General features: G+C 73.9%; 50 protein-coding genes and 2 tRNA genes (2 of these 52 only partly in view). 14 read left to right on the top strand and 38 right to left on the bottom strand.

Annotated features, from left to right (window positions below; all coding sequences use genetic code 11):
• Positions 1-381, bottom strand: partial view of a 3-isopropylmalate dehydratase large subunit gene (gene leuC, locus QE405_RS01835; protein WP_307198521.1) — the 5' end (the start) only. It extends 1053 nt beyond the left edge of the window; only the first 381 of its 1434 coding nucleotides appear in the window; the start codon lies at positions 379-381; the stop codon falls past the left edge of the window.
• Between the two features lie 86 nt (positions 382-467).
• Here leuC and QE405_RS01830 point away from each other — a divergent pair, with 86 nt between their 5' ends.
• A complete protein-coding gene (locus tag QE405_RS01830; RefSeq protein ID WP_307198520.1) occupies positions 468-1190 on the top strand; it encodes an IclR family transcriptional regulator in 723 nt (240 codons plus the stop codon).
• A gap of 255 nt (positions 1191-1445) precedes the next feature.
• Here the strand turns inward: QE405_RS01830 and QE405_RS01825 are convergent, their stop codons facing one another.
• The 10 genes from QE405_RS01825 to QE405_RS01780 all read right to left on the bottom strand — a co-directional run bounded on the left by QE405_RS01825 (position 1446) and on the right by QE405_RS01780 (position 8996).
• Positions 1446-2015 carry an NUDIX domain-containing protein gene (locus QE405_RS01825; RefSeq protein WP_307198519.1) on the bottom strand — a complete coding sequence of 190 codons (570 nt, stop codon included), beginning with the start codon at positions 2013-2015 and terminating at the stop codon, positions 1446-1448.
• A complete protein-coding gene (locus tag QE405_RS01820; protein WP_307198518.1) occupies positions 2015-2503 on the bottom strand; it encodes a methylated-DNA--[protein]-cysteine S-methyltransferase in 489 nt (162 codons plus the stop codon). The genes QE405_RS01825 and QE405_RS01820 overlap by 1 nt, the downstream gene beginning before the upstream one ends.
• Positions 2503-4062, bottom strand: coding sequence for a DNA-3-methyladenine glycosylase 2 family protein (locus tag QE405_RS01815; RefSeq protein ID WP_307198517.1), 1560 nt, complete (start codon positions 4060-4062; stop codon positions 2503-2505). The genes QE405_RS01820 and QE405_RS01815 overlap by 1 nt, the downstream gene beginning before the upstream one ends.
• Positions 4063-4171: 109 nt before the next feature.
• The gene (locus QE405_RS01810; RefSeq protein WP_307198516.1) at positions 4172-4609 is read right to left on the bottom strand and encodes an SRPBCC family protein; all 438 of its coding nucleotides are present in this window, start codon (positions 4607-4609) and stop codon (positions 4172-4174) included.
• A gap of 102 nt (positions 4610-4711) precedes the next feature.
• A tRNA-Glu gene (locus QE405_RS01805) sits at positions 4712-4787 on the bottom strand.
• 100 nt (positions 4788-4887) lie between these two features.
• Positions 4888-4959 (bottom strand) — tRNA-Gln (locus QE405_RS01800).
• Between the two features lie 4 nt (positions 4960-4963).
• Positions 4964-6028: a CPBP family intramembrane glutamic endopeptidase gene (locus QE405_RS01795; protein WP_307198515.1), complete on the bottom strand. Its 1065-nt coding sequence runs from the start codon at positions 6026-6028 to the stop codon at positions 4964-4966.
• Complete coding sequence (gltX, locus tag QE405_RS01790) at positions 6025-7500, bottom strand: glutamate--tRNA ligase (RefSeq protein WP_307198514.1); 1476 nt, start codon at positions 7498-7500, stop codon at positions 6025-6027. The genes QE405_RS01795 and gltX overlap by 4 nt, the downstream gene beginning before the upstream one ends.
• A complete protein-coding gene (locus QE405_RS01785) occupies positions 7497-8306 on the bottom strand; it encodes a fumarylacetoacetate hydrolase family protein (protein WP_307198513.1) in 810 nt (269 codons plus the stop codon). The genes gltX and QE405_RS01785 overlap by 4 nt, the downstream gene beginning before the upstream one ends.
• A 72-nt stretch (positions 8307-8378) precedes the next feature.
• A complete protein-coding gene (locus QE405_RS01780; protein WP_307198512.1) occupies positions 8379-8996 on the bottom strand; it encodes a TetR/AcrR family transcriptional regulator in 618 nt (205 codons plus the stop codon).
• 77 nt (positions 8997-9073) lie between these two features.
• Between QE405_RS01780 and QE405_RS01775 the strand changes: the two genes are divergently transcribed.
• Positions 9074-9970 carry a 3-methyladenine DNA glycosylase gene (locus tag QE405_RS01775; RefSeq protein ID WP_307198511.1) on the top strand — a complete coding sequence of 299 codons (897 nt, stop codon included), beginning with the start codon at positions 9074-9076 and terminating at the stop codon, positions 9968-9970.
• 23 nt (positions 9971-9993) lie between these two features.
• Here the strand turns inward: QE405_RS01775 and QE405_RS01770 are convergent, their stop codons facing one another.
• Entirely contained in the window at positions 9994-10452 is a 459-nt protein-coding gene (locus tag QE405_RS01770; protein ID WP_307198510.1) for a hypothetical protein, read from the bottom strand.
• Positions 10453-10528: 76 nt separating this feature from the next.
• Here QE405_RS01770 and QE405_RS01765 point away from each other — a divergent pair, with 76 nt between their 5' ends.
• Positions 10529-10810: a DUF2087 domain-containing protein gene (locus QE405_RS01765; RefSeq protein WP_307198509.1), complete on the top strand. Its 282-nt coding sequence runs from the start codon at positions 10529-10531 to the stop codon at positions 10808-10810.
• 168 nt (positions 10811-10978) lie between these two features.
• On the opposite strand, the gene QE405_RS01760 is transcribed toward QE405_RS01765, so the two are convergent.
• From QE405_RS01760 to QE405_RS01740, 5 genes are all read right to left on the bottom strand, one after another.
• Complete coding sequence (locus tag QE405_RS01760; RefSeq protein WP_307198508.1) at positions 10979-12460, bottom strand: HNH endonuclease signature motif containing protein; 1482 nt, start codon at positions 12458-12460, stop codon at positions 10979-10981.
• A 362-nt stretch (positions 12461-12822) separates the two neighbouring features.
• Positions 12823-14034 (bottom strand): hypothetical protein, encoded by a 1212-nt coding sequence (locus QE405_RS01755; RefSeq protein ID WP_307198507.1) that lies wholly within the window; start codon positions 14032-14034, stop codon positions 12823-12825.
• Positions 14035-14396: 362 nt separating this feature from the next.
• Entirely contained in the window at positions 14397-15749 is a 1353-nt protein-coding gene (locus QE405_RS01750) for a TerD family protein (RefSeq protein ID WP_307198506.1), read from the bottom strand.
• A 26-nt stretch (positions 15750-15775) separates the two neighbouring features.
• Positions 15776-16804, bottom strand: coding sequence for a GNAT family N-acetyltransferase (locus QE405_RS01745; protein WP_307198505.1), 1029 nt, complete (start codon positions 16802-16804; stop codon positions 15776-15778).
• Between the two features lie 98 nt (positions 16805-16902).
• On the bottom strand, positions 16903-18132 hold the full coding sequence (locus tag QE405_RS01740; RefSeq protein ID WP_307198504.1) for an RDD family protein: 1230 nt from the start codon (positions 18130-18132) through the stop codon (positions 16903-16905).
• A gap of 131 nt (positions 18133-18263) precedes the next feature.
• Here QE405_RS01740 and QE405_RS01735 point away from each other — a divergent pair, with 131 nt between their 5' ends.
• A complete protein-coding gene (locus QE405_RS01735) occupies positions 18264-19262 on the top strand; it encodes a YihY/virulence factor BrkB family protein (RefSeq protein ID WP_307198503.1) in 999 nt (332 codons plus the stop codon).
• 62 nt (positions 19263-19324) lie between these two features.
• Here the strand turns inward: QE405_RS01735 and QE405_RS01730 are convergent, their stop codons facing one another.
• The 4 genes from QE405_RS01730 to QE405_RS01715 form a co-directional block, all read right to left on the bottom strand.
• Positions 19325-19933 carry a DUF3618 domain-containing protein gene (locus QE405_RS01730; protein WP_307198502.1) on the bottom strand — a complete coding sequence of 203 codons (609 nt, stop codon included), beginning with the start codon at positions 19931-19933 and terminating at the stop codon, positions 19325-19327.
• Complete coding sequence (locus tag QE405_RS01725; protein WP_307198501.1) at positions 19909-20343, bottom strand: phage holin family protein; 435 nt, start codon at positions 20341-20343, stop codon at positions 19909-19911. Before QE405_RS01725 ends, QE405_RS01730 begins: the two co-directional genes overlap by 25 nt.
• Positions 20340-21110 (bottom strand): hypothetical protein, encoded by a 771-nt coding sequence (locus QE405_RS01720; protein WP_307198500.1) that lies wholly within the window; start codon positions 21108-21110, stop codon positions 20340-20342. The genes QE405_RS01725 and QE405_RS01720 overlap by 4 nt, the downstream gene beginning before the upstream one ends.
• A gap of 150 nt (positions 21111-21260) precedes the next feature.
• Positions 21261-21929, bottom strand: coding sequence for a hypothetical protein (locus tag QE405_RS01715; RefSeq protein WP_307198499.1), 669 nt, complete (start codon positions 21927-21929; stop codon positions 21261-21263).
• Between the two features lie 170 nt (positions 21930-22099).
• On the opposite strand from QE405_RS01715, the gene QE405_RS01710 reads away from it, so the two are divergent.
• Entirely contained in the window at positions 22100-22642 is a 543-nt protein-coding gene (locus QE405_RS01710) for a PRC-barrel domain-containing protein (RefSeq protein WP_307198498.1), read from the top strand.
• Positions 22643-22665: 23 nt separating this feature from the next.
• Here the strand turns inward: QE405_RS01710 and glmM are convergent, their stop codons facing one another.
• From glmM to rplM, 3 genes are all read right to left on the bottom strand, one after another.
• Complete coding sequence (gene glmM, locus QE405_RS01705; protein WP_307198497.1) at positions 22666-24021, bottom strand: phosphoglucosamine mutase; 1356 nt, start codon at positions 24019-24021, stop codon at positions 22666-22668.
• Between the two features lie 121 nt (positions 24022-24142).
• Entirely contained in the window at positions 24143-24697 is a 555-nt protein-coding gene (gene rpsI / locus QE405_RS01700) for a 30S ribosomal protein S9 (protein ID WP_174268201.1), read from the bottom strand.
• Positions 24694-25143: a 50S ribosomal protein L13 gene (gene rplM / locus QE405_RS01695; protein ID WP_307198496.1), complete on the bottom strand. Its 450-nt coding sequence runs from the start codon at positions 25141-25143 to the stop codon at positions 24694-24696. The genes rpsI and rplM overlap by 4 nt, the downstream gene beginning before the upstream one ends.
• 361 nt (positions 25144-25504) lie before the next feature.
• Between rplM and QE405_RS01690 the strand changes: the two genes are divergently transcribed.
• Positions 25505-26812 (top strand): citrate synthase, encoded by a 1308-nt coding sequence (locus QE405_RS01690; RefSeq protein ID WP_307198495.1) that lies wholly within the window; start codon positions 25505-25507, stop codon positions 26810-26812.
• A gap of 151 nt (positions 26813-26963) precedes the next feature.
• On the opposite strand, the gene QE405_RS01685 is transcribed toward QE405_RS01690, so the two are convergent.
• The 7 genes from QE405_RS01685 to QE405_RS01655 form a co-directional block, all read right to left on the bottom strand.
• Complete coding sequence (locus QE405_RS01685) at positions 26964-28781, bottom strand: DEAD/DEAH box helicase (RefSeq protein WP_307198494.1); 1818 nt, start codon at positions 28779-28781, stop codon at positions 26964-26966.
• 79 nt (positions 28782-28860) lie between these two features.
• Entirely contained in the window at positions 28861-29580 is a 720-nt protein-coding gene (locus QE405_RS01680) for a DUF2127 domain-containing protein (protein WP_307198493.1), read from the bottom strand.
• Between the two features lie 95 nt (positions 29581-29675).
• Positions 29676-30995, bottom strand: coding sequence for a M1 family metallopeptidase (locus QE405_RS01675; RefSeq protein WP_307198492.1), 1320 nt, complete (start codon positions 30993-30995; stop codon positions 29676-29678).
• Complete coding sequence (locus tag QE405_RS01670) at positions 30992-34921, bottom strand: Pls/PosA family non-ribosomal peptide synthetase (protein WP_307198491.1); 3930 nt, start codon at positions 34919-34921, stop codon at positions 30992-30994. Before QE405_RS01670 ends, QE405_RS01675 begins: the two co-directional genes overlap by 4 nt.
• A gap of 67 nt (positions 34922-34988) precedes the next feature.
• Complete coding sequence (locus QE405_RS01665) at positions 34989-36620, bottom strand: long-chain-fatty-acid--CoA ligase (RefSeq protein WP_307198490.1); 1632 nt, start codon at positions 36618-36620, stop codon at positions 34989-34991.
• Positions 36621-36836: 216 nt separating this feature from the next.
• Positions 36837-37250: a nucleoside-diphosphate kinase gene (gene ndk / locus QE405_RS01660; RefSeq protein ID WP_307198489.1), complete on the bottom strand. Its 414-nt coding sequence runs from the start codon at positions 37248-37250 to the stop codon at positions 36837-36839.
• Positions 37247-37933 carry a pyridoxamine 5'-phosphate oxidase family protein gene (locus QE405_RS01655; RefSeq protein WP_307198488.1) on the bottom strand — a complete coding sequence of 229 codons (687 nt, stop codon included), beginning with the start codon at positions 37931-37933 and terminating at the stop codon, positions 37247-37249. The genes ndk and QE405_RS01655 overlap by 4 nt, the downstream gene beginning before the upstream one ends.
• A 69-nt stretch (positions 37934-38002) precedes the next feature.
• Between QE405_RS01655 and QE405_RS01650 the strand changes: the two genes are divergently transcribed.
• Positions 38003-39313, top strand: coding sequence for an aminotransferase-like domain-containing protein (locus QE405_RS01650; RefSeq protein ID WP_307198487.1), 1311 nt, complete (start codon positions 38003-38005; stop codon positions 39311-39313).
• Here QE405_RS01650 and QE405_RS01645 read toward each other — a convergent pair.
• The 3 genes from QE405_RS01645 to wrbA all read right to left on the bottom strand — a co-directional run bounded on the left by QE405_RS01645 (position 39302) and on the right by wrbA (position 41897).
• Positions 39302-39781 (bottom strand): DUF4233 domain-containing protein, encoded by a 480-nt coding sequence (locus tag QE405_RS01645; RefSeq protein ID WP_307198486.1) that lies wholly within the window; start codon positions 39779-39781, stop codon positions 39302-39304. The genes QE405_RS01650 and QE405_RS01645 overlap by 12 nt on opposite strands.
• Complete coding sequence (locus QE405_RS01640) at positions 39778-41157, bottom strand: bifunctional folylpolyglutamate synthase/dihydrofolate synthase (protein ID WP_307198485.1); 1380 nt, start codon at positions 41155-41157, stop codon at positions 39778-39780. The genes QE405_RS01645 and QE405_RS01640 overlap by 4 nt, the downstream gene beginning before the upstream one ends.
• Before the next feature lie 113 nt (positions 41158-41270).
• On the bottom strand, positions 41271-41897 hold the full coding sequence (gene wrbA / locus QE405_RS01635) for an NAD(P)H:quinone oxidoreductase (protein ID WP_307198484.1): 627 nt from the start codon (positions 41895-41897) through the stop codon (positions 41271-41273).
• Between the two features lie 174 nt (positions 41898-42071).
• Between wrbA and valS the strand changes: the two genes are divergently transcribed.
• Entirely contained in the window at positions 42072-44705 is a 2634-nt protein-coding gene (valS, locus tag QE405_RS01630) for a valine--tRNA ligase (protein WP_307198483.1), read from the top strand.
• A 192-nt stretch (positions 44706-44897) separates the two neighbouring features.
• On the opposite strand, the gene clpX is transcribed toward valS, so the two are convergent.
• The 4 genes from clpX to QE405_RS01610 all read right to left on the bottom strand — a co-directional run bounded on the left by clpX (position 44898) and on the right by QE405_RS01610 (position 48972).
• The gene (gene clpX / locus QE405_RS01625; protein WP_307198482.1) at positions 44898-46178 is read right to left on the bottom strand and encodes an ATP-dependent Clp protease ATP-binding subunit ClpX; all 1281 of its coding nucleotides are present in this window, start codon (positions 46176-46178) and stop codon (positions 44898-44900) included.
• 180 nt (positions 46179-46358) lie between these two features.
• The gene (locus QE405_RS01620) at positions 46359-46964 is read right to left on the bottom strand and encodes an ATP-dependent Clp protease proteolytic subunit (RefSeq protein WP_163774135.1); all 606 of its coding nucleotides are present in this window, start codon (positions 46962-46964) and stop codon (positions 46359-46361) included.
• 14 nt (positions 46965-46978) lie between these two features.
• Positions 46979-47584, bottom strand: a complete 606-nt coding sequence (locus tag QE405_RS01615) for an ATP-dependent Clp protease proteolytic subunit (RefSeq protein ID WP_163774160.1) — start codon at positions 47582-47584, stop codon at positions 46979-46981.
• A 128-nt stretch (positions 47585-47712) separates the two neighbouring features.
• Positions 47713-48972, bottom strand: coding sequence for an esterase/lipase family protein (locus QE405_RS01610; RefSeq protein ID WP_307198481.1), 1260 nt, complete (start codon positions 48970-48972; stop codon positions 47713-47715).
• Between the two features lie 117 nt (positions 48973-49089).
• Between QE405_RS01610 and QE405_RS01605 the strand changes: the two genes are divergently transcribed.
• From QE405_RS01605 to QE405_RS01580, 6 genes are all read left to right on the top strand, one after another.
• On the top strand, positions 49090-49932 hold the full coding sequence (locus QE405_RS01605) for a hypothetical protein (RefSeq protein ID WP_307198480.1): 843 nt from the start codon (positions 49090-49092) through the stop codon (positions 49930-49932).
• Between the two features lie 81 nt (positions 49933-50013).
• Entirely contained in the window at positions 50014-50283 is a 270-nt protein-coding gene (locus QE405_RS01600; protein ID WP_163774132.1) for a hypothetical protein, read from the top strand.
• Between the two features lie 257 nt (positions 50284-50540).
• A complete protein-coding gene (locus QE405_RS01595) occupies positions 50541-52238 on the top strand; it encodes a peptidoglycan-binding domain-containing protein (RefSeq protein ID WP_307198479.1) in 1698 nt (565 codons plus the stop codon).
• 89 nt (positions 52239-52327) lie between these two features.
• Positions 52328-52591 carry a hypothetical protein gene (locus QE405_RS01590; RefSeq protein ID WP_163774130.1) on the top strand — a complete coding sequence of 88 codons (264 nt, stop codon included), beginning with the start codon at positions 52328-52330 and terminating at the stop codon, positions 52589-52591.
• Positions 52592-52718: 127 nt separating this feature from the next.
• A complete protein-coding gene (locus QE405_RS01585) occupies positions 52719-57011 on the top strand; it encodes an FtsK/SpoIIIE domain-containing protein (protein WP_307198478.1) in 4293 nt (1430 codons plus the stop codon).
• Positions 57008-57489 carry the start of a hypothetical protein gene (locus QE405_RS01580; protein ID WP_307198477.1) on the top strand. The gene runs 2038 nt beyond the window's last position, so only the first 482 of its 2520 coding nucleotides appear in the window; the start codon lies at positions 57008-57010; its stop codon lies off the right edge, out of view. Before QE405_RS01585 ends, QE405_RS01580 begins: the two co-directional genes overlap by 4 nt.

Here is a 57489-nt window from a genome sequence, read left to right as displayed (position 1 = left end):
CGTCATGCCGGGCTGCGTCAGGCCGAGCTGCGGGCCGACGACGTGGACGATGCCCTGCTCGACGTCGCCCAGCGGGTGCAGGCGCACCCCGAACTCCTCGGCGTTCCTGCGCAGCGTCTCGACCTGCGTGCGCGACACCGGGTCGGCGATCGGCTTGTCCCAGTCGACGGTGGGGACGTTGTGGTCCTCGGTCGCCAGCGTCAGGTCGGGGCGGCGGAGCCGACGACCGGCGAGACGGAGGCCGTCGAACGCCTGCGGCGAGGTGACCTCGTGCAACAGGTGCAGGTCGATGAACAGGAGGTCGGGTTCGCCCTCCGCGCTCCGGACGACGTGCTCGTCCCACACCTTCTCCACCAGCGTGCGTGCGCCCGCCTTGCCCATGATTCCTCCAACAACGCCACAGTTGTCATCTGACGCGGAGCACCCTACCTCTTGCGTCCCACGCAATGAGACGTCAGTATTGCCATATGGACAAGGGAAGTGGCGTCGGCGTTCTCGACAAGGCGGCGCTGGTGCTGACCGCACTGGAGGCCGGGCCGGCCACGTTGGCGGGTCTCGTCGCCTCCACCGGCCTCGCCCGACCCACGGCCCACCGTCTCGCGGTGGCCCTCGAGCACCACCGCCTCGTCGCCCGCGACATGCAGGGCCGCTTCGTCCTCGGCCCCCGTCTGGCCGAGCTGTCCGCCGCCGCCGGCGAGGACCGCCTGCTCGCCGCCGCCGGCCCCGTCCTCGCGCGCCTGCGCGACATCACCGGCGAGTCCGCCCAGCTCTGGCGCCGCCAGGGCGACCACCGCGTGTGCGTCGCCGCGGCCGAGCGTCCCAGCGGCCTGCGCGACACCATCCCCGTGGGCTCCCAGCTCACCATGCGTGCCGGGTCCGCCGCCCAGGTGCTCCTCGCGTGGGAGGACCCCGACCGCATGCAGCGCGGGCTGCAGACCGCCGCCTTCTCGGCGACGGCGCTGTCGGGCATCCGCCGGCGCGGCTGGGCGCAGTCCGTCGGCGAGCGCGAGCAGGGCGTCGCCTCCGTCTCGGCGCCGGTGCGCTCCCCCAGCGGCAAGGTGATCGCCGCGGTGTCGGTCTCGGGTCCCCTCGAGCGCCTCTCGCGCCAGCCGGGCCGCATGCACGCCCCCGCCGTCCTCGCCGCCGCCGAGCGTCTCTCCGAGTCCCTGCGCCGCGCCGCGGCCGAGTAGGTCCCGGCGCCGAGTTGTCACGGACGGCGCGGCAGGAACGCCGAGTTGGGTCGAACGGCGCGGCAGGAACGCCGAGTTGGGTCGAACGGCGCGGCAGGAACGCCGAGTTGGGTCGAGTGTGCGGGCCTGGGGCGCCCACCCTACCGGTGCTGACAGGACGCCACGCCGTACGACCCAACTCGACGCGTACGCCGCGCCGTCCGACCCAACTCGACGCGTCCGCCGCGCCGTACGACCCAACTCGACGCGGGGACCTCAGCAGACGCGGCCCAGGGCGACGGCGGCGAGGAGGAGGGCGGCGAGGGTCTCGCCGTCGGTGACCTCGCCCCGCGCCAGCATCCCCATCAGCTCGGGCCACGGCACGCGGCGTACCTCCGAGATCCCCTCCAGCGCCTGCTCGTCCGCGACCCCGGGGCCCTGCTCGGTCTCCACCGGCTCGAGGCCCTGCGCCAGGAACACGCGGCCGGGGGCCCGGCAGATGCCGTTGAGCGACGTCACCGGGCCGAGGTCGCGCCACCGCTCGGCACGCAGCCCGGCCTCCTCGGCGAGCTCGCGGCGCGCCCCGGCGAGCAGGTCGTCGCCGTCGGCGCCGCCGGCCGGGACCTCCCACCCCTCGCCGGTCGTGTAGCGGTCGCACCGCACGAGCACGACCTCCTCCGCGCCCGGTGCACCGTCGACGGCGACCACGAAGACGGCCTCGCTGCGCACGGTCACGACGCCGTACTCCCCCGGCGTCCCGTCGGGCCGCAGGACCTCGTCCTGCGTGACGACCATCCACGGGTTCTCGTGGACGACGTGGCCGCCGAGGCGTTGCCAGCGGCCCATCAGAAGAGCCCGCCGTCGTCGCCGCGCTCGAGGTCGAGCAGCACCTGCTTGCGCTCGACGCCGCCCGCGTAGCCGGTGAGCCGTCCGTCCGCCCCGATCACCCGGTGGCAGGGCACGACGACGGGGATCGGGTTGCGGCCGTTGGCCAGCCCGACGGCCCGTGCCCCGTGCCCGGTCAGGCCGAGCTCGCGGGCCAGCGCGCCGTACGACGTCGTCGCGCCGAACGGGATCTCCGCCAGCGCCGCCCAGACCCGGCGTTGGAAGTCGCTGCCGCCCGGGGCCAGCGGCAGGTCGAACCGCGTGAGCGTGCCGGCGAAGTACGCCGCGAGCTGCGCCGCCGCCTCCACCAGCACCGGGTGGTCGTCGGCCCGCTCCCCCACGGGACGCACCGGCGCCTGCGGGTGGGGCGCGAAGTCGATCGCCGTCACGGCCTCCCCGTCGGCGACGATCCGCAGGTCGTCGATCGGCGACGGGATCACGGTCCACATCAGCTGTCCTCCTCGAGGTGCGTGCCCGGGAGCGCGGGCATCAGGGTGTTCCACAGGTGCAGGAGGGCGTAGGACCGCCAGGGCCGCCACCGGGCCTCGAGCGCGGGCAGCTCGTCCACCGTCGCGCCGAGGGGGACGAGCGCGCGCCGTACCCCCACGTCCGTCGGAAGGAAGACGTCCGGGTGGCCGAGCGCGCGGAGCCCGACGTAGTCCGCCGTCCAGGGCCCGATCCCCGGCAGCGCGAGCAGCGCGGACCGCACGTCCTCGCGCGCCCACCCCCGGTCGAGCCGCACGGCGCCGGATGCGAGCGCCGCCGCCAGCCCCGTCAGCGCGCGCCCCCGGGCGCGGGGCATGGGCAGGGTCTCCGGGTCCACGTCGGCGAGGGCCGCGGCCGTGGGGAAGAGGTGCGTCAACCCCGGTACGACGCCCGCGAGCCCCGCCGGAAGCTCCAGACCGTGGCGCGCGACCAGGCGGCCGGTCACGGTCCGCGCCCCCGCGAGGCTGACCTGCTGGCCGATCACCGCCCGCAGGGCCACCTCGCCGCCGTCGACGGCGCCCGGGACCCGCAGGCCGGGGGTGGCGACGACGAGGGGCCCGAGCAGCGCGTCGGCGCCGAGCTGTGCGTCGAGCACGACGGGGTCCGCGTCGGCGTCGAGCAGCCGCCGCACGCGCTCCACCAGCGTGCCGGTGTCCCGCAGGTCGGTGAGCCACGCCGTGACGGGCACCTGCCGGACGCCCGCGTCCGCGGCTCCCTCGACGCGGCCGAGGTCCACGGCCAGCACCGCCGGACCGTGCGGCAGCGCGAGGCTCCGGGCGTAGACCGTGCCCACGACCGTCTCGATCCCCGCGACCACGTGCTCGGCGAGGAAGGCGAGCATCGCCCCGGCGGCGTACGGCGCGCGCACCGCCACCCGCAGGTCGAGGGCCCCGGCGGGAGCGGTCGAGCCGGCGCGGCCCCGCAGGTCGCGGGGGCTCGCGGCGTACACCTCCCGCATCGTCGCGTTGAACTGCCGCAGGCTCGCGAACCCGGCGGCGAAGGCGATGTCGGTGACGGGGAGGTCGGAGCCCTCGAGCAGGGCCCGTGCGGTCTGGGCCCGGCGGGCCCGCGCGAGCGCGAGGGGTCCGGCGCCGAGCTCGGTGGTGAGGACGCGCACGACGTGCCGGGGCGAGTAGCCGAGCGCCTCCGCGAGCCCGTCCACGCCCTCGCGGTCGACGAGTCCGTCGCCGATGAGGCGCATGGCGCGACCGGCGAGGTCGGCGTGGAGGTCCCACGCGGGGCTGCCCGGCACGGCGTCGGGGAGGCACCGCTTGCAGGCCCGGTAGCCGGCGCGCTGCGCGGCGGCCGCGCTCGCGTGGAAGGTGACGTTGCGGCGGGCCGGCGTGCGGGCCGGGCAGGAGGGTCGGCAGTAGATGCCGGTCGAGCTGACGGCCGTCCAGAAGACGCCGTCGAAGCGGCGGTCGCGGCTGGCGACGACGCGGTAGCAGTCGTCCGGCTCGAGCCCGACCGGGGTGCCGGAGGCGTCGGGGGCGTCAGCAGGAGGGGGCACGGCGGTGGGCACGTCCCCCATCCTGCCCCAGCGCCCGGCACCAGACCGGCGGGAATCGGACACAGCGGTGGGCCGTCCCCGACCCCGCTCGGCCGGCGGGTCCGACCGCGGGAGGGCCGGATCAGGCAGCGAGGCGCGCCGCGAGGTTGCCGAGCAGCTCCTCGTGGATGCGGCGCAGGCCCTTGGGGGCGAAGGTGCGCTCGAAGAAGCCCCCGATGCCGCCGGCGCCCTCCCACGTCGTCGTCGCGGTGACCGTGCTGCCGGCGCCCGAGGGGGCGACGTCGAAGCGGGTGACCAGCGTGGAGTTCCGGTCCTTCTCGACGACGGAGGTGGCGTCGACCGTCACGTCGGCGACGACGTGACGCACCCGCTTCTCCGTGGCGTGCAGCCGCCAGGTGGCGACGGTCCCGGATCCGGTGCCGCCCTCCAGCACCGCGTAGTCGGTGTAGCGGTCGGTGAGGATCGCCGGACGCGTCGTCGTGTAGTCGGCGAGAGCGGCGATGACGTCGGCGGGCGGAGCCGCGACGGCGGCTTCGGCGACGGCGGTGACCTGGGCCACGGGAGTGCACCATCCTTCGTGAGGGAGCGGACGACCGGCAGCCTAGCCAGGCCGGGGAACGACGAAGGGCCCGGTCTCGCGACCGGGCCCTTCGTGTCCTGCTGGTACCCCCGACCGGATTCGAACCGGCGCTACCGCCTTGAGAGGGCGACGTGCTAGGCCGCTACACAACGGGGGCATTGTCCTTCAGCTGGCCTCGCGGCCACCTTCCGGCAACTCGGGAGACTCTAGCGAAGCCTTCGTCTTCCCACAAAATCGGGGCTCTCGCCTCGATCTCGCTGGGATACAAGGACTCGAACCTTGACTAACTGAACCAGAATCAGTCGTGCTGCCAATTACACCATATCCCAATGGTTACGACCCCTGAGGAGCCGAGGCGAAACCATACACGCGGCCCCGGGACCGGATCAAAACGGACGGATCGGCATGCCGCGACAGGCGCATCCCGCGGTGCACGGCGAGGGCCAGGCCGAGGAAGACCAGCTCCTGCGTGAGGGTGACGGGGATGCTCAGCCAGGAGCCGCCCGTGGGGGTCAGCACCGTCGTCATGTCGCCGAAGGCGAGCGCCAGCCCGAAGGCGAACCAGTTGTTCACCACGTGCAGCGCGATGCCCGCCTCGAGCCCGCCGGTGAGGATGACGAGCACGCCCGCCGCCAGGCCGAAGGCGAAGCGGTCGAAGAACACCGGAGGGTCCTGCGCACCGTGGGCGAGCGCGAAGAGGAAGGCCGGCGCGACGACGGCGACGGTCCGCGCGACGGCCGGGCGGTCGAAGATGCCGCCCGCGACCTGGGTGAGGTAGCCCCGGAAGAGGTACTCCTCCCCCGCCGCCTGCAGCGGCGTCAGCAGCACGACGACGAGCAGGAAGTCGCGGGTCGTCGAGGTGAAGGCGTTGAGCCCGCCGACCTCGCTGTCCCCGATGACCGCGTCGGGGTCGATGCTCGCGACCAGCACCGACATCGCCATGCTCGCGATGAGGGCCAGCACCGAGACGCCCGTGCAGGCGAGGAAGTACCCCCACCGCATGCGCGGCAGGACCGACGTGGTCCACCGCGGCTTGAGACCGTGGAGCAGCCGGGTGACGCCCCAGACCAGCGGCGTCAGCAGGGCGAGGCTCGTCATCAGGTACGCCAGCGTCACGGGCTGCACGTCCTTGGTGTCGACGATCGTGTCCACGTCCACGACGCCGGTCGCGCCGAGGCCCACCGCGAGCACCCCCAACGGGAGCACCACCTGCATGCCGAGCACCACGGCGAGCACGCCGAGCACCGGCCGCCACCAGCCGCGGTCCCCCGCGCGGTGCAGCTGGTGGTACTCCAGGGGCGGGTACGCCGCCGCCCGTTCCTCCTCCGACATCGGCATGCCGCCCGGAGCGGCCGCCGGCGTGCCGGGCGGGGGCGGGTACGGCGACGTACCGCTCATCGGGCGAGCGCGCCCTGCAGGCGACCCAGACCGCGCTCGCGCCCCAGGAGCTCGAGCGACTCGAACAGCGGCGGCGAGATGCGACGCCCGGTCACCGCGACCCGCACGGGGCCGAAGGCGTTGCGCGGCTTGAGGCCGAGGCCGTCGACGAGCGCCACCCGCAGCGCCTCCTCGATGGCCGCCGTCGACCACACGGGGAGCGCGGCGAGCGCCGCGTGGGACGCCTCGACCACCCGGCGGCCGTTCTCGTCCAGCACCTTCTCGACGTCGACCGGGTCGCGGGTGAACGCGTCCTCGTCGACGAAGAGGAAGGCGAGCATGTCGACGGCCTCGGTCAGCTTGTTGATGCGCTCGCCGACGAGGGGCATGGCCTGCTCGAGGAGCTGGGCGTCGGCGTCCGACACGGGGTCGGACACCACGCCGGCGTCCTCGAGGAACGGCAGCACCCGGTGGGTGATCTCGTCGAGGTCGAGCCGCCGCATGTGTGCGGCGTTGATCGCCTCGGCCTTCTTCGTGTCGAAGCGCGCCGGCTGTGGGTTCACCCGGCCGATGTCGAACGCCTCGACCATCTCGTCCATCGTGAAGACGTCGCGGTCCTCCGCGATGGCCCAGCCGAGGAGCGCCAGGTAGTTCAGCAGACCCTCCGGCAGGAAGCCCTCGTCGCGGTAGGCGAACAGGTGGGCCTGCGGGTCGCGCTTGGACAGCTTCTTGTTGCCCTCGCCGGTGATGAGCGAGAGGTGCCCGTAGGCCGGCGTCTGCTCCGCGATGCCGAGCGACACGAGGGCGTCGAACAGCGCGAGCTGGCGCGGGGTGGAGGACAGCAGGTCCTCGCCACGGAGCACGTGCGTGATGCCCATGAGCGCGTCGTCGACGGGGTTGACCAGCGTGTAGAGCGGGTCGCCGTTGGCCCGGCACAGGGCGAAGTCCGGCACGAACTCGGTCTCGAACGTGATCTCGCCGCGCACCAGGTCGTCGAACGTGATCGACCCCTCCGGCATCCGGAACCGCACGACCGGGGAACGGCCCTCGGCCTCGAACGCGGCCCGCTGCTCGGGCGACAGCTCGCGGCAGAACCCGTCGTACCCCATCACCTTCGAGCCCGACGCCTTGCGCCGCGCGTCGACCTCCTCCGTGGTGCAGAAGCAGTCGTAGGTGAAGGACGAGTCCGCCAGCCGAGCGAGCACGTCGCGGTAGAGGTGCTCGCGCTCCGACTGCCGGTACGGCGCGTGGGGCCCCCCGACCTCCGGGCCCTCGTCCCAGTCGAGGCCGAGCCACCGCATCGCGCCGAGCATCGCGTCGTACGACTCCTGCGTGCTGCGCGCCTTGTCGGTGTCCTCGATGCGGAAGACCAGCGTGCCGCCGTGGTGGCGGGCGAAGGCCCAGTTGTAGAGCGCCGTGCGGGCGAAGCCGACGTGGGGCGACCCCGTGGGCGACGGGCAGAAGCGGACGCGGACCGGACGGTCGGCACTCATCGGGAGACCACCTTGTTCGTGAGCGAGCCGAGCCCCTCGATGGCGACCTCGACCTCGTCGCCGGGGAGCATCGGGCCGACACCCTCGGGGGTGCCGGTGAGGATCAGGTCGCCGGGCAGGAGCGTCATCACGCTGCTGACGTGGGCGATCAGGGTCGGGATGTCGAAGATCAGGTCGGCCGTGGAGCCGTCCTGCACGACGTCGCCGTTGAGGAACGTCTGCACGCGACGTCCCTGCGCGAAGTCGTGGGGGTCGAGGTCGGTCTCGACCCACGGGCCGAGCGGGCAGAACGTGTCGAAGCCCTTGCCGCGGGTGAACTGGACGTCGCTCTTCTGGAGGTCGCGCGCGGTCACGTCGTTGGCGATGGTGTAGCCGTGGATGACGTCGGTGGCCTTCTCGGCCGGGACGTCGCGGCAGATGCGCCCGATGACGACGGCGAGCTCGCCCTCGAAGTGCACGTTCGTCGACTGCGTCGGGTAGACGATCGCGTCGTTCGGGCCCACCACCGAGGTGTTCGGCTTGAGGAACATGAGCGGCTCCGACGGCACGTCGTTGCCCATCTCGGCGGCGTGCGCGGCGTAGTTGCGGCCGATGCCCACCACCTTGCTGCGGGGCAGCACCGGCGCCAGCAGACGCACGTCGGCGACCTTGTGCTCGGTCTCGAGCAGCTTGATCCCGACGTAGAGCGGGTCGCCGGCGAGGGCCACGATCGTGGCGTCCTCGCTCAGCTGGCCGTGCTCGTCGAGGTCGCCGGTCACGACGCCGTACTGGGGGTCTTCTCCTGTGGTGAATCGAGCGATGCGCACCCGTCGAGCCTATCGGGGCGCCGACCCCCGGTCCGTCCGGGATGTCGCTCGGCGCGGGCCAGCGGGCGCGGGCTAGCGGCGGACGAGGCTCGTGATCGAGCGCGCCATCGCCTCGGGCCCCTCCGCGAGGACGCCCGAGCGGAGCCCGTGCGCGCGCAGGCGCGTCATGCCGAGCAGCACGGCCCACGCGGTGAGGCCGAGGTCCTCCACGCCCACGTCGCCGCCCCACCCGTGGTCCCGGGCGTGGGCGACCACCGGGAAGAACTCCTGCCAGACCGCGGCCCGCGCCGCGTCGAACGCGGCGCCGCCGTCGGTGAGGGAGGCACCCCCGCCGTACAGCAGGTCGAAGAGGGCGGGCTGCTCCTCGGCGAACCGCAGGTACGCCGCGCCCACCGCCGCCACGCGGTCCACGGCCCGGTCCGCGGGATCGACGGTCGGGTCCGCCGGGTCGGCCTCCGGCAGCGCGGCGAGCGTCTCCCGGATCTCGGCCCGGAGGGCGCCGAAGCCCTCGACCGCCAGCTGGGTGAAGAGCGCGGAGCGCGAGGTGAAGTAGTGGCTGATCGCCTGGTGCGTCATCCCGACGCGCCGCGCGATCGCACGGAGGCTGATGCCGACCACGCCCGTCACGGACAGCTCGTCCAACGCCGCGCGGAGCACCCGCGCCCGCATGTCCTCGCCCCGAACCGTCACGGGCGACACCCTACGAGCCGTCGGGCCCGTCGCAGCGGATGCGGTGCGGCCGGCGCCTGCCGCCTACCCTCGTGCCCATGCAGGTGGAGGTGCTCGACGCGGCGGAGGCGACCCGGCGCCGCACCGCCCACGAGGCACGGGTGGACCGGCTCGTGGCGCCCCACCTCGCCCGGCGCGGCCAGGGCGTCAAGCACCCCGTCCACGACTTCCTCTTCACCTACTACACCCACCGACCCGCCCAGCTGCGCCGGTGGCACCCGGGCGCCGGGTACGGCCTCGACGACGGGGGCGGGGCGGCGGCGTACCGGTCGCTGAAGGGGTACGACGCGGTGGCGCCCGGGGTCGTCGGGGTCACCGGCGCGTACGTCGCGGGCCAGCGCCCGCTGCTCGAGGCGCTGCGTCGGCTGCTCCGTGCGACGGCCGGCCGCGCGCCGCACCTGGGCTGCTTCGGGATGCACGAGTGGGCGATGGTCTACGGACTGACGCCCGAGCAGGTGCGGCACGCCGACTGGCCGCTGCGCCTCGGCGCGGCCGGCACGGACGCCGTCGTGGAGGGCCACCGCGTCGCGTGCTCCCACTTCGACGCGTTCCGCTTCTTCACGCCGGCGGCCCGTCCGCTCAACCACCTCTCCCCCGCCGCCGACGACCGGGCCGAGTTCGAGCAGCCCGGGTGCCTCCACGCGGGGATGGACCTCTACAAGCACGCCTTCCGGCTCAGCCCGATGATCTGCTCCGAGCTCGTCGCCGACTGCTTCGAGCTGGCGCGCGACATCCGCGAGCTCGACATGCGCGCGGCGCCCTACGACCTGCGCGACCTCGGGTACGAGCCGGTGCGGGTGGAGACCGCCGAGGGGAAGGCGACGTACGCCGCGGCCCAGCGTGGGTTCGCCGAGCGGGGCGCGCCACTGCGGGCGCGGCTCGTCGCGGAGTGCGAGCGGCTGCTGGTGGTCGCGCGGGACCTGGCGTCCGTCTGAGCCGCGCCTCCTCGGGGGCCGGGTCACCAGGTGGCGCTGTCGAGCGCCAGCCACGCGCCGTAGAGCCACACGGCCGACGCCCCCAGGACCGCCAGCAGGCTCACCCACCACGACGTGCGCTGCCGCGCCATCAGCAGGATCGCGACGGCGCCGAGCGGCAGGAAGACCAGCCACGGTCCCGCGAGGGCGATCGCGACGCCGTCCTGGACGCCCTCCGCGCACGCACCCCCGGCCTCGCACCCGATCTGCACGACCTGCAGCAGGAACGCCACGGCTGACGCTACGAGGCCCAGCAGCAGGCCCAGCACGAGGAGCACGATCGACGCGACGAGGTCGGCGGTGCTCCTGGTGGGCGTCGTGGTGGGCGTTGGCGGGAAGGGCGGGTACGGCGCGTGCTCGACCACCGTCGGTGGCGGGGGCGGCCACGGGGCCGGGGTCGCGCCGTACGGGCGCGTCTCGTCCGCCGGGGGCCGCTCGGTCATGACGGTGCAGGGTCCCCGCGGCCGGGCCGTCGAAACGCGGTGGCCGGCCCGGCGGGTCCGGTCGTACGGTCGTCGCATGACGTCTGCGGATGCCGCTCGGGTGGTGGCCCAGTTCCTCGACGCCGACGGCGCCCTGCACACGATCCCGACCAAGCGGCGCAAGCAGCTGCTCGTGCTCGACCACGTGGTGCAGGCGTTCGAGCTCGGCGTCGTCTACCCGGAGGTGGAGGTGAACGCCGTGCTGCGCCGGTTCCACCCGGACGTGGCGGCGCTGCGGCGGTACCTCGTCGACGACGGGTTCCTGACGCGCGAGGCCAGCCGGTACTGGCGCTCCGGCGGGTCGGTCGCGCTCGACTAGGCACCGGGGTCTGCGCGGACGTCATGCGAGGCGGTGGCCCCGGCGACCGGAGCGCATGACGTCCCGAGCCCCGGTCGCCGGACGTCATGCGCGGTGGTGGCAGGTCTGGCGGCACGCTTCGCCGCCCGACCACGGGTGCGGCCGGGCGGCGGGTCGTGCTGGTCGGGATCAGGTCTTGTGCGTCTGGTCTCGTGCCTCATCGGGTGGCGGCCAGGGTCGGGTGCCGTCGCGGTCGACGAGGTAGCGCAGGCCCATCGGACTGGTCCAGATCAGGGCGTTCGGTGGCTCGTTCCGGGTGGGGTCGGTGGGGCGGTAGGTCCACCGGTTCCCAGCCTTGAGCTCGCGATGGGTCTTCATGCGGTGGTGGCGCCGGCAGAGCGGGAACAGGTTCTTGGTCGAGGTCTGGCCGGGTGGGCCGTTGTGGTCGTAGGCCTGGCAGTGGTCGAGGTCAGCGGTGCGTGAGCTGCGGGTGCAGAACGGGAACACGCATCTGGGCCAGCGGGCTCTGACGTGGTCGGCGATCCGGTCCGGTGCGGTGTAGCCGTTGACGGCGTCGTGTTGGTTGAGGTCGATGACCGGCTTGATCGTGACGGTGGTGTCGGGGCTGGCGCACCAGGCCTGGACCTGCTCGGCGGTGATTGCGCCGCGGGGTGCGCCGGGGGTGTCGAGCCGGGCCAGGTCGATCCCGGTGGTGCCGGTGCAGGCGTCGATCCCCGGACCCATGCCGTTGAGCGTGCCAGTGATGGCGGCCTGGTCGAGGTGCACGAAGAGCACCACCTCACGCCGAGTGCGTGTCGGCGTGGGCGGCTGCGTGGGCGGCTGGTCCGCGTCGTACTCGAGCGTGCTGATTCCGTCGCAGCGCCGGGCGATCTCTCCGAGGGCGATGGAGCGGCGTACGTCGAGGTCCTGATCGCAGCCCAGGTCGACCAGCTGCCGCGCCACGTGCGCGACCGTGCGTTCCAGATCAAGCGCGTCGGCCATATCGAGCGTCCCGTGGACGTCCACGGTCCCGCGCAGTGTCCCGGTCAACGGGTCGGCGTAGGCGACGTCGCCCAGCTCGATCGTCAGGTGCCGGCCCCCATCAGCCTCACCCCGTTCCGCCTCGGTGGTCTCGGGGTCGAACCGAGCCGCCGCCTCCGCCACCAACCGATCGACCTCAGGACCGGTGGCCTTGCCAGCGACGTACGCGACATGCCGGTCAACGAAGCTCGCCGCCTCGAACGTCAACGTCCGCGTCGCCTGCGCGATCCGCCGTCCCCGCCACACGTCGACCTCACCCGCAGCGATCCGCGCGTGGACACGCGGGAGGCGGTAGCGCAGCTCCACCGCATCACCCACCAACCGTCGCGCTGCGTCGAACGAACACCCACGAGCAGCGGCGACCTCCCCGATGCAGAACTCCGCCACCACAGGCGCTCCAGGGCCCCCCAGCTCGAGGAACTGGTCCCCGGCCAGGGTCTCGGCGTAAGACTCCTCGTGCCACTCGCCCAATGCCGTGATCGGGTCCCCGACGACCTCGTCCGAGGTGTGCGCTGCGGCCCAGTCGCCGACCGCGACGAACGCGGCCGCCTCTGCGGCGCGAGCAGCGTGTGTGAGCTCGCGGACCGCGCCGATCAACGCAGTCGCCGTGTGCTGGGTCCCCCGATCCATGACCCCACTCTAATCGAACACGTGTGCGATCACCACCTCTCGGTGGTGACCTGCGGATGACCGATCCGAGGCCGGCGGCGAGTTGTCACGTACGCAGCAACAAGTCCCCGCCCGCACCACGGCGTACATGACAACTCGACGCACCCGCCGCGCCGTTCAACCCACCTCGACGCACCGCACCGCGCCGTTCAACCCAACTCGACGCGCCTGCCGCGCCGTACAACCCACCTCGACGCACCCGCCGCGCCGTACAACCCACCTCGACGCACCCGCCGCGCCGTCCGACCCACCTCGACGCACCCGCCGCGCCGTACAACCCAATTCGACGCCCACGCCGCGCCGTCCAACCCAACTCGACGCCGTCATCCCCGCGGCACGATCCCGTCGCGCCACCCGTCGAGCGGGGCGTGGGCGCCGAGGAGGTGCGGTAGGGCGTGCGGGTCGCTCGGGCCGGTGTCGGGGAGGAACGTCCACGCCACCTCCGCGAACGTGTCGGCGAGGTGGCCCCCGACACCGCTCGGCAGGCGCAGGGAGGACCCCCAGGCGCGGGCGAGGAGACGACGCTCGGCGTCGCTGCCGACGCGGGGGACGTCGCCGGGTCCGGTGAGGACGAGCTGGACCCCGTACCCCGGCCCGGCCACCAACGTGTCGAGCAGCGGCACCGCCTCGCTCTCCCACAACGTCGGGACGTCGAGGAGCAGCAGCACGACGGGGCGGGCCAGCTCGGGGTCGAGCGCGTCGACCATGCGCTCCCGGTCGGCGACGGCGACGAGGTCGGCCCGGTGCACCAGGTCGGCCAGCACCCGCGTCAGCTGCGCCGCCCCGGTGACCGGCGGACCGGCGACCCCCGGAGGGAGCCCCGCGTCGCCCCGTGTGCCCCCCAGGTCGACGACGACGAGCCGGGGGCCGTGGGGCAGGAGGGACAGGACCGACCGCAGGGCCAGCGCGCGGGCCACGGCGGTGGCGGCACCGTCGCCGCCCTCGTCGGTGGTCACGAGGAGCGGGCGACCGGGGACCCCGCAGATCATCGGCAGGCGGAAGTCGGCGCCCGGCACCTCGAGCAGGTGCGGCAGCGTGATCTCCCCGGCGCGCACCGCCGGCGGCGGCACCGGCGGCACCGGCGCGGTGGGCGCGACGTCCCAGCGCGCGATCGCCGGGGGCAGCACCCGCTCGATGCCGGCCACCTCGGCCCGCAGCGCGGCGAGGTCCCGCAGGTGCGACTCCCGGGCCCGGCGGACGAGATCGTCCCGTCGCGCCTGCGCCTGCGCCCGCGCGGCGTCCCCGGCCGCCGACACCCGGAGGGCCGGGTCGGCGACCGACGCGTCGAGGTCCCGCTCCAGCTGGCCGTCGGCGAACGCGACGCTCGACTCGTACGACGCGGCACTCCGCGCGGCGTCCTGGAGCACCATCCCGACGAGCTGCACGGCCCGCGCCGGGTCGACCTCCGCGGGCGGCTGCGGCGGGGCGGAAGTGGCCGGCGCAGACGGCGCAGGCGCCAGCACCCCCGCCGGCACCCCGTGGTGGTGCTCGACGTCGGCGGCTCCCGCGGCGTACGTCCGGGCGACCGCGCGCACCTTCCACGTCTCCGCCCGCCGATAGACCTCGACGAGCGCGACGACCCGCGGTCGCGCGGGCGGCGGGGTCGGGCTGCACGTCGATCCGGAGCACGGTCGCCCCGGCGCCGTCGAGCAGGTCGAGGCGCGCCAGTCCCGGGTCGAGGCCGACGAGGAGGAGCCGGTCGCACTCGGCCGGCACGTCTGCGAGGCCGAGGTGCACCTCCCCCGCGGCGTGCACGACGTGGGCCGGGTCGACGACGCGTCCGTCGGCGCGCAGCGGCAGGACCGCGAGCGCCACCCCGTCCGCGACGACGCGGCAGGCGGGGTGGGGCCAGGGGGCGTTCTGCCCGGCGACCAGCGTCGTCATCGCCGGGACGGCCTCACAGGAACTTCGCCAGCTGCGGGACGGCCTCGCCCGGCACCTTGGCGTTGACGCCGTCGCCGATCGCCTGCAGCTTCCAGTCGCCGCCCTCGCGGTAGACCTTCGCCATCACCATGCCGGTCACGGGCAGCCCACCGGTCAGCGTGTAGCGAGCCAGCTCCCCGTCCGCGTGGTCGATGAGCCGGCAGAAGGCGTTCTGCACCTGCTGGAACGTCTGCCCGGCGTAGCTCGTCACGATGAACACCAGCGTGTCCACGTGCACCGGCACCCGCGTGAGGTCGACGACGATGGTCTCGTCGTCGCCGTCGCCCTCGCCCGTCCGGTTGTCCCCGAGGTGGCGCACCGAGCCGTCGCGGGTCGTCAGGTTGTTGTAGAACGCCAGGTCGACGGGCTGCCCGCTCGCGAAGAGCACCACCGAGGCGTCGAGGTCGATCTCGACCTCACGCGACCCGAACAGGCCCCCCTTGCGGATCGGGTCCCACCCCAGGCCCATGCGCACCTGCGTCAGCTTCTGGCCGCCGTCCTTCGTGAGCCGGACGCGCTGGCCCTTCTGCAGCGAGACCGAGGCGCCCTTGCGGAGGCTCACCTCGCCCCCACCCTGCGGGGGCTGCTGCTGCGGGGACTGCTGCGATGCAGCCGGCGGGTACGACGGCGCGCTCGGCGGGTAGCTCGGCGCCGCCGGCGGCTGCTGGGGCGCGGGCGGATAGCTCGGGGCGCTCGGCGGGGACGACGGCGCGGCCGGCGGGTACGACGGCGCGCTCGGCGGGTAGCTCGGCGCAGCGGGCGGCTGCTGGGGCGCGGGCGGGTAGCTCGGGGCTGCCGCCGGAGCAGGCGCGGCCGGGGCCGCGGGCTCGTCGTCGACGCTCACGCCGTGGTCGCGGATGAGGTCGGCGAGGCCGCCGTCGTACCCCCGGCCCACCGCCCGCACCTTCCACTCCCCGTTGCGCCGGTAGAGCTCGACCATGACGACGATCGTCTCGCGGTCGAGGCCCGTCATCGGGAACTCGGCGACCGGCTGGCCGCCGCTGGCGATGCGCGCGACGGGCTGGCCCACCTGCCCGAACACCTTGCCGCCGTCGTCGAGCGAGGTCACGAGGCGCACGGCGTGGACGTCCGCCGGCACCGCCGCGAGGTCGACGTCGACGCGCCAGCCCTGGCCACCGGACGCCGGCACGCAGGTCACTCCCGGCCCGCTGGGCTGGTTGTAGAAGATGAAGTCGGCGTCGCTGCGCACCTTGCCTGCCTCGGTGACGAGCAGCGCGGAGAGGTCCGCGGCCGCGGCCACGTCCACGGTGACGGAGAGGTTCGTCGCGGACAGCGGCGCGTTGGCGCCCTTCGCCAAGGTGATCACGAGACGTGAATCTAGCGGACCCGGCCTCACCCGAGGCGGAGCTGCACCGAGCACGTCCGCTCGACCACCCGGAAGCCGAGGTCGACGTTGACGGCGAGCATGTGCGCGTTGCTCTCCGCGTTCCAGGTCACGACCTGGCGGGCCTCGGGGAACCGCTCCTGGGCCAGCCGCTGGTTGGCCACCTTGGTCGCCAGCCCCAGCCGGTGGCCCCGGTGGTCGCGACGCACGATGGTGCTCCACTGGTGGAGCCGCGCGGGCTCGTGGTCGTTCGCCCAGAGCTCCGTCAGCGCGACCACGTCCCCGTCGGGCGCCACCGCGGCGGTGGAGACGTTCCGCCGCCCCTGCGCGGCGGCCTCCCGCTCCTTGTGGCGCCACACGTCGACGTCCGCGTGCAGCGGCTCGATCTCGAGGTCGCCCGACGGGGCCTCGACGTCGACGACGGCGTCGAGCTCGACGTACGAGGCCACGAGGTCCTCGGGGACCGGGCCCTCCCAGGAGCGCAGGGTGTACGCCGCGTGGTGCGGCGCCGCCGCGGCGGCCAGCGCGTCCAGCCGCACGAGGTCGAGCGGGAGGTCGACACGGCTCTGCAGCTCGACGAGCGCGACCTCGTAGCCCAGCGCCGCCGCGAAGCCCGGTCCGCCGAGGTCCTCGCCCTGCTCCCCCGGACCCTGGTGGACCCCCGCCTGGAGGACCGTGCGGCCCTGCGCCACCGCGTCGGCGACCATCGCCGTGTGGACGGCGCGGCCGATCCCGCGGCGGCGCTGCTCGACCGGGACCCACACGTCGGGGTTCGCCGTCGTGAGGTTGTCGAGCCGGGGCAGCGACAGCATCCCCCCGCCCACGACCTCGCCGTCGACGCGCGCCACGTAGGCGTGCCGGGCGAGGTCGGGGCGGTCCGACGTCACGCCCCCGCGCAGGTGCTCCAGCGACCACGTGTTGGCCCGGGACGCGCGCCCGTAGCGGCACGCGGCCTCGTACACCCCGTGCCAGGCGCGGACCGCGTCGTCGAAGCCCGGGGACGCGGGGTCGAGACGCTCGACCTGGACGGTGCTCATGGCCGGCGACCCTAGGACGGCACCGGGGCCGGGAGCGAGCGGTTTTCCGCTCGTCCCGGCCCCGACCCGCGCACGTCTCGCGCCCGGTGGGCGGTGGGTCAGATCTCCTCGACGACCACGTGGCGGTCGCCCATGAGCACCTTGTCGCCCACGCGCAGCGGCGTCACCGCGCCCGGCTGCACGAGGAACTCCGAACCGTCACGGGAGACGGCCACGCCGTTGGTGGAGTTGAGGTCCTCGACCGTGATGTCCTCCCCGGAGCGCACGAACGCGGCGTGCGACTTCGACAGGCTCCGGCCCGGGTCGGCCAGCACGTGGCACAGACCGCCGGCGGCGTCGACCGGGGAGCGGCCGACCACGACGCGCTCGCCGCGCGGCAGGACCGTGCCGTCGTCCATCACGAGACGCACGATCTTGGCCCGCTCGGCCGGAGCGGCCGGTCCCGACGACGACGCTGCCGCCGCAGCGGGTGCTCCCCACCCGCCCGTCGACGACGGGGCGCCCGGCGCGTCGGTCGGGATGGGCTGGGTCGAGGCGCTCGGCGTCGCGCCCGCGGGCGGGGCGTAGGGGTCGGCCGGCGCGTCCTGCTGCCCGTACGGCGCGTAGCCGCCCCCGTCGCCGGACGGCTGCTCGTACCCGCCCGAGGCCGGGGCCGCGTCGTACCCGGTGGAACCGGTCTCGTAGCCGGTGGACTGCTGGCTCCACGGGGACTGCTCGTAGCCGCCCTGGTCCTGGCTGCCCTGACCACCCTGGTCGTACTGGTAGCCGCCCTGGTCGTAGCCGCCCTGCTGGTAGCCGCCCTGGTCGTACCCGCCCTGGTCGTACCCCGGCTCCGCGGCGTACGCACCGCCGCCGGCCGAGGCGCCCGCGAGCGAGGCGGTGCGCACGACGACGCTGCCGACGGTCTTGTCGTGCCAGGACTGCTTGCGGCTGTCGCCGTTCGCGATGACCGCGTTGACGATCTGCAGGATCGCGCAGGCACCGAGCGCGCCGCGGACGAGGTAGCGCAGGAACGCCTTGCCGAACCCGATGGGCTGCAGCGTGTCGGCGCCGACCGTGCTGAGCTTCAGCGCCTTCTTGCCGATGGAGGCACCCTTCGTGCCCTCGAGCCAGATGTTGGCGACCATGACGCCGAACAGCGCCACGAGGCCCAGCAGGGTGAAGATCGCCATCTGGTCGGGCAGTGCCGCCCCGATCCCCAGCAGGATCGCGTAGGGCAGCGAGACGACCAGGCCGTCGATGAGGAGCGCGCCGAACCGCACGCCGATCCCGGCGTACTCCGGAGCACCCCCGCCCTGTGCCGGTGCGCCATAGCTCGGGTAGCTCATCGTTTCCTCCTCGTGGGCACGGTGGCCACCCCTCCCGGCGGCGGCCCGGCGAGGCGTACCCACCCCGGCCGGCGCCCAATCCCCCGATCCGCAACGGTCTGGACCGGGGCCGCCGCGTACTCTCCCTCGCCATGACCACGGCGCGCACCGTCCCCGTCACCACCGAGCTGGACGGTGACGAGCTCGACGCCGACGACGCCTTCCACCTGTTGCGACGCGTCGGCCCGCGCCGCGTGCTGACGGAGGCCTTCGTGCGCTTCCGGTACGGCGACGGGTTCAGCAGCTCCCGCGCCCTGGCGCTGCAGGCGACGCTGGCGGTGGTGCCCTTCCTCCTCGCGCTCACGGGCCTCGCCGCCGACCTGGACGCCGAGCGGCCCTCCCGCGTCATCGCCGCCACCGTGGACGCGGTGAGCCCGGGCACGGGCCAGGACGACGCCCTCGTCGACGCCCTCGCCAGCGCCGACGAGGAGGGCGACGACAGCGCCGAGCTCGCGGGCGAGATCGCGCTCGTGGGCGGCCTGCTGTTCTCGCTGCTCTCCATGACGGTGGCGATGGCGCAGGTGGAGCGCGGCACCAACCGGATCTACGGCATCCGCCGCGACCGACCGGCGCCGGCCAAGTACGGCCGCGCGGCCGTCCTCGCCGGCGTCCTCGCCGCCCCGGTGGGGCTCGGCTTCCTGCTCCTCGTCGCCGGGCGCGAGTTCGCGCGGGCGATGGAGACGGAGTACGGGTGGTCGCAGTCCGCCGTGCTCGCCTGGTCGATCGGCCGGTGGCCGGCCGGCATCGTGCTGCTGGTCGTGACCATCGCGCTGCTCATGGAGAAGTCGCCCCGCCGTCGCCAGCCGGCGCTCTCCTGGGTGGCCTTCGGCTCGGGCGTCACCGTGGCGCTCGTGCTCGTCGCGACGGGCGGGCTCGCGGCGTACGTCGGCCTGTCCAGGTCGTTCAGCACCGTCTACGGCCCGCTGGCCGGGATCGTCGCCCTGCTGCTCTGGGCGGTGATGTCGTCGGTCGCGTTCTTCTACGGTGCCGCGGTCTGCGCGCAGCTCGAGGCCATCCGCGGGGGCGACGACGACCCCGCCGAGCCCGACCCCGGGCGCCCCCACGCGCGGACCGTCGACGAGCACCCCTGAGTCGTGGCCTCAGCGCGTCGCTTTCCGTTGCGCTGAGGCCACGACCCCGGTACGGCGCGGGGTCAGCCCGTCGTCTCGGACCTCACGTTCTGCGCCGAGGACGCGCCCTCCTCCTGCACGTGCGAGGCCGCGTCCTGCGCGGTCTGCTTGACCTCCTCGACCGAGGAGGCGGCGCTGTCGCGCAGGCTCTGGCCCACGTCGACGGCCGCAGCCCTGGCGTCGTCCACGAGGGGCGCCGCCTGCTCCTTGATCGTGTCGGTGACCTGCGCGGCGGCGCGGGCCTCGACCTTGCTCGCCGGGAGCAGAGCGGAGATGACCATGCCGAGGCCGAAGACGGCCACACCGGCGGCCAGCGGCGCGCCGTCGTAGCGCTGCTGGGCCGTCTCGGCTGCCTGGTGCGCGCTGTCGACCGCCTGCGAGGCGGCGTTCGAGGCGGCGTTCGAGGCGGCGTTGGACGCACCCTCGGCCCCGCCGGCCACCTTGCCGCGGGCGTCGTTCGCGCCCCCCATGACCTTCTCGCGCACACCCAGCACGCGATCGCGGGCCGCGGCCTTCTTGCGGTCGACGATGGCGCTCGGGCTCACCTTGTCCTGCAGCTCGTCGAGGTCCGAGGCGAGGGCACCACGGGTGCGGGCGATCTCTGCGGTCAGCTCTTCTGGGCTCTGGCCCATGATGCGTCCTCCTTGAGGGTGCGCTGCGTCGTCGGCAGCTGGGGGTTGGCCTTCTTCAGCTCGGAGCGACCGAGGGCGGCGAGCACGCCGGCCGCCACGGCCCACAGGAGCGTGGTGATGAGTGCGGCGAGCTCGACCGGCATCCAGTTGTCGAGCAGGAACATGAGCGTCAGCGACAGGAAGACCAGCACGAGGTGGCCCGCGACCGCGGCACCGCCGAGCATGCCGGCGCCCTTGCCGGCCTGGGTCGCCTCCTGCTTGAGCTCCGCCTTCGCGAGGTCGAGCTCCTGCTTGACGAGCGTGCTGAGGTCCTGGGAGACGTCGCTGACGATCTCACCGAGGCTCCGCTCACCGCCGTGGCTGCGCGGACCCGCCGGGTCGTGGGGCGGGGGGTCGAGGGGGGTGCTCACGCAGGCCCCTCGAGGCCGGCGCTGCGACCGTAGCCGGCGGCGTTCGTCCCCATGGGCCCGTCGTCGTCGAGGGCGGGCCCCGGGTCGACCGTGCCGGGCCTCTCGTCCGGGAGCGGCGGCAGGCCCTGACCCGGGTCCGCGACGTGCTGCGGACGGGTGTCACCGGCGAGCGGGTCGCTGCCGTGGTCCTGCCCGACGGGCGGGGCCGCCACCGGAGTGGGGCTCACCGGGGGCGGCGTCGGGGTGGGGCTCACCGGGGGCGGCGTCGGGGCCGGGGCCGTGCCGACGGCACCGACCTGCGGGGCGTCCTTGGCCCCGCGCACCACGCGCCCCGCGACCACGCCGGCGGCCAGAGCGCCGAGCAGGAACACGCCCGGACGGCGCCGGGCGAAGTCGCGTGCGTCGTCGAGGAGCTGGCTGGGGTCGCGGCCGTCGAGGTAGGACTGGAGCGAGCGGGCGCGGTCGGCGACCTCGCGGGCGGCCTGCGCGGCGAGGCCGGAACTCTCGCTGCGGTCGGCCATCTGCGCCAGGTCGTCGCTCAGGGCACCGAGCGTGCCGACCAGCTTGTCCCGCTGCTGCCGCGACTGGTCGTCGAGCTGCTGCGCGACCTGCTGGCGGGTCTCGTCCACGAGCTGGCGCGTCTGCGCGGAGACCTCGGAGGCAACGTTCTGCGCCTCGTCCTTGGCGACGCCGGTGACGTGACGCCCCTCGTCGACCGCGGCGGACGCGGCGGCCTGGGCCTTCTCGGTGGTGGATGGGTCGGTCATCTGTTCCTCCTGGGGTGGTGGAGACATGCGTGTCGTGCACTGCGGGGCCGAGGTGCTCTGCCGCAGGTGGTGGGCGACGTCCTGTCGGAGGTCGTCACCCGGGAGGACGGCGGTGGGGCGTGCCGTCGGAGGGCCGGTGAGGCGCGGGGCTCAGTGCCGGATCACGGCGCGGTCGACGCGGTCGTGGTAGCGGTGGCCGACCTTGCCGCCGAGCACGGCGGCGAGGAGGGTCCCGAGCACGACCGCCAGCGCGGTGACCACGGCGCCGATGCTGAGGTCCTGCGTGGAGACGGGGATCCGGGGCAGGCTGACGCGGTCGAGGATGTTGTACTGCGAGCCGAAGACGGCGCCGAGCACCACGGCCACCACCGTCACGACGAGCCCGATGACCCAGACGCCCACCCCCTGGCGCCCGCCGTCGAAGCGCGACATGCGCCCGGCCACGTAGCCCCCGGCGTAGTAGCCGAGCAGCAGCACGACCAGCAGCACGACGGCCGCGGCCACCCCGATGGTGCCGCTCTCCCGCTCGGCCTCGGTCTGCGTGATGCCGGTCGAGGAGCCGACGGCCGCCACCACGGCGCCGACGATGCTGGTGAGCAGGATGGCCACGGCCACGGCCACGAGCCACCCGAAGAAGCAGGCCCCGAGGTTCATCCCCGCGAAGCGGTCGCGTGCGGCCGAGTCGTCCACGGCCGTTCGCCGCCGCTCCTGCAGGGCGTCGAAGGTGCTGGCGCCGCCCCCGGCGGGCCGGTCGTCCCTGTGGTCGTCCCTGTGGTCGTGCCGGTGGTCGTGCTGGTCGTCCCTGTGGTGTCGTGCCACGTCGTTCTCCTTCGTCGTGCCCCGCAGGCCACCGGTTGCCCGTTTCGCGCGGTTCACCCGGCCCGGGTCGCATTTCGTCCGAGCTCCGCGACCTCGCAGCCCCGTTCCGAGCCGGGTACACGGGTACCGGCCACCGTCAGCAACGGGGAGTTCCGGGACAGGAGAACCAGATGCTCGACGAGACCCAGGCTCGCGACGCGATCGGCACCACCGCCTACACCCAGGCCGGGGACAAGATCGGCAAGGTCGGGCAGCTCTACTACGACGACGCGACCGGGCAGCCGGCGTTCGTCACGGTCAACACGGGGCTGTTCGGCATGAGGGAGTCCTTCGTGCCGGTGACCGACGCGACCCTCGACGGCGACCGCCTGACGCTGCCGTTCACCAAGGAGCAGATCAAGGACGCCCCCTCGGTCGACGTCGACGGCGGCCACCTGGACGAGGCCGAGGAGGCTCGACTCTGGCAGCACTACGCCGGGCACCGCGGCCGGCACGTCGGCCCCGACACGAACGGTCGCACCACGGACGAGGCCACGACCCGCCCCGCGGAGAACGCCGGGGTCGGCACCGCCACGCCGCAGGCGGGCCGCCCGCGGCTCCGCAGGTACGTCACCACCGAGCTGGTCACGCAGACCGTCCCGGTCCGCCGGGAGCGCATCGAGGTCGTGGACGACGCGGACGGCGTGGACCAGGTGGACGACCGCCGCGCCTGATCCACCCGCAGCGGCAGGGAGGCCTAGGCCAGGGTCAGCCGCTCGCGGACGACCTCGGCGAGCCGGTCGGCGACGCCGCGGGCCTCGTCGTCGGTGGTCGCCTCCACCATCACCCGCACCACGGGCTCGGTGCCGGAGGGACGCAGCAGGATGCGGCCGGAGTCCCCGAGCTTGTCCTGCTCGGCCGCCACCGCCTCCTGGAGCACCTCGTCGTCCGTGCGGGCCTTGTCGACCCCGGGGACGTTGACGAGCACCTGCGGCATGCGGGTCATCACCCCGGCGAGGTCGGCCAGGGACGACCCCGTGACGGCCATCCGCTGGGCGAGGTGGAGCGCGGTGAGGAGGCCGTCGCCCGTCGTGGCGTGGCGCCGCATGACGACGTGGCCCGACTGCTCGCCGCCGAGCACGCGGCCCGAGGCGTTCATCTCCTCGAGCACGTAGCGGTCGCCCACCTGCGTGGCCGTGACGGTGATGCCGTGCGCCCGGAGCGCTCGGGTGAAGCCCAGGTTGCTCATGACGGTCGCCACGACCGTGTCGCCGGCGAGCTCGCCGGCCTCGCGCAGCGCGAGGGCCAGCACGGCGAGGATCTGGTCCCCGTCGACGTCCTCGCCGCGCGCGTCCACCGCGAGGCACCGGTCGGCGTCGCCGTCGAGGGCGAACCCGGCGTCGGCCCCGTGGGCGAGCACGGCGGCGCGCAGCGGGCCCAGGTGGGTGGAGCCGCACCCGTCATTGATGTTGAGCCCGTCGGGCGAGGCGTGGATGGCGACCACCTCGGCGCCCGCGGCGCGCAGGGCCGCCGGCCCCACCTCGCTGGCCGCCCCCTCGGCGCAGTCGAGCACGAGCTTGAGCCCCGCGAGGGGCGTCGTGAGCGTGGAGGCGAGGTGCGCGACGTACTGGTCGGCGCCGCCAGCGTGGGCGGTCACGCGGCCGACGCCCGCACCGGTGGGACGCTGCCAGGGCTCGCGCAGCCGCGCCTCGATGGCGCGCTCGATCGCGTCGTCGAGCTTGACGCCGCCGCGCGCGAGGAACTTGATGCCGTTGTCCGGCATGGGGTTGTGGGACGCCGACAGCATCACGCCGAGGTCGGCGTCGAGCACGTCGGTGAGGTAGGCGACGCCGGGGGTCGGCAGCACGCCGAGGAGCAGCACGTCGACTCCGGCAGAGGCGAGGCCCGCGACCACGGCGGCCTCGAGGAACTGGCCGGAGACGCGGGTGTCACGACCGACGACGGCGAGCGGGCGCGACCCGTCCGCGTGGGTCAGCGCGCCGGCCTCCGCGAGCACGTGCGCCGCGGCGACGGAGAGGTCGAGGGCCAGCTCGGCGGTGAGGACGTCGTTCGCGAGTCCGCGGACGCCGTCGGTCCCGAAGAGGCGCGTCATGAAGGAGCTCCGTTCCCCGCCCTGCCCGGACGGACCGCGCGGCGACCCCGGCAGGGCGGGAAAAAGCACGCCCGGGTGTCGTCGAGGACGACACCCGGGCGGCCGACGCGCGGCGGGACGATCAGCGCTTGCTGAACTGCGGCGCCTTGCGGGCCTTCTTGAGACCGGCCTTCTTGCGCTCGATGACGCGGGCGTCGCGACGGAGCAGCCCGGCCTTCTTGAGCGAGGGGCGGTTGGCCTCGACGTCGACGTCGTTGAGGGCGCGGGCCACGCCGAGGCGCAGGGCGCCGGCCTGACCGGTGATGCCACCGCCGTGGATGCGGGCGATGACGTCGAAGCGGCCCTCGAGCTGGGTCGTCGCGAAGGGCTCGTTGACGACCTGCTGGTGCAGCTTGTTCGGGAAGTACGAGTCGAGGGTGCGGCCGTTGATGGTCCACACGCCGGTGCCCGGCACGATGCGGACACGGGCCACGGCCTCCTTGCGACGGCCGGTGGCCGCAGCGGGGGCGATGGTGGCGATGCGCTCAGGAGCGTCGGCGCTGGGGGCGCTCTCGCTGCTGTAGGCGACGCCCTGCTCGTTGACCTCGTAGGTCTCCTCGACCTCGGTCTCGGGAGTGCTCACGGTGTTCCTCACTGATCCTGGAGTCTGGGGGTGCGCGGTGGCGGTGGGGGTCAGCGACCCTGCGAGATCTGCGTGATCTCGTAGGGCTTCGCCTGCTGGGCGCTGTGCGGGTGCTCGGGGCCGGAGTAGACCTTGAGCTTCTTCAGCTGCTGCCGGCCGAGGCGGTTCTTCGGCAGCATGCCCCACACGGCCTTCTCGATCGCCTTGCGCGCGTCCTTCTCCAGGAGCTCACCGATCGGGGTCGCGGTGAGACCACCGGGGTAGCCCGAGTGGCGGTAGGCGAGCTTGGTCGTCTTCTTGGTGCCGGACAGCGCGACCTTGTCAGCGTTGACGACGATGACGAAGTCACCGGTGTCGGCGTTGGGGGCGAACTGCGGCTTGTGCTTGCCGCGCAGGAGGTTGGCGACCTGGACCGCGAGGCGACCCAGGACGATGTCCTGCGCGTCGATGACGAGCCACTCGCGCTGGATGTCAGCGGGCTTCGGGGCGTACGTACGCAACGTCGTGCCTTCTTCTCGTTCGTGGACCCGCCCGGGAAGCCCCCGGCCGGGTGGTGGTTCCGCACCCTCTGACGAACACTGCCCGGCTCGGCTCCCCCGCGTCGGGGGCGACCGTCCGGATCTGCACCGCGACCGTCCGGAGGACCGGGAGTCACGACGCGGCAGGGGGCGCGACCGGCAACACTACGAGGCGGGGGTCGCGCGGGTCAAAACGACCGCGCGGGGCCGCGCCGCGGCGTACCCGTGGGTAACCAGCCCGGAGGGGGCTCGGCCTGGCCGGAGGGCTAGGTTAGGCGACGATGCCATCCGGCAGGCGCACCGGTTGCGCGCTGCCGCCCGAACGCACCGACGAGGAGTCGACGTGACCGACGCAGGAACTCCGGGCGCCTCCCTGACCATCCGCGACAACCGCACGGGTCAGGAGTACGACGTCCCCATCGTCGACGGCACCATCCGCGCCGCCGACCTGGGCAAGATCAAGTCCGAGGACGACCAGCCCGGTCTGGCGGTCTACGACCCCGGCTTCACGAACACGGCCTCGTGTCGCAGCTCCGTCACCTACATCGACGGCGACAAGGGCATCCTGGAGTACCGGGGCTACCCCATCGAGCAGCTCGCGGAGCACTCGACCTTCCTCGAGGTGGCCTACCTGCTCATCCACGGCGAGCTCCCCACGAAGGAGCAGTACGAGGCGTGGGAGCACGAGATCACGTTCCACACGTTCGTGCACGAGAACGTCAAGTCGCTGATGCAGGGCTTCCGGTACGACGCGCACCCCATGGGGATGCTCATGGCGTCGGTGGGGGCCCTGTCGACGTTCTACCCCGCGGCCGGCAACATCCACGACGCCGACAACCGGCACATGCAGATCGTGCGGATGATCGCGAAGATGCCGACGCTCGGCGCCTGGTCGTTCCGGCACGCGCAGGGCAAGCCCTACGTCTACCCGGACAACGACCTCTCCTACACGGCCAACTTCCTCTCGATGCTCTTCAAGATGAGCGAGTCGAAGTACCAGCCCGACGAGCGCCTCGTGAAGGCCCTCGACGTGCTCTTCATCCTCCACGCCGACCACGAGCAGAACTGCTCGGCCAACGCGGTGCGCTCCGTCGGCAGCTCGCAGGTCGACCCCTACTCCTCCGTGGCCGCCGGCATCGGCGCCCTCTTCGGCCCGCTGCACGGCGGTGCCAACGAGGCCGTGCTCCGGATGCTGCGCCGCATCGGCAGCAAGGAGAACATCCCCGCGTTCATCGAGGGGGTGAAGAAGGGCGAGGAGCGCCTCATGGGCTTCGGCCACCGGGTCTACAAGAACTACGACCCGCGCGCCCGCATCATCAAGAAGGCCGCCGACGACGTCTTCGAGGTCACCGGGGTCAACCCGCTGCTCGAGATCGCCCAGGAGCTGGAGAAGATCGCGCTCGAGGACGAGTACTTCGTCAAGCGCAAGCTCTACCCCAACGTCGACTTCTACTCGGGCCTCATCTACGAGGCGCTGGAGTTCCCGCCCGAGATGTTCACCGTGCTCTTCGCCATCGGCCGCACGCCGGGCTGGCTCGCGCAGTGGAACGAGCTCGTGCAGGACAAGGAGCAGAAGATCGCGCGCCCGAAGCAGATCTACACGGGCGACCGCGGGCTCACCTTCACGCCCGCCGCGGAGCGCTGGGCCTGACCCGCTCCCCCGCCAGACGCACGCGTCCCCGACGTCCACGCAGGACGTCGGGGACGCGTGCGTTGCGGGGCCCCTCGCGGGACGTCATGCGCGGCGGCGGCCGGGGCCACCGCTCCGCATGACGTCCCGGGGTCGGGGTCGGGGTCCGGCCTCAGTCGCGACGACGCGCCGGGCGGCCGCGGTCGGGCCGGTCCGAGCGGTCCGAGCGCTCGGAGCGGTGCTGGCGCCCGGCGGGCGCGCCCTCGTCGAGGGTCAGCTCGATGAGCTTGCCGGAGATGCGGGTGCCGCTGAGCGCGTCCCACGTCGAGGCGGGCAGGTCCGCCGGCAGCTCGACCAGCGAGTGGTCGGGCCGGATCTGGATGTGCCCGAAGTCGCGACGCGAGAGGTGCCCCTCGTTGGCGATCGCGCCCACGATCTGGCGGGGCTCCACCTTCTGGCGCTTGCCGACCGCGATGCGGTAGGTCGCCATCGGGCGGTCGGAGTCCCCGCGGCGTCCGCGGGAGTCGCGGTCCTCGCGGCCCCGCTGCGGGCGCTCCCCGCGCTGCGGGCGGTCGCCCCGCTCCGGGCGGTCGGTGCGCTCAGGCCGCTCCGCGCGCTCCCGACGCTCGCGGGCCCGGTCGGACTCGGGGTCGAGCAGCAGCGGCTCCTCGCCCTGCAGCACGACCGCGAGCGCGGCGGCCACGTCGATCTCCGGCACGTCGTGGTGGGCGACGTAGTGCTGCACCACGTCGCGGAAGAAGTCCACCTTCGGCGAGGCGAGCGCCTCGGTGATCTGGTCGTCGAAGCGCGCCAGGCGGGTCGAGTTCACGTCGTCCACGCTGGGCAGCGACATCTGCGTGAGCGGCTGGCGCGTGGCCTTCTCGATGTGGCGCAGCAGGTACTTCTCCCGCGGCGTCACGAACGAGATCGCGTCGCCCGACCGGCCCGCGCGCCCGGTGCGGCCGATGCGGTGCACGTAGGACTCGGTGTCGGTGGGGATGTCGTAGTTGACGACGTGGCTGATCCGCTCGACGTCGAGGCCGCGGGCCGCGACGTCCGTCGCCACGAGCACGTCGAGCTTGCCCGACTTGAGCTGGTTGACCGTGCGCTCGCGCTGCACCTGGGCGACGTCGCCGTTGATGGCGGCGGCCGAGAACCCGCGGGCGCGCAGCTTCTCCGCCAGCGTCTCCGTCTCGTGCTTGGTGCGGACGAAGACGATCATGCCCTCGAAGTTCTCGACCTCGAGGATGCGCGTGAGGGCGTCGACCTTCTGCGGGTAGCTGCAGATGAGGTAGCGCTGCGTGATGTTCGCGGCGGTCGCCGTCGTGGCCTTGACGGTGATCTCGACCGGGTCGTTCAGGTAGCGCGTCGAGAGCCGGCGGATCTGGGCCGGCATCGTGGCGCTGAAGAGGGCGACCTGCTTCTCGTCGGGCGTCTCGGCGAGGATCGTCTCGACGTCCTCCGCGAAGCCCATGTTGAGCATCTCGTCGGCCTCGTCCAGCACGAGGAAGCGCAGCTCGCTGAGGTCGAGCGTGCCCTTGTCGAGGTGGTCCATGATGCGGCCGGGCGTGCCCACGACCACGTGGACGCCGCGGCGCAGCGCCGAGAGCTGCACGCCGTACCCCTGCCCGCCGTACACCGGCAGCACGCTGACGCGGCTGCCCGCGGCGTACTTCTCGAACGCCTCGCACACCTGCAGCGCCAGCTCGCGCGTCGGCGCGAGCACGAGCGCCTGCGGCGTCTTCTGCTTGAGGTCGAGGCGGTCGAGCACCGGCAGCGCGAACGCCGCGGTCTTGCCGGTGCCGGTCTGGGCCAGTCCGACGACGTCGCGACCCTCCAGCAGCTGCGGGATCGTCTGCGCCTGGATGGCGGACGGGCTCTCGTAGCCGACACCCTTGAGGGCCTTCAGGACGGTCTCGCCCAGGCCCAGGTCGGCGAAGGTCACGGGGTTCGTTGCGGGGGTCGTTGCGGGGTCTGCTGCGTCGCTCACCCCCCAACGGTAGTGCGCCGAGGGGCCGATCGGCGTTTCTGCGGCTCCGTGCACCCCGCAGAGCCGGTACGGCGCGGGCTCAGCCCCCGCCCGGCCCCGCGGCCCCCTCGACCTCGAGCAGGGAGGTCTGGCGCCGCTCGGCGTCCCACGCGGCGCGTCCGCCACGCACCCCGAAGAGGCGCTTGGTCCACACCAGGTAGGCCACGAGGAACAGGTTGACCAGGAAGGTCACGAGCAGCAGCAGGCTCAGGTGGCCGAGGAGACCCGCCACCTCGACGGGGAGGAAGACGGCGGTGGCGGCGGCCGCGACGTACTCGCCCCAGCGGCGCATGCCCCAGAGCCCGGCGCCCTCGAGGAGCAGCAGGAGCCCGTACGCCGCGATCCCGACCGTGATCCACACGAGCCGCTGGTGGCTGACCTCGAACAGCTCGAGCACGATCCGCGCGACGCCCCGCTGGGGGTCGACGCCGAGCTCGTCGACGAAGGGCTTGAAGCTGGGCAGGTCGCGCTCGACGTAGCTGCGGACGACCTCGCGCCGCTCGTCGAAGTAGACGAGCGCCCCGGCGAGCAGGAGCAGCAGCGTGCCCCGGACGAAGCGGTCGACCGCGAGGAGGCGCAGCACCCACGCGTCGCGCAGCAGCCGTCCGCGCAGCACGACCGGCGCCCGCTCGGCCGGTCCGCGGCCGCGCGGCTCGCCCGGCACGAACGCGCCGCAGCGCAGGCAGCGCCAGGCCGGCCCGACCGCGGTCGCGACCTGGAGCCGGCGTGCCAGCGCCGGCTCGTCGGGGGCGTAGGTCACGTGCCCGCGCCACCCGCAGCTGCGCACCTCCCGGTCGGCGTGGGGCCAGGGGCGCCACCGCCGAGGACGCCCGTCGGCGTGGTCCGGCCCCTCCATCAGCCCGGCAGGGCGGGCAGCTTCTTCTGCGCCAGCCACGGTCGCAGCAGGCTCGCCACGTCGGTGCCCGTGCGGGTCGCGGCGAAGGCGAGGAAGTCCTCGGTGGTGACGGAGCCGCCGGCGTGCTCGGAGGTCCAGCCCCGCAGCAGGTCGAAGAACGCGTCGTCGCCGACCGCGGTGCGCAGCGCGTGCAGCGTCAGGGCACCGCGCTTGTAGACCCGGTCGTCGAACATGAGCTCCGGACCCGGGTCGATGAGCGCCAGGTCCTGGTCGGCGTCCGCGAGCTTCGCGTGGTGGTGCTCGGCCCACCACTGCGCGGTCTCGCGGCCCGACTCCTCCGACCACAGCCACTCGCTGTAGCAGGCGAAGCCCTCGTGGAGCCAGATGTCGCGCCAGTGCCGCAGCGTGACGATGTTGCCGAACCACTGGTGGGCCAGCTCGTGGGCGACGAGCCGCACCTGCTCCCACTCCTCGGAGACGAAGTTCTTGCCGAACGTCGACAGGCTCTGGCTCTCGAGCGGGATCTCCAGGTCGTCGCCCGTCACGACGGCGGCGTAGGAGCCGAACGGGTAGGGCCCGAACCATCCCTCGAACGCGCGCAGCATGTCGGCCTGGCGGCCGAAGCCCGCGTCGTACGCGTCGGTGCGGTGGCGGCCGGTGCCCTGGGGCACCGCGGAGAACAACGGGACGGGACCGTCGTGCTCGACGATGTCGTAGCGCCCGATCTGCACGGTGGCGAGGTAGGTCGCCATCGGCACGTCCATGACGTAGGTCCAGGACTCGCTGGACCCGCGGCGGCGGCGCTCGTCGAGCAGGCCGTTGGAGACGACGGTGTAGCCGACGTCGGTGGTGACCGTGATGCGGTAGGTCGCCTTGTCGTCGGGCCGGTCGTTGCAGGGGAACCAGGTGGGCGCGCCGTGGGGCTGCCCGGCGACGATCACGCCGTCGGAGAGCTCCTCCCAGCCCGCGTCGCCGTGGTGCTTCTCGACGACGGGGCGGGGGTGGCCGCCGTACTTGACGACGAGCGCCAGGCGCGCGCCGACCGCCGCCTTCTCGCGCAGCCGCACGACCAGCCGGTGACGGCGCTTCTCGAACTTTGCGGGGGCCTTCCCGCCGACGGTCACCTTGGCGACGTCGAGGTGGGCGAGGTCGAGCACGAGGCGGTCGGTGCGCTCGAGCACCTCCACGTCGATGCGGGCCTCCCCCGCCAGGCGGTTGCCGACCACCTTGTAGGAGAGGTCGAGCTCGTAGGAGCGCGCCGACCAGGACCGGTCGCCGTGGCCCGGGAGGTAGTCGTCAGCGGTGGGGAGCTGGCTCACGAGCCGCTCACCGCGTCGCTCGCCGAGCCGGTCGACGGGCCGCTCGCCGGGGCCCACGGCCCGATGGGGTTGCCGATCCAGGCCGTCTTGTCGGGGACGGACTCACCACGCATGACCAGGGACACCGGGCCCACCGTAGCGTGCCGTCCGAGCTCGGCCGCCGGGAGGATGACGCTGTTGGGGCCGAGGGTCGCGCCCCGGCGGAGGCGCACCCGGTCGAGCTGGAGCACCCGGTCGTGGAAGAGGTGCGTCTGCACCACCGTGCCCGCGTTGACCGTGGCGCCGTCGTCGAGGTGGACCAGGTCCGCCTCGGGCAGCCAGTGCGTGTCGACCCACACCCCGCGCCCGATGCGGGCGCCCATCGAGCGGAACCAGAGGTTGAGCAGCGGCGTGCCCGTCACGGTGCGGGCGAACCAGGGCACGGCGAGGGTCTCGACGAACGAGTCCGCGAGCTCGTTGCGCCACACGAAGGAGCTCCACAACGGGTGCTGGCCCGGGCCCATGCGGCCCACGAGCAGCCACTTCGCGGCCGTCGCGACGGCGGCGGCGAGGAGGCCGGCGACGGCCAGGAGCGGACCGGCGAGCACGACGGCGAGGAGCGCGCCGAGCACGGGGGCACCGGTGTCGAGCAGCGCCGCCAGGGCGACGACCACGGTCACCGCCAGCACCGTGCCCAGCACCACGGGCACGACGCGGCAGACCTCGACGAGCCCACGGAAGACGAGCAGGCGGCGGGGCGGCGCATAGGTGCGCGTGCTGTCGCTCTCCTCCGACGTGCGGCGCAGGGGCGCGGGCGGGCTGCCCAGCCAGGACTCGCCGGACCGGGCCGTCTTGCGCTGCGGGGCCGCGGACAGCACGGCCACCAGCGAGGCCTTGGGCACCCGCCGTCCCGGGGCGGCCATGCCGGAGTTGCCGACGAAGGCGCGCTTGCCGATCTTGACGCGCTCGGCCCGCAGCCACCCCCCGCCGAGCTCGTAGCCCCCGATGAGCGTGTCGTCGGCCAGGAAGGAGTGGTCGTTGACCTGCGTCAGCGACGGGATCATCAGCACCGTCGAGGCCTCGACCCCCGTGCCGATCCGCGCGCCCAGCGCGCGCAGCCAGAAGGGCGTGAGGGAGGACGCGTAGAGCCCGTAGAGCCAGGTGCGGGCCTCGTCGAGCACCCGCATCGTCGTCCAGACCGCGAGCGCCGGGCCGCTCCGCACCGGGTGCACCCCGGCGCGGACGCCGAGCCCGCACAGCCGCACGACCAGCCAGACGAGGAGCGCCAGCACGAGGAGCGCCAGCACGACCGCCGGCGGGGTCCGCAGGAGCAGGTGGGCCAGGAGCGCGCCGTACCCGTCCACGTCGCCGAGGCCCGGCAGCGCGACGAGGAGACCGACCCCGATCGCGGCCGCCGGCAGCAGGCCGACCACGACGGCGGCCAGCGCGTACGCCGCGACCCACGCCCGGCTGCGCACCGGTCGGTCCTGCCACGGCCCCCGGGCGTCCTTGCGGCGGCGCCGCGCCGGCGACCCCGCCCAGAACTCGCCCGCCGGCACGGCGCCGAAGACCGCGGAACCGGGCGCGACCTCCGCGTCCGCTCCCACGTGCGCACCCGGGCACAGGGTGCTGCGGGCACCGATGCGGGCCCGGGGCCCGACCTCGACCGGACCGAGGCGCACGACGTCGCCGTCGATCCAGTAGCCCGAGAGGTCCACCTCAGGCTCCACGGAGCAGCCCTTGCCCAGCGTGAGCATCCCCGTCACCCCCGGCAGGGAGTGGAGGTCGACGTCGCGGCCGATGCGGGCGCCGAGGAGGCGGGCGTACCAGGTCATCAGCGGTGCCCCCGCCAGCGCCGTCGCGCCGATCTCGTCGGCGAGGCGGTCCGCGAGCCACAGCCGCAGGTGCACCTTGCCCCCGCGCGGGTGCTCCCCCGGCTCGACGCCCGCCAGGAGCACGCGCGCCTGGGCGGCCGCGAGCAGGATCCGGCCCGGTGGCGTGAGCAGCCCGAGCCACAGCAGCACGAGCACCCACCACGGGGCCGACGGCAGCCAGTCCAGGTCCGCCACGACGCCGACGACGGTCGACGCGACGAGCGTCCAGGCGACCCACCGCAGGCCGCCCACGGCCCGCACGCCGAGGGTGCCGACGACCTGGCCGGCCTGGCTCTTCACGGGGATCGGTCGCACCGGACGGTCCCGCTCGGCGGCCTGCGGCGCGGCGAGGCCGTCGAGGTACGCCGCGAGCGCGCCCACGCTGGAGCGCTCGTAGATGTCGCCGACGGCCACCTCGGGGAAGCGGCTCCGGAGCCGGGAGACCATCTGCGCCGCCGTGAGGCTGCCACCGCCGAGGTCGAAGAAGTCGGCGTCGCGGCCGGAGACGTCGGCCCCCAGCACCTCGAGCCACAGCTCGGCGATCCAGGACTCGGTGTCGCTGAGGTCGCCGGGGCTCCGCGACCCGCCGCCGGCACCGGCCGCGCCCGGCAGCGGCCAGGGCAGCGCGTCGCGGTCGACCTTGCCCGACGTGCGCGTCGGCAGCGTGTCCACCACCGCCAGCCGGGGCACGAGCGCGGCGGGGAGCGAGCCGCGCAGCCGGTCGAGGGCGGCGGCGGGGTCGAAGTCGGGGTCCACCGCGACGTACCCCACCAGCAGCTGGTTGCCCGCCGCCGTCCGCCGCACGGCCGCCGCGGCGCCCTGCACGCCCGGCAGCGCGAGGAGGGCCGAGTCGACCTCGCCGAGCTCGATGCGGCGACCACCGAGCTTGACCTGGTCGTCGGCGCGGCCGGCGAAGAGCAGGCCCGCGGGGTCGTTGACCACGATGTCGCCCGAGCGGTAGGCCCGCTCCCAGCCGAGGGTGGGCATCGGGGCGTACTTCTCGGCGTCCTTCTCCGGGTCGAGGTAGCGGGCCAGGCCGACCCCGCCGATGATCAGCTCGCCGGGCTCGCCCTCCCCCACCGGCACACCGGTGGCCGGGTCCACCACCGCGAGGTCCCAGCCGTCGAGCGGCAGGCCGATGCGCACGGGCGGCTCGCCGGTCAGCTCGCAACCGCAGGCCACGACCGTCGCCTCGGTCGGCCCGTAGGTGTTCCAGACCTCCCGGCCCGGACGCGCCAGGCGGGCCGCCAGCTCCGGCGGGCAGGCCTCCCCGCCCATGATGAGCAGCCGCACGCGCTCGAGGGCCTCCGCCGGCCACAGCGCGACCAGCGTCGGGACCGTCGACACGACGGTGACCCGGTTGGCGACGAGCCACGGCCCGACGTCGATCCCGGAGCGCACCAGCGCCCGCGGCGCGGGGACCAGGCACGCGCCGTACCGCCACGCCAGCCAGATCTCCTCGCAGCTCGCGTCGAAGGCGACGGACAGCCCGGCCATGACGCGGTCGCCGACGCCGAGCGGCTCCGCCTGCAGGAACATCCGGGACTCGGCGTCCACGAAGGCCGCCGCGTTGCGGTGGGTGACCGCGACGCCCTTCGGCTTCCCGGTCGAGCCCGACGTGAAGATCACCCAGGCGTCGTCGTCGGGCGACGGGTCCTCGATCTCGCGCGGCGCCGCCGGGCGACGGACGTCGACGACCAGGTCGTCCCCGACCACCGCGGCCACGTCCGCCTCGCCGAAGACGAGGGTCGCCCGCTCCTCGGGGTCGTCGGCGTCGACCGGCACGTAGGCCGCACCGGCCAGCAGGACGCCGAGGATCGCGACGTACAGGTCGGTCGTGCCCGACGTGACCCGCACGCCGACCTTGCTGCCGGGACCGACGCCGTGCCCGGCGAGCTCGGCCGCGAGGCCGGTCGCGGCCTCCTCGAGCTCCGCGTAGGTGAGGACGCCGTCGCTCGCGTCGACCGCCGCCTCGTCGGCGGCCTGGGCGACGGTCGCGCGGACGACGTCGACGAGGGTGCGCTCCGGCGGGGCGAGGTGGGCGCGGCGCAGCGGGTCGAGCAGGTCGGTCACCGACGCATGATCGAGCATCGAGGTGAACGGGAGGGGACGTCGGTCCCCTCCCGCCACCGCGGGTGCGTCACACGATCGCGGAGCCGCGGCCCTCCCAGTACGGCGAGCGCAGGTCCCGCTTGAGGATCTTGCCCGTCGGGTTGCGCGGCAGGGCGGGCAGCACGTCGACGGAGCGCGGGCACTTGAAGCCGGCGAGCCGCTCGCGGCAGAAGGCGATGATCTCCTCCTCCGTCGCGCTCGTGTCGGGCTTGAGCGCGACGACCGCCTTGACCGTCTCGCCCCAGCGGTCGTCGGGCACGCCGATGACGGCGCACTCCAGCACGGCCGGGTGCTCGGCCAGCACGCGCTCGACCTCGGGGCTGTAGATGTTCTCGCCTCCCGAGATGATCATGTCCTTGATGCGGTCGTGCACGAAGAGGAAGCCGCCGTCGTCGAAGCGGCCCACGTCGCCCGTGCGGAACCAGCCGTCGGCGGTCAGCACCTTCGCGGTCTCCTCGGGCTTGTTGAGGTAGCCCTTCATGACCTGCGGACCACGCAGCCAGATCTCGCCGCTCTCCCCCGTCGGGACGTCGGCGCCGGTCGGGTCGACGACCCGCACCTCCATCCCCGGCAGCGCCACGCCCGCGGACACCAGGCGCTCCGGGTGCGCGGCGTCGCGGTGGTGGTCGGGCATGAGGTGCGTGGCCACGCCCGCCACCTCGGTCAACCCGTAGACCTGGATGAAGTCGGTGCCCGGCCAGGCCTGCATCGCCGCCCGCAGCAGCGGCGGCGGCATCGGGGCCGCGCCGTACGTGTAGGCCGTCAGGGCCCCGAACAGCTTGATCGCATCGGGCCCGGACTGCAGCACCTGGGCGAGCACGGCCGGCACGAGGAACGTCTTGTTGGCGCCGCCGAGGATCGCGCCGGCCAACGAGGCACCGTCGGGCTCGCGCGTCATGATCGACGGGATGCCGTCGTGGATGCCGAAGAGCACGTACGACGAGCCGCCGACGTGGAACAGGGGCATCGCCACCAACGAGACGTCGCCCGGCTCGAAGTCCCAGCCGTCGTGGGCGTTGACCGTGTGGCTCACCATGTTGCGGTGCGTCAGCATGACGCCCTTGGGCCGGCCGGTGGTGCCGGAGGAGTACATGACGAGGCAGGTGTCGTCGGGCGCGACGTCCGCCGCCCGGCCGCGGGGCTCGCTGGCGGCCAGCCACGCCTCGTACTCGTCGGGCTCGCCGTCCTCGGTCGCCCCGTCGGGCGTGACGACGACGATCCGCTCGACGTTCGTGAGCCGGTCGCGGATGGCCTCGATCGTGGGCATCAGCTCGGCGCCGACGACGAGGACCCGGGCGCCGGAGTCGTTGACGGCGTAGTCGACCTCGTCGCCCGCGCTGCGCCAGTTGACGATGGCGTTGGCGGCACCCAGCGACCCCGCCGCGAGCGACAGCTCGACGCAGGCCGGGTGGTTCTTGTCGAGGAAGGACACGACGTCGCCGCGGCCGATGCCCGCGGCGGCGAGGGCACCGGCGAGGCGGCGCACCCGCTCGTCCCACTGCGCCCAGGTCCAGGTGCGCTGGCGGTAGGTCATCGCCGGCGCGTCCGGCGTCTGCTGCGCCCACCAGGCGAGGCGGTCGTCCACGAAGGTCGGTGCGGGAGCGGTGCTCGTGCTCGCGCTCGTGGGGGTGTCGGTCTCGGGCGTGGAGATGGCGTTCAACGCTGCGGTCCCTCCCAGGGTCGGGGCCGTCGCCGTCGACGACCCTCGCCGCATTGTGACGGCCCTCACAGCCTCACCACAAGTGGGGTTATGGAAGGGGCTGCCACTTTCCCCGGTCGACCGGGGAAAGTGCCGCTTTGACCATCAATATTGACGTGCAAAGCGACAAGTTCCCCGGTCGACCGGGGAAAGTGACGACAGCCGGAACGAAGGGCGTCAGCCCTCGAGCGCCGGGAACCAGAGGGCGATCTCGCGGGCGGCGGACTCGGGGCTGTCCGAGCCGTGCACCAGGTTCTCGCGGTTCGACAGCGACAGGTCGCCGCGGATCGTGCCGGGCGCGGCCTTGCGGCCGTCGGTCGCGCCGTTGAGCGCGCGGACGACCTCGATCGCCTCGTCGCCCTCGAGCACGGCGGCGAGGAGGGGGCCGCTCGTCACGAACGTGCGCAGCGGCGGGTAGAAGTCGCGCTCGACGTGCTCGGCGTAGTGGGCGTCGGCCTGCTCCGCGTCGATCGTGCGGAGCTCGAGGGCCACGAGGCTGAGGCCCTTGGCCTCGAAGCGGGACAGGATCTCGCCCACCAGGCCACGTCGCACGGCGTCGGGCTTGAGGAGGACCAGGGTGCGCTGGGTCATGCGCCGAACCCTACTGACCCCCGCGTGGCGACGAGCGACCGCACGTCCGGCGGCACCTCGTCGTGGGAGTCCTCCGCCGACACCGGGGCGCCGAGCACGCGCCGTACGGGCACGTGGCCTCCCCACACGCCGGCCGCGACGTCGGCCTCCTCGTCCACCGGTCCCCCGGCGCGGGCCTTCATCGAGGCCTCGGCGAGGGGCACGGCGAGCACGACCGTCGCGGCGAGCTCCTTGCGGGTCGGCGGACGCAGGGTCGCGGAGCGGCCCGGCACCATCTGGTCGACGACGAGGTCGAGCGCCCGGGCGCGCTCGTCCGGGTCCGTGACCTCGCGGACGGCGCCGATGACGACGGCGGAGCGGTAGTTCATCGAGTGGTGGAACCCCGACCGCGCCGTCACGAGACCGTCGAGCTCGGTGAAGGAGACGCACACCGTGGCGCCGCGCACCGACCGCAGCCACCCGGCGGCCACCGACCCGTGGAGGTAGAGCGAGCCGCCCTCGTCCGGACCGTCGAGGTCGACTCCGAACGCGGTGGGCAGCACGACCGGGTGGTCGCCGGCGACGAACCCGAGGTGGGCGACGAGCGCGTCGGCGAGCAGGGCGTGGAGGGCCGCGCGCTCCGTGACAAGGCGGTTGCGTCCCCGGGTGACGGTGGTGCGGGCGGTCGGCGAGAGCGAGCTCATGCGTCCAGGATGGACGGGTCTTGGCCTAGGATCACGAGCCAATCCCGACCCTTTCCGACAGGCCACTCCATGCTCCCCCTCGTCCTCGACCGCACCGGTGGGGCGCCGCTCGGCCAGCAGCTCGCCCGCCAGGTCCGACGCCGCATCACCGACGGCACGCTGGTCGACGGCGACCGGCTGCCGAGCACCCGGGCGCTGGCGGCCGACCTCGGCGTCGCCCGCACCGTGGTCGAGCAGGCCTACGCCCAGCTCGTCGCCGAGGGCTGGCTCGCCGGTCGCCGCGGCGCGGGCACCTTCGTGGCGGCGTCGGCCCACCTCGCCGGGCCCGCCGCTCGCGCCTCCCGGTCGGAGCCGGACCCCGCGCGGCTCGTCCGTCTCGACGCGGGCACCCCGTGGACCGACCCCCGGCAGACGGCGCTCTGGCGGCGCGCGTGGCGCGAGGTGGGCACGGCCCGCCGGCCGGCGGGGTACGACGATCCCCGCGGCCTCCCGGAGCTCCGCGCGGCGCTGGCCGGGCGCCTCGCCCGCGAGCGGGGGCTCGACGTCGACCCCGACGACGTGCGGGTCACGGCCGGCACCGCGGACGGGCTGCGCCACCTGCTCGCCGTGCTGCGCCCGGGCGCCGTGCTCATGGACGACCCCGGCTACCGGGCGGCCGTCGCCACGGTCCGCGCCGCCGGCCGGACGGTCGTCGACCACCCCGCCCTCACGCCCGTGCGCGACCTCGCGGGCTGCGCCGCGGCGTACGCCACCCCCGCGCACCAGCACCCCCTCGGCCCGCCGCTGGGCGGGGCGGAGCGGCTCGACCTGCTCGCCGCGGCCCGCGCGGTGGACGCGATCGTGGTGGAGGACGACTACGACTCGGAGTTCCGCTACGACGTCGCGCCCATCCCCGCGCTGGCGAGCCTCGACCGGGACCGGGTCGGCTACCTCGGCACGGCGAGCAAGACCGTCGCCCCCAGCCTGCGGCTCGGCTGGCTGGTCGCACCGCCGGCGCTCGGGGAGTCCCTCGACACCTTCCGTCGGGTCACCCACGACACGGCCGCCTGGCCCGTGCAGCGGGCCTTCCTCGCGCTGCTGCGCGACGGCTACGTCGACCGGGCGGTGCGCGGGGCGCGGCGGGTGTACGCCGAGCGCGCGGCCCGCGTCGCCGACGCCCTGCCCGGCGTGGGCCCGGTGGCCGGGATGTACGCGACCCTCGAGCTCCCGCCCGCCACCACCGTGGCGGCCCACACGGCGCTGCGCCGCGCCGGGTTCGACCTCACGCTGCTCGCCGACCTGTGCCGCACCCACGTGCGCACCGGGCTGGTGATCGGCTTCGGCGGGTGCTCCGACGCGGAGCTCGACGCCGCGCTGGCGGCGGTGCGGTCAGTCCTGTGAGGGGGTGCCGGGAGCGCCCGGCGCACCGGGGTGCGCCTCGGGGTGGGCCGCGTCGTACGCCGCCCACGCGGCGCCGCGCTCCTGCTCGATCCGGCGCCCCATGAGGTCGGCGGTGGCCCACAGCGCGGCGAAGATCGCGCCGAGGAAGAACATGGCGGGCACGAGGAACCCCAGCGCGAGCGCGGCGACCTGGAGGGCCCAGCCCACGCCGTACCCCCACTCCTTGCGGAGCAGCCCCGCCGTCAGCACGCACGCCAGGCCGAGGCCCACGCCGATGCCGATCGCGGCCCCCGCGGAGATGTCGGTGAAGCGCACGAGCACGGGCGCGGTGAGGCCGAGGATGATGCCCTCGAGCACCAGCACGGCCGCCGCCATGCCGCGGCGGGGCGACTTGAAACGCTCGGGGTCGTCGGGGGCGCCGGCGGGGATGACCCGCTGCTCCACCTCGGGACGCTCGCGACGGCTCATCGGTGACCTCCCAGCAGGACGCGGGCCTCGCCCACGGTGACGACCGAGCCGATGACGAGCACGGCACCGGAGCCGATCGAGACGCCGAGCGCCTCCCCCGCCTCGGCGAGCGCCGCGGCCGCGTCGATGGCCTCGGACAGGTCGGCGGCGACCGAGACGCGGTCCTCGCCGAAGATGTCGCGCGCCTGCCTCGCCAGCTCGGCGGCCGGGAGCGAGCGCGGCGTCGAGTTGCGGGTGCACACGACGTGCGCGAGGTGCGGCTCGAGCACGGAGAGCACGCCCTCGACGTCCTTGTCCCCCATCACGGCGAGCACGCCGATGACCGGCGAGAAGGTGAAGGAGTCCTCGAGCGCGGCCATCGTCGCCTCGGCACCCGCCGGGTTGTGCGCGGCGTCGAGGAGGATCGTCGGACTGCGCCGCACGATCTCGAGCCGCCCCGGCGACGTCGCCTGGCCCAGGGCCGTGCGCACCAGCTCGTCGTCGAGCGGGGTGTCCCCGGTCAGCGCCTCCGCCGCGGCGAGCGCGACGGCGGCGTTCTGCGCCTGGTGGGCGCCGTAGAGCGGGAGGAACAGCTCCGTGTACGTCGCGTGCAGGCCCCGCAGCGTCACCACCTGGCCGCCGACGGCCGGCGCCCGGGAGACCACCCCGAAGTCGACGCCCTCCGCCACGACGCGGGCGCCCACCTCGGCGGCGCGGCGCAGCAGCACCTCGGCCGCCTCCGGCTCCTGGGCGGCGAGCACGACGGTCGAGCCCGGCTTGATGATCCCGGCCTTCTCCTCGGCGATCTGGCCGAGGGTGTCGCCGAGGTACTGCGCGTGGTCCATCGCCACCGGCGTCACCACGGCGACGTCGGCCTCGACGACGTTGGTCGCGTCCCAGCAGCCGCCCATGCCGACCTCGACCACGGCCACGTCGACGGGGGCGTCGGCGAAGGCCGCGTAGGCCATGCCGACGACGGTCTCGAAGAACGACAGCGGGTGGGGCTGGTCGGCGTCCACGAGGTGGGTGAACGCGGCGACGTCGTTGAACGCCCGCACGAAGGCGTCGTCGTCGAGCTGCTCGCCGTCGATGCTGATCCGCTCGCTCATCTTCTCGACGTGGGGGCTCGTGAAGCGTCCCGTGCGCAGGTCGCGCGCCCGCAGGAGCGCATCCACCATGCGGGCCGTCGAGGTCTTGCCGTTCGTGCCCGTCAGGTGCACGACCCGGTAGGCCCGCTGCGGATCGCCGAGCAGCTCCGTGAAGGCCTGGATCCGGTCCAGGGACGGCTCGAGGCGCGTCTCGGGCCAGCGGGAGAGCAGCGCGTCCTCCACCTCGGCGTAGGTCTGCGCGGCACGGGCCACCGGGGACGCGGTCGCGTCGGGGTCGAAGTCAGTCATCGCGCCCGCCAGTCTAGGGCGGACGGCGTCCGGCGCCCGGATCGACGCCGCCCACCCTCCCCGGGCTCGGGGAGGGTGGGCGGTCGGGGTCGTGCAGCTGCTGCGGGGACGGGTCAGGCGTTGTCGCGGCTCGCGCCGTTGCCGCCCGCCTCGAGGCGGCGGGAGATGGCGAGGGTGCGGTTGACGAGGTGGTCGAGCGACGCCAGGTCGTTCTCGTCGAGCTCGGTCGTCGCGCCGGTGACCTTCGCCGCGCCGTACGGGTTGCCGTCGGCGAACTTCACCGGGTCGGTGTAGCCGGGCGCCACGACGATGCCGCCGAAGTGGAAGAACGACGTGTAGAGGTTGAGGAGGGTCGACTCCTGCCCGCCGTGGTGGGTCTGGCTGGCGGTGAAGCCGGCGTAGACCTTGTCGGCCAGCTTGCCCTGCGCCCACAGCGGGCCGAGCGTGTCGATGAAGGCCTGCAGCTGGCTGGTCACGTGGCCGTAGCGGGTCGGCGAGCCGAAGAGCGCGACGTCGGCCCAGTCGAGGTCGTCGGGCGTCGCGACGGGCTCGTCGGCGACATCGGCGCGGTGCTGCTTCCACGCGTCCTGGCTGTCGATCGCCTCCTGCGGGGCGATCTCGGCGACGTGGCGCAGGCGCACCTCGACGTCGCCGGCGGCCTCGGCCGTCGCCGCGAGGCGCCGCGCCATGGCGTCGACGGTGCCGGTGGACGAGTAGTAGATGATCGCGAGCTTGGTCATGGGGAGGGTGCCTCCTGGTCGTCGGGGGTCGTCGAACGGGTGACCTCGACGGTAGCGACGTGCTCCACACCGGCACCGGTGCGCGGACCCGCACCCCGGCCACGGCGCGACACGCGACGCGAGCAGGGCAGACGCGGGTGCAACGAGGTGTGACCGCTTTCGTAACATTCCCCCATGACCGAGACCCCCGCCGCCGAGCAGTCCCCGGAGACGTCGGAGACGACGGCCCTCCGCGTACCGGACAAGCCGGCCCTCGAGGGGCTGGAGGCCAAGTGGTCGCAGGCGTGGAAGGAGCAGGACACCTACGCCTTCGACCGCACGCAGCCGCGCGAGAACGTCTACTCGATCGACACGCCGCCCCCGACCGTGTCGGGCTCGTTGCACGTCGGCCACGTCTTCTCCTACACGCACACCGACGTCGTCGCGCGCTACCAGCGCATGCAGGGCAAGTCGGTCTTCTACCCGATGGGCTGGGACGACAACGGCCTGCCCACCGAGCGCCGCGTGCAGAACTACTTCGGCGTGCGCTGCGACCCGTCGCTGCCCTACGACCCCGACTTCACGCCGCCGGAGAAGCCCGACCCGAAGAAGCAGGTGCCGATCAGCCGGCCCAACTTCATCGAGCTCTGCGCGACGCTGGTGGAGGAGGACGAGAAGGTCTTCGAGTCGCTGTGGCGCACCCTCGGCCTGTCCGTCGACTGGTCGCAGCAGTACACGACGATCGGCACCGGCGCGCAGACCGTCAGCCAGCGGGCGTTCCTGCGCAACCTGGCCCGCGGCGAGGCGTACCTGCAGGAGGCGCCCACGCTCTGGGACGTCACGTTCCAGACCGCGGTCGCGCAGGCCGAGCTGGAGGCGCGGGAGTACCCCGGTGCCTACCACCGCGTCGCCTACCGCCGCCCCTCGACCGACGGGACCCCCGGCGAGGCCGTGTACGTCGAGACGACGCGCCCGGAGCTCATCGTCAGCGCCGTCGCGCTCATCGCGCACCCCGACGACGCGCGCTACCAGCACCTCTTCGGCACCACCGTCACCTCGCCCGTCTTCGGCGTCGAGATCCCGGTGCTCCCCCACCCGGCGGCCGAGCCCGACAAGGGCGCGGGCATCGCGATGTGCTGCACCTTCGGCGACCTCACCGACGTGCAGTGGTGGCGCGAGCTGCAGCTCCCCGTGCGCACCGTCATCGGCCGCGACGGCCGCTTCGTGCGGGAGACCCCCGAGTGGCTCCCCACCGACGCGGCCCGCGCGACGTACGACGAGCTCGCCGGCAAGACCGTCCACTCGGCGCGCGAGGCGACGGTGGCGAAGCTGCGCGAGACCGGCGACCTCGACGGCGAGCCGAAGCCCACGCAGCGCATGGCGAACTTCTACGAGAAGGGCGACAAGCCGCTCGAGATCGTCGCGACGCGGCAGTGGTACATCCGCAACGGCGGCCGCGACGCCGGCCTCCGCAAGGACCTGCTCGCCCGCTCCGAGCAGATCACCTGGGTCCCGGCCCACATGAAGCACCGCTACGACAACTGGGTCGGTGGCCTCAACGGCGACTGGCTCGTCTCGCGCCAGCGCTTCTTCGGCATCCCGTTCCCGGTCTGGTACGCCCTCGACGCCGACGGCGAGCCCGACTACGCGCACCCGATCGTGGCCAGCGAGGCAGAGCTGCCGGTCGACCCGTCGACCGACGCCCCGCGGGGGTACGACGAGGCGCAGCGCGGCGTGCCCGGCGGCTTCATCGGCGACCCCGACGTCATGGACACGTGGGCGACCTCGTCGCTGACGCCGCAGATCGCGGGCGGCTGGGAGTCCGACCCCGACCTGTTCGCCCGGGTCTTCCCCATGGACCTCTGCACCCAGGGGCACGACATCATCCGCACCTGGCTGTTCAGCCGCGTGGTGCGGGCGCACTACGAGTCGGGCGTCGCCCCCTGGCACCACGCGCTGCTCTCGGGCTGGGTGCTCGACCCCGACCGCAAGAAGATGTCGAAGTCGAAGGGCAACGTCGTCGTCCCGACGGAGATCCTCGACAAGTACGGCGCGGACGCCGTCCGCTGGCGTGCCGCCATGGCGCGCCCGGGCCTCGACTCGGCCTTCGACGAGACGCAGATGAAGGTCGGGCGGCGCCTCGCGATGAAGGTGCTCAACGCGTCGAAGTTCGTGCTCGGCAGCGTCGGGGCGAGCGAGCTCCACCGCTTCGAGGTCTCCGAGGCCGTCGACTGCGCGATGCTCGGCCTCCTCCGCGAGACCGTCGACAAGGCGAGCGACGCGTTCGCGGCGTACGACTACACGACCGCGCTCGAGACCGTCGAGAAGACGTTCTGGGAGTTCTGCGACGACTACCTCGAGCTCGTCAAGGAGCGGGCGTACGGCGAGGGCGCCGGCGCCGCCTCCGCGAAGGCGACCCTGGCGATCGCGCTGCACGTGCAGCTGCGCCTCCTGGCGCCCTTCCTGCCCTACGTGACCGAGGAGGTCTGGTCGTGGTGGCAGGAGGGCTCGATCCACCACGCCGACTGGCCCGTCGAGGCCGACCTGGGCTCCGCCGCCGCGGCCTCGCCGCTCACGCTGCGGGCCGTCTCCCGGGCGCTCGCCGGCGTCCGCGGCGCGAAGTCGCAGGCGAAGGTCAAGATGCGCACGCCGGTCACGCGGGCCGAGGTCACGGGTCCGGAGGCCGAGGTGCTGGCCGCCGAGGCCGCCGCCGCCGACCTGCGCGCCGCCGGGGCCATCACGGGCGACCTCGTCTTCGTGCCGGCCGACGCGTCCGAGCTGACCGTCACCGCCGAGCTCGCCCCCGTCGAGGAGCAGCCCCAGGCCTGACCCCCTTCCCCCTGCGGGGGATAGTCGATAGTCCCTGACGTTTTGCACTCGACACGCCGCGACGGTGCGGCAACACGGTGCGGAACGTCAGGGACTACGACACCCGAGCGCCACCCACCCCGGCGTACGACGAAGCCCCGGTCCCCCTCGTGGGGGCCGGGGCTTCGACGGTCGGGGGCTGGCCCCCGTCGGTCAGGCGGACTTCTTCTTCTTGGCCTCGGGCTCGCGGAGCACCAGCGTGGGCGGGACGTCGCCCGCCACAGCCTCGCCCGTCACGACCACGGTGGCCACGTCACCGCGGGAGGGCACGTCGTACATGGCGTGCAGCAGGGTCTCCTCGATGATCGCGCGGAGGCCGCGCGCACCGGTGCCCCGCTCGAGCGCCTTGTCGGCGATGCCGTCGACGGCCTCGTCGGTGAACTCGAGCTCGACGCCGTCGAGCTCGAAGAGCTTCTGGTACTGCTTCACGAGGGCGTTGCGCGGCTCCGTGAGGATCTGCACGAGGGCCTCGCGGTCGAGCTTGCGGACGCTGGCGATGAGCGGCAGGCGACCGATGAACTCGGGGATGAGCCCGAACTTCGTCAGGTCCTCCGGGCGGACGCGGGACAGCAGGTCCTCGGCCTCCCGCTCCTCCTCGCCGCGCACCTCGGCGGTGAAGCCGAGCGACTTCTTGCCGACGCGCTGCTCGATGATGTGCTCGAGCCCGGCGAACGCCCCGCCCACGATGAACAGGATGTTCGTCGTGTCGATCTGGATGAACTCCTGGTGGGGGTGCTTGCGGCCACCCTGCGGCGGCACCGAGGCGGTCGTGCCCTCGAGGATCTTCAGCAGGGCCTGCTGCACGCCCTCGCCCGAGACGTCGCGCGTGATCGACGGGTTCTCCGCCTTGCGGGCCACCTTGTCGATCTCGTCGATGTAGATGATCCCGGTCTCGGCCTTCTTGACGTCGTAGTCGGCGGCCTGGATCAGCTTGAGGAGGATGTTCTCGACGTCCTCGCCGACGTAGCCCGCCTCGGTCAGCGCCGTGGCGTCCGCGATCGCGAACGGGACGTTGAGCATGCGGGCCAGCGTCTGCGCCAGGTAGGTCTTGCCGCAGCCGGTCGGACCCACCACGAGGATGTTCGACTTGGCGACCTCGACCTGCTCGTCGCGGCTGTGGCGACCCGAGGTGTTGGGGGTGGCCTGCACCCGCTTGTAGTGGTTGTAGACCGCGACAGCGAGCGACTTCTTCGCCTGCTCCTGGCCGATCACGTAGGAGTTGAGGAACTCGAAGATCTCGCGCGGCTTCGGCAGCTCGTCGAGACCGACCTCGGTGCCCTCGCCGAGCTCCTCCTCGATGATCTCGTTGCAGAGCTCGATGCACTCCGTGCAGATGTACACGCCGGGACCGGCGATCAGCTTCTGCACCTGCTTCTGGCTCTTCCCGCAGAAGGAGCACTTCAGCAGGTCTCCTCCGTCACCGATGCGTGCCACGGGTGATCATCCTCCGGTCGTCCGACGCGGGAGGCGTCGGCAAGTCGTGCGGTCGTGCGGTCTGCGTCAGAACGACCCGCCGGCGGCGGACGCTCGTTGGACCCTGCGACGGTACCCCGTGTCGGACCTCCAGGAGGCCCGACACGGGGCACCGCTCCGGGCCGTCGGCCGGGATCGACCTCAGGCGAGGAGCGCGGTCTTGCGGGAGTCGAGCACGGCGTCGACCAGCCCGTACTCCACCGCCGCCTCCGCCGTCAGGATCTTGTCGCGCTCGATGTCGCGGCTGACCTCGTCGCGGTCCTTGCCCGAGTGCTCCGCGATCATCGTCTCCAGCAGCTCCCGCATCCGGAGGATCTCGTTGGCCTGGATCTCGATGTCCGAGGTCTGGCCGAACGTGCCCTCCGTGTAGGGCTGGTGGATGAGGATGCGGCTGTTGGGCAGCGCCATCCGCTTCCCGGGCGCACCGGCCGCCAGCAGGATCGCCGCCGCCGAGGCCGCCTGCCCGAGGCACACCGTCTGCACGTCGGGCTTGATGAAGCGCATCGTGTCGTAGATCGCCGTCAGCGCCGTGAACGAGCCGCCGGGGCTGTTGATGTAGATGCTGATGTCCTGGTCGGGGTTCATCGACTCGAGGCAGAGCAGCTGCGCCATGACGGCGTTGGCCACGTCGTCGGAGATCGGCGTGCCGAGAAAGATGATGCGGTCCTCGAAGAGCTTGCCGTAGGGGTCGATGCGGCGGAACCCGTAGGAGGTCCGCTCCTCCCACTGCGGGATGTAGTAGTTCATGTCGCGCCCTTCCCTCAGTCGTTCTGGTGGGCCGGGCGGCCCTGGTCGGCGGCCTCGCGGGCGCTGGTGATCACGTTGTCCACCAGGCCGTAGTCCTTCGCCTCGGCCGCGGTGAACCAGCGGTCGCGGTCGGCGTCGTTGGTGACCTGCTCGATGCTCTGGCCGGTGTGCTCCGAGATGAGCTCGAGCAGCACCTTCTTGATGTGCAGCGACTGCTGCGCCTGGATCTTGATGTCGGAGGCCGAGCCACCCATGCCCGAGGAGGGCTGGTGCATCATGATCCGCGCGTGGGGCAGCGCGTAGCGCTTGCCCTTCGCGCCGGCGCAGAGCAGGAACTGGCCCATCGACGCGGCGAGGCCCATGCCGACCGTCGCGACGTCGTTGGGGATGTAGTTCATCGTGTCGTAGATCGCCATGCCGGCGTCGACCGATCCACCCGGCGAGTTGATGTGGAGGAAGATGTCCGCCTCCGGGTCCTCGGCCGAGAGCAGGAGCAGCTGGGCGCAGATCGCGTTGGCGTTCTGGTCGCGCACCTCCGAGCCGAGGAAGACGATCCGCTCGCGGAGCAGCCGGGAGTAGATGTGGTCGTCGAGCGGGTTGAATCCCGCGGCACCGTTCATCTGTGGGTTCGGGTTCACGGTCGCGACACTAGCCCGAACCGCGGACAGTTCCACGGCGATCCGGCCCCTGTTCGCCGACAGCGGATTCGGTTCGCCGAGAGCGATCAGGCGCCCCGCCCGCGCCCTGATCAGGAGAGCCAACGCAGCAGCCGGTCGGCCACCTCGGGGTGGTTGAGCAGCGCGAAGTGCCCCGCGCCACCGACGTGCAGCGTCTCGGCCTCCACGTCCGCGAACAGGTCGTCCCACGACCGGCCCCGCCGCCCGTACGCCGAGGCCTCGCGCACCAGGAGGTCGCCCAGCACCGTGCCGACCGGGTGCCGTGGCGAGCGCGAGACCGTGCCCGACACGAGCCGGTAGCGCGCATGGGGCAGCGGCGGCACGTCGTGGCCCAGGCCCTCCACCAGGTCCCGCACGCCCACGGAGCGCTCGTCGAGGATCCGTCCGAACGCGGCGCTCTCCTCCAGCACACCCAGCAGCGAGCTGCCCCGCCCGACGAGCGCGGCGAGCGGCGCCCCGCGGTGCGGCGTGCCGAGGGTGACCACGTCGCTCACGCGCTCGGCCCACGGCCGGTCGCCCGCGGCGCTCCACACCGGCCCCGCCGGCGCCGGCACGACCGCCGCCGCGGCCCGCATCACGAGCCCGCCCATCGAGTGGCCGACGAGGGCGATCCGCTCGACGTCCGTCGGCCACGCCGTGACGAGCCGGTCGAGGAGCGAGGCCAGCGCGACGCCGTTGGGACGCAGCCCGAGCCCGGAGTTCATCCGCAGCACGACGGGGGTCCAGCCGGCGGCCTCGAGGTCCTCGGGGTAGGTCGACCCCCGCTCCGCACGCCCCAGACGCCACACCTCGTCGCTCTCGCCGAGGCCGTGCAGCAGGACGGCGACGCGCGGCGTCGCACCCGGGTACGCCGCGGCGAGCCCCGACCGGGTCACCGCCACGTCGCGGCCACCGACCCGCGGCGCCATCCGGATCGCCAGCGCGCGCTGCTCGGTGTCCAGACGGTCACCGATGAGCCCGTTGACCGCCGCGCGGAGCTGACGGCCCACGCCGCGCTCGTCGAGGCCCGGTCCGGTGCCACGCGCGGCCAGGGCACCGGTCCCGCGGGCGGCTCCGCGCAGCGAGCGGCCGATCGCGCCGTACACGCCCGCGGCGACGAGGTCGTGCGCCCGGACGGGCCCGCCACCCGCGCCCAGGGTCGTGGCGCGCACGAGGGCGCCGACCCGCGCGGCGACGGCGCGGTGGGTGTCGCGGACGCTGCGCACGACGAGCTCGTCGGTGACCTCGAGCAGCAGCGTCAGCGCGTCGAGCACCCCCGGGTCGGCGGCGACCGGGGACGGGTCGGCCGGCGAGCCGGTCGACGGGGCGGGCACGGGGGACGTGACGGGCATGCCCTCCAGCCTCCGCCGACGGGCGGCGTCGGTCAACCATCTCAGTGGACAAATGTTCACTGACTGGTGTCGTCTCGACCACGGTGCGGGCGTCGGACCGTGTGGTTGGATCGGCCCATGCTGCGGGTGACGTTGCGGGGGGCCGGCCTGCCGACAGTGACGCTGGGGTCCGGCGAGACCCTGTTCTTCGGACGGTCGCCCGACCGCGCCGTACCGGAGGAGAGCCCCGAGAACGCCCTGCGAATCACCGCGATCGCCCTCCCCCGCTGCGCCCCCCACGTCTCCCGCGTGCTCGGCGAGCTCATCGTGGGCGAGGAGATCGCCCGCCTCCGGTGGCACGGGTCCGGGGAGACCCAGGTCTCCAGCCTCTTCGACGCGCCCGGCGGCGCCCGGCGCGTGACGGTCACCGAGGGCATGTCCCTGCTCCTCGACGAGGGCGAGAACCAGCTCGTCGTCATGCGCGGCCGGCTCGCCGGGGACACCTACGACGACCTGTCCGTCAGCATCGAGGTCACCCCGAGCGGCAGCGGCCCGGTGGTCGCCCGGCCCCGTCCGGACGCCGACGACGCGGACGACGGGGCCACCGCGCCCGCGCCGATGCTGCCGCGGCACAGCCGGGAGTGGTACGTCGCGCTCGCCCTCGCCGAGCCGTGGCTCTCCGGCACCGACGACTACCCCCGGCCGCCGTCGAACCGCGAGATCTACGAGCGGATCCTGTACTGGCACGGCTACGCCTGGAACCTCGAGCGGGCGCAGCGCGTCGACGACGCCATCCGCTCCATCTCGGCCCTGGCCTTCGGGCCCAAGGACGACCCGTTCCGCGCGGGCAGCGGGCGGGCACAGAACGTGCGGTTCGCGATCGGCCGGCGCACCGCGGAGATCCGGCTGGTGACGACGGACGACCTCGACGAGGCCGAGCGGGCCGCCGCGCGCCGGAACGTTCCACCCCCGCGGGCCTAGGCGCCCCGCGCTCCTCGTCCCTAGCCTCGGGCAGCACCGCGCGCGGTCCCGGCCGCGCCCACCCGACGCAGAGGAGGAGCCATGAGCAGCAGCATGCAGGGCATGGACACCGAGTACGCCCGCTCGGTCGGCCAGAACATGGGCGAGCACGCCGGCCAGGTCGCCGGTGTCGTCTCCAGCATCAGCGCGATGATCAGCGGCCTCAACTGGCAGGGGCCGGACCGGTCGAGCTTCGAGAGCGACTGGACGGGCTCCTTCGCGCCCAGCGCCGCAGCCGCCTCCGAGTCCCTGTCCGACCAGGGCCGCGTGCTGTGCGTGCACGCCGACCGGCAGGACGAGGCCAGCTCCTGATCCCTGCCCCACCAGCACCACCAGCACCACCAGCGAGCCGGCACGGCGCCCCGTGCCGGCTCGTCCTATTTCGGCGCGGGCCGGCGCAACCCAGAGCATCGCGTCCACCTCGACGCGGCCCGCCAGGAGGAACCTTCCACCCGCCGCGGCCTTCCCCGCGGGTCCGGCGCCGCCCTAGCGTCCGGGACGTGCCGAGGTGGCGACACCGGGCCAGCACCACCAGCAGACACCCACCGCAGACACCGCCGGCGCAGACCGTGCGACGAGGCAGCAAGGGAGGCGACGACGATGGCTTTTCTCGGGGCGCGGACACCGACGAGCTCCGCGAGGCGCAGCAGAAGTGCCAGGAGGGCAAGGAGGTCACCGACCAGGTGATCACGTTCGTGAAGGCGCTCATCGCGCTGCTGCGGGCGGCGTCCTTCTTCACCGGCGGCGCGAGCGCGGCGTACGCGACCTTCCTGGAGACCCAGGTCCTCCCCTGGCTGCAGAAGATCTCGATGGCGCTGGGCATGTTCGCCCAGGTGCTCGGCGCCAACGCCGAGGCGCAGGACCAGGTGAGCGCCGGCGAGACCGTCGACTTCAGCACGCTGCCGACCTACACCAGTCCGCTGCAGACCGAGCAGGCGAAGGCTCCCCTGTCGTCGTGGAACGGCGGCTCCATCGCCCCGACGCAGCCGCTCACCCCGGGCACGCCGGGCACGACGACCACGACGACGTCGACCACCACGACGACGGCCGACGGGGTCACCATCCCGGGCACGACGACCACCACGACCTCCCCGATCGGCGCGTCCCCCTCGTCCGCGACGACGCCGGTCTACGCGACCCCCTCGCTCGGCAGCAGCACGGGCTCCGCGCTGTCCACCCCGGCCCCGACGTCCAGCGCCCGGCCCGAGCTCGGCGGCGCGCTGCCGACCGGCTCCGGCGGCGGCTCCGGCGGGGGCACGGGCGGCGGCACCGGGGGCGGGACCAGCGGCGGCGCCGCTCCCGCCCTGGGCAGCGGCTCCGTCGACGGCGGCAGCGGCTCGATCCCCGCCGGCGCCCCAGTCTCGGGCTCCACGGACATCACCCCGACCGGCGGCACGACGCCCGGAGCGGACTCGCTCGGCAGCGCGGCCCTCAACCCGACCGGCGACTCGGTCGCCACGACCGGCGACAAGCCGTCGTACGGCGCGGCAGCCGGCCTCGCCGGCGGTGCGGCCGCGCTCGGCCTCGGCGGCGCGGCGCTGGCCGGTCGCGGGCAGGGCGGCGACGCGGCGATCGAGAAGCTCGCCGGCGAGAACGGTCGCGGCAGCCGCGGCGAGGACGTCCGCGAGCTGCAGCAGCGGCTGACCGCGGCGGGCTACGACACCCGCGGCGCCGACGGCGTCTGGGGGTCCAACACGCAGGCCGCCTACCAGGCCTGGCGGGCGGACCACCCGCTCGAGGTCGCGCAGGGCACGGGCTTCACGTCGCCCACGGGCTACGACTACAACCAGATCCAGGGCGTCCGCGGCAACGGGAACGTCACGCCCGAGTTCCTCCGCGAGGTCGAGGGCGTCGCCGCCCGCGTCGGCGCGCAGCCGGAGCACCTGCTGGCGACGATGAGCTTCGAGACCGGCGGGCGCTTCAGCTCCGACGTGGTCAACCCGCGCAGCGGCGCGACCGGTCTCATCCAGTTCATGCCCGACACCGCGGCCGGGCTCGGCACCTCCACCGAGGCGCTGTCCCGCATGACGCCGACGGAGCAGCTGCAGTACGTCGAGCGCTACTTCGAGCCCCACCGCGGCCGCCTCGACTCGCTGGAGAACGTCTACACGAGCGTCCTCGGCGGCCGGCCGATGGAGCCCGAGACCACGATGTTCAACCAGGGCACGCAGGCCTACCACCAGAACCGCGAGCTCGACGTCAACGGCGACGGGCGCATCACCGCGGCCGAGGCCACCTCCCACGTCCGTTCCCGCATGGGCAACTGACCGCACGAACCGCACCACCAGCCTGACCCGCAGCACCCCCAGCACGACCATCCGCCGCACGGCACCAACCAACACGAAGGAGCACAGCCATGGCCATGAAGGGTATGGACATCGAGGGTGGCCGCCAGTCGGCCCAGCAGATCACGCAGGGCGCCGGCGAGCTCGAGCAGCTCACGGCTCGTCTCACCCAGTCCCTCGAGTCCTTCGAGTGGGTCGGCCCCGACGCCGAGCGCACCCGCACCTCGTGGAACTCGGAGTACCGCGCGATGCTCACGCAGGTCGTCGCCCAGCTCAACGACTTCTCCACGCTCATCAACAACCAGGCGCAGGAGCAGGAGCAGGTCTCGGCCTGACGCTGCACCGTCCCGCACCGCGACGGGGGTCGCCGGCTCCGTGCCGGCGGCCCCCGCGTCGTCTGTCCTCGTGGCCGTCCCCACCGGGAGGTTTGGCCGCAGCCCTCCGCGAGCAAGGAGCCCGATCGTGCAGCAGTGGACGCTCTCGTTGAGCACCCCGCCCGAGTCGGGCCTGCCCTCGGTCGACGTGGTCGTCCACGCCAAGCCCGAGGCCACGGTCGCCGACCTCGCGCGTGCCTTCGGCCGCCACCTGGCCCCGCACCAGGCACACCTCCTGCTCGTGCCCGTCGACGGCGGGCACCCGTGGCCGGCCGACCGCGCCCTCACCGAGTGCGGCCTGCGCACCGGGGACCTCCTCGACGTCGTCACCGCCCCCGCCTCGTGGCTGCACCGGCACAGCAGCACCTCCCGCCCCCGTGCGGTGCTGCGGGTCGTCGACGGGCCCGACTCGGGCCAGCGCCTCCAGGTGCGCTCCAACGCCCTGACCGTCGGCCGCGGCACGACCTGCACCATGCGCCTGACCGACCCGCTGGTCTCCACCCAGCACGTGCGGGTGGTGCTCGGCACCCGCCCGACCGTGTACGACGCGGGCTCGGCCAACGGCACCACCGTGGCGGGCGAGCAGGTCACGACCGGCCGCGAGGTGGACTGGGGCACCCCGATCCGCCTCGGCCGCACGACGGTCGTGGTCGACCCGGGCGAGGTGCCGGTCGACGACACGGCCGTCTCCGTCTTCCGCCCGCCGCGCTTCGGCGAGCCGCTGCTCGACGAGACCCTCGACGTACCGTCCCCGCCGACCCGCAACCGACCGTCGCCGCTGCCGTGGGCGATGCTCGCGCTGCCCATGATCATGGGCCTCGCGATCTTCGCGCGGTCGCAGACGCCGTACGCGCTCGTCTACATGCTGGCGTGGCCGGTGTTCGGCTACCTCGGCTGGCGTCAGCAGCAGCGGGCGGCACGCCTGCAGTTCGAGGAGGAGGCCGCCGAGTGGCGGACCGACGTCGACGGGATGCTCGCGCTCATCGACGACCAGGCCCGCCGGCAGCGGGAGCAGGTGCACGACGACTACCCCGACGCGGAGACCCTGCGCACCCGTGCCGCGCAGCGCGACCCCTACCTGTGGGCGCGCAGCGAGACCCGCACGGCGTTCCTGCACACCCGGCTCGGGATCGGCACCGTGCCGGCCCTGCTGCGCGGCGACGTGAAGGACGGCGGCGACCGTCCGCTGCGCCGCGAGGTGGCGGCCGAGCTCGACGCCCGCGCGACCCTCCCCGACATGCCGGTCGTCGTGGACCTCACGGCCCACGGGCTCCTCGCGCTCACGGGCGAGGTCGACGCGGTCGACGCCCTCGTGCGGGCGCTCAGCCTGCGCCTGGCCTTCGACCACTCCCCCGCGGACCTCACGGTCGCGGCCTGCCTGGGACGGGGGCGGGCGCACCACGAGGCGTGGCTCCGCTGGCTGCCCCACGCCACCACGCGCGTCGGCGGCGAGCCGCCCGTGGCCATCGGGCCCGGCGCGGCGACGGCCCTGCTCGACCACCTCGCGAGCGAGGACGGGGGCCGCGGCCACACGCTCTGCATCATCGACGAGGACGCCGGCATCCCCCGCCGCACGGTCGAGGCCGTGGCGGCCGTCGGGGCCGAGCGGGGCCTCCACCTGCTCTGGCTGGGCCGCCGTCGTGCCGAGGTGCCGGCGGCCACCGGCCTGCTCGTCGACCTCGACGACGGCAGCGTCAACGTCGGCGACCGCGGGGGCGTCGACCGCATCGACACCCCCGACGCCGTCACCCTCGCGCACGCGTGGCGCAGTGCGCGCACCATGACGGCGTACGTCGACGAGGCGGCGGTGCTCCCCGCCTCCACCTCGATCCCGGCCGTCGTGCGGCTGCCCGAGGTCAGCGGCGACCTCGAGGACCTGGACGACACCGACGCCGTGCTGCGGCGGTGGGGGGCGAGCCGCGGGCTGCGCGCCCAGATCGGCGCGGGCGTCGACGGCACGGTCACCATCGACCTGCGCGACGACGGCCCGCACGGCCTGGTGGCCGGCACGACCGGCTCCGGCAAGTCGGAGCTGCTGCAGACGCTGATCTGCTCGCTCGCCCTCAACAACCCGGTCAACCGGATCAGCTTCCTGCTCGTCGACTACAAGGGCGGCGCGGCGTTCCGGGAGTGCGCCGACCTGCCCCACACGGTCGGCTACATCACCGACCTCACCCCCGCCCTCGTGCAGCGGGCGCTCACGTCCCTCGGCGCCGAGATCACGGCACGGGAGCACCTGCTGGGCGAGTACGGCGTCAAGGACCTCACCCAGCTCGAGCGGGAGCACCCCGACAAGGCGCCGCCGAGCCTGCTCATCTGCGTCGACGAGTTCGCCGCCCTCACCGCCGAGGTCCCGGACTTCGTCGACGGCATGGTCAACATCGCCCAGCGCGGCCGCTCGCTCGGCATGCACGTGCTCCTCGCGACCCAGCGGCCCGCGGGCGTGGTGACCGGCAACATCCGGGCCAACACCGACCTGCGCATCGCGCTGCGCGTGTCGGCCGCCGACGACTCCCGCGACGTCATCGACTCGCCCGAGGCCGCCCGCATCTCGCGGCGCACCCCGGGGCGGGCGTGGCTTCGCCGCACCGGCCACGGCACCGCCGAGCTCGTGCAGTCGGCGTGGACGGGCGCCCGGCAGCCCATCGACGGCACGGGGTCGTCGGTCACGGTGCACGCCTTCAGCGCGGCCAGCGCCGCCCGCGCCGACACCGCGGCCGACGCCCGCCTCGACCCGCGGACCGACCTCGAGCGCTGCGTCACGACGATCGTCACCGCCTTCCGGCGCTCGGGCGTCCCCGCCCCGCCGAAGCCCTGGCTCCCGCCGCTGCCCGCCGAGCTGCTCCTCGACCTCGACGAGCTCCGCCGCGAGGCGGGCCCGCAGCCGTCCGGGCACCTGCACCTGGGCGGGATCGACGACCCGGCCCACCAGCGCCAGCCCCGGCTCGACGTCGACCTCACCAGCGTGGGCCACCTGCTCGTCCACGGGGCCTCCGGCTCCGGCAAGACCGAGCTCCTCCGCACGGCGGCGGTCACCGCGTCGGTGGGAGACGCGTGGAGCGCGCACGGCGTCGCGCCGTACGTCTACGCGATCGACTACGCCGGCGGCGGCCTGCAGGCGATCGCCGACCTGCCGACCGTCGAGGCCGTCGTGGGCGAGACCCAGCTGGGTCGCGTGCTGCGCCTCGTGCGGCTCCTCAAGCGCACGGTGGCCGACCGCTCGGCGGCCCTCGCCTCGAACGGGTGCGCCGACCTCGAGGACCTCGCACGCGCCGGGCACGTGCTGCCCCGGGTCTACCTGCTGCTCGACAACCTGCCCGCCGTGCTCGAGGCGTTCGAGAAGGCCGGCGGGCTGGCCCGTGACCACGTCGAGCACCTCCAGAACGTGCTGCAGAACGGACGCCGCGTCGGCGTCCACGTCGTCGCGACCGCTCCCGGGCGCACGGGCGTGCCGACCTCGATCGCCGCGTCGTTCGGGCGCCGGATCATCCTGCGGATGACGACGAACGACGACTACCTGATGCTCGGGGCGCCCGGCAACGTGCTCGACGCCGAGACGACCCCGGGCACCGGCCTGCTGGGCAAGCAGATGCTGCAGGTGGCGACGACGGGCGGCGCGGGCACGCCCGTGCAGGCCGAGCGGATGCGTGAGGTCGCGGCGCTGCTCGAGCCCCGCACGGCCGGCCGGGGCTCGGCCGCCGTGCCCCCGATGCCGGCGCGGCTGCCCGCCGACGCCCTGCCGTCGCCCCAGGGCAGCCGCACCCCGCTCGCCGTGGACGCCGACGCCGTCGGCGTGCTGACCGTCGACCTCCTCGGCGGTCCGGTGGTCGTCGCCGGCCGGGCCGGCACGGGGCGCACGAGTGCCCTCGAGGGCGTCGTCGAGCTGGCCGCCCGCTCCGACGTCCCGCCGCAGGTCGTGCGCGCCGAGACGCTCCTCGAGGCCGTCGCGGCGGCCGAGGAGGCCCTCGCGCGGGCCTCCTCCGTCCCTGCCGGGACGGAAGGTTCCTGGGTGCTGCTCGTGGCCGACGACGTCCAACGGTGGGATGCTGCCTGCACGGACGATGCCCACAAGGCCGCTCGGACGCGACTGCTGGAGCTGCTCGACGCGGCGGGCGGTCCGCTCGCCGCCGTGGTCTCGGTGGACGTCGCCGAGGCACGCAGGCCGGGGATGCTGCCGGGCCTCGTCACGGCGCTCAAGCAGCGTCGCCGAGGTTTCCTGCTGCACCCGGAGTGGAACGAGGGCGACGTCTTCGGCGTCACCGTGCCGACGAAGACGTTGGAACCGCTGACCGGCCCGGGTCGCGGACTGTGGTGCGAGGCAGGCTCCGCCACGGTCGCGCAGCTCGTGGCCACGACGCACGAGGGACAGGACGGGCGATGACCACGGAGTCTCGGGACGGAGCGGCCACGCCGGCCGACGCGGCCGGCGGGGCCGACGCGTCCCGCCTGGCGCGCCTGCGTCGACGCTTGCGGGGGAAGCGTCGACGCGACTCGCGCGGCAGCGCCGAGATCTCCGTCGCGATCGTCGGCGCCTCGCTCGTCGCCGGGCTCGCCTTCGGCCAGGGCCTCTCGCGGACGGTCGTCGACATCACCGACGGGCTCACCTGGATCTCGGACGACCCGTCCGGCGAGATCATCCAGGTCAACCCCGCCACCGGCCGCCCGGAGAAGCGCCTCGCCGTGGGCGCGCCGGGTGAGGACCTCGAGGTCTCCCAGGCCGACGGGCGCCTCTTCGTCACCAACCGCACGACGGGCGAGGTGTTCTCCGTCGACCTGGCCTCGGTGCTCGTCTCGGGGCAGCGCCGCGTGGCCTCGGGCGGGGCCACCGACCTCCTGCTCCACGACGGCTCGGCCTTCCT

Source organism: Nocardioides zeae, assembly GCF_030818655.1.
GTDB classification, from domain to species: domain Bacteria; phylum Actinomycetota; class Actinomycetes; order Propionibacteriales; family Nocardioidaceae; genus Nocardioides; species Nocardioides zeae_A.
This window is presented reverse-complemented; position numbering and strand designations above follow the sequence as displayed.

Excerpts from the sequence above, each read along its gene's own strand:
- QE405_RS01830 (WP_307198520.1), top strand. The coding sequence starts at position 468 with ATGGACAAGGGAAGTGGCGTCGGCGTTCTCGACAAGGCGGCGCTGGTG.
- QE405_RS01825 (WP_307198519.1), bottom strand. The coding sequence starts at position 2,015 with ATGGGCCGCTGGCAACGCCTCGGCGGCCACGTCGTCCACGAGAACCCG.
- QE405_RS01820 (WP_307198518.1), bottom strand. The coding sequence starts at position 2,503 with ATGTGGACCGTGATCCCGTCGCCGATCGACGACCTGCGGATCGTCGCC.
- QE405_RS01795 (WP_307198515.1), bottom strand. The coding sequence starts at position 6,028 with ATGAGCGGTACGTCGCCGTACCCGCCCCCGCCCGGCACGCCGGCGGCC.
- gltX (WP_307198514.1), bottom strand. The coding sequence starts at position 7,500 with ATGAGTGCCGACCGTCCGGTCCGCGTCCGCTTCTGCCCGTCGCCCACG.
- QE405_RS01775 (WP_307198511.1), top strand. The coding sequence starts at position 9,074 with ATGCAGGTGGAGGTGCTCGACGCGGCGGAGGCGACCCGGCGCCGCACC.
- QE405_RS01770 (WP_307198510.1), bottom strand. The coding sequence starts at position 10,452 with ATGACCGAGCGGCCCCCGGCGGACGAGACGCGCCCGTACGGCGCGACC.
- QE405_RS01765 (WP_307198509.1), top strand. The coding sequence starts at position 10,529 with ATGACGTCTGCGGATGCCGCTCGGGTGGTGGCCCAGTTCCTCGACGCC.
- QE405_RS01760 (WP_307198508.1), bottom strand. The coding sequence starts at position 12,460 with ATGGATCGGGGGACCCAGCACACGGCGACTGCGTTGATCGGCGCGGTC.
- QE405_RS01745 (WP_307198505.1), bottom strand. The coding sequence starts at position 16,804 with ATGAGCACCGTCCAGGTCGAGCGTCTCGACCCCGCGTCCCCGGGCTTC.
- QE405_RS01740 (WP_307198504.1), bottom strand. The coding sequence starts at position 18,132 with ATGAGCTACCCGAGCTATGGCGCACCGGCACAGGGCGGGGGTGCTCCG.
- QE405_RS01735 (WP_307198503.1), top strand. The coding sequence starts at position 18,264 with ATGACCACGGCGCGCACCGTCCCCGTCACCACCGAGCTGGACGGTGAC.
- QE405_RS01730 (WP_307198502.1), bottom strand. The coding sequence starts at position 19,933 with ATGGGCCAGAGCCCAGAAGAGCTGACCGCAGAGATCGCCCGCACCCGT.
- QE405_RS01720 (WP_307198500.1), bottom strand. The coding sequence starts at position 21,110 with ATGACCGACCCATCCACCACCGAGAAGGCCCAGGCCGCCGCGTCCGCC.
- QE405_RS01710 (WP_307198498.1), top strand. The coding sequence starts at position 22,100 with ATGCTCGACGAGACCCAGGCTCGCGACGCGATCGGCACCACCGCCTAC.
- glmM (WP_307198497.1), bottom strand. The coding sequence starts at position 24,021 with ATGACGCGCCTCTTCGGGACCGACGGCGTCCGCGGACTCGCGAACGAC.
- ndk (WP_307198489.1), bottom strand. The coding sequence starts at position 37,250 with ATGACCCAGCGCACCCTGGTCCTCCTCAAGCCCGACGCCGTGCGACGT.
- QE405_RS01655 (WP_307198488.1), bottom strand. The coding sequence starts at position 37,933 with ATGAGCTCGCTCTCGCCGACCGCCCGCACCACCGTCACCCGGGGACGC.
- QE405_RS01650 (WP_307198487.1), top strand. The coding sequence starts at position 38,003 with ATGCTCCCCCTCGTCCTCGACCGCACCGGTGGGGCGCCGCTCGGCCAG.
- QE405_RS01645 (WP_307198486.1), bottom strand. The coding sequence starts at position 39,781 with ATGAGCCGTCGCGAGCGTCCCGAGGTGGAGCAGCGGGTCATCCCCGCC.
- QE405_RS01640 (WP_307198485.1), bottom strand. The coding sequence starts at position 41,157 with ATGACTGACTTCGACCCCGACGCGACCGCGTCCCCGGTGGCCCGTGCC.
- wrbA (WP_307198484.1), bottom strand. The coding sequence starts at position 41,897 with ATGACCAAGCTCGCGATCATCTACTACTCGTCCACCGGCACCGTCGAC.
- valS (WP_307198483.1), top strand. The coding sequence starts at position 42,072 with ATGACCGAGACCCCCGCCGCCGAGCAGTCCCCGGAGACGTCGGAGACG.
- QE405_RS01620 (WP_163774135.1), bottom strand. The coding sequence starts at position 46,964 with ATGAACTACTACATCCCGCAGTGGGAGGAGCGGACCTCCTACGGGTTC.
- QE405_RS01615 (WP_163774160.1), bottom strand. The coding sequence starts at position 47,584 with ATGAACGGTGCCGCGGGATTCAACCCGCTCGACGACCACATCTACTCC.
- QE405_RS01610 (WP_307198481.1), bottom strand. The coding sequence starts at position 48,972 with ATGCCCGTCACGTCCCCCGTGCCCGCCCCGTCGACCGGCTCGCCGGCC.
- QE405_RS01605 (WP_307198480.1), top strand. The coding sequence starts at position 49,090 with ATGCTGCGGGTGACGTTGCGGGGGGCCGGCCTGCCGACAGTGACGCTG.
- QE405_RS01600 (WP_163774132.1), top strand. The coding sequence starts at position 50,014 with ATGAGCAGCAGCATGCAGGGCATGGACACCGAGTACGCCCGCTCGGTC.
- QE405_RS01590 (WP_163774130.1), top strand. The coding sequence starts at position 52,328 with ATGGCCATGAAGGGTATGGACATCGAGGGTGGCCGCCAGTCGGCCCAG.